Source organism: Pseudomonas sp. S37 (genome assembly GCF_016658545.1).
Classification (GTDB): domain Bacteria; phylum Pseudomonadota; class Gammaproteobacteria; order Pseudomonadales; family Pseudomonadaceae; genus Aquipseudomonas.
On record NZ_JACVZC010000025.1, the window covers coordinates 1 to 57,671 of the forward strand.

Here is a 57,671-nt window from a genome sequence, read left to right on the forward strand (position 1 = left end):
ATTAGCCTTTTGCACGGCATCCATGCTGAGGGCGCGAATGGCGTTGGCACGTTCACGACGGCTGGGCATCGCTGGTCTCCTGGGGGCTTGTATAGGTGGTGTCACGAAAAAGGCGGCCATTTTCGCCCACTGGGGGGGCTTGGGGCAATGACGGATGGTCGCAGTCGGGGGATTTTCCTCTGATTGGCATTCATTTCGGGTAAATATCCGGGAAACCGTGCTGGCCTCTTCGCGGGTGAACCCGCTCCCACAGGGATCGCATGAGGCCTGAAGGCAATGGTGAACCTGTGGGAGCGGGTTCACCCGCGAAGAGGCCGGCATTGGCAACCTCGCACTCCGCCCATCAGCCAATATCAAAACTTTTTGATATTGCCCTTGCTAGGGCACCGATGCCTGTCTAGACTGCCGGCCCATGAACCTCCGTGCGCAATCGATCCCTGAGCAACGCGAAGCATTGGCCGCCCTGTGCAAAGCCAGTGGCGACGAGTTGCGCCTGAACGTGCTGCGCGCCTTGGCCAACGATTCGTTCGGCGTGCTGGAACTGGCACAGATCTTCGACGTCGGCCAATCGGGCATGAGCCATCACCTGAAGGTGCTGGCCCAGGCCGAGCTGGTAGCCACCCGCCGTGAAGGCAATGCCATTTTCTACCGCCGCGCATTGCCCGACAGCCTTCGCCTGGGTGGCCGGCTGCATGCGGCCCTGCTCGATGAGGTCGATGACCTGGCGCTGCCGCCTGACGTACAGGCGCGCATCGCCCAGGTCCAGCAGCGCCGCGCGGCCACCAGCCAGGACTTCTTCCTGCGCGTGGAAGAAAAATTCCGCGCCCAGCAAGACCTGATCGCCGGCCTGCCGCAGTACCGCGAAAGCCTGCTGGCGCTGCTCGACAAATTGCATTTCGACCCGGCTGCCAGTGCCCTGGAGGTCGGCCCCGGTGACGGTGGCTTCCTGCCCGACCTGGCCCGGCGCTTTGCCCAGGTCACCGCCCTGGACAACAGCGCGACCATGCTCGAACTGGCGCGCCAGGTATGCCAGCGCGAAGGGCTCGACAACGTTAACCTGCAGTTGGCCGATGCACTGGGTGCAACGGATGTGGCCGCCGACTGCGTTGTGCTGAACATGGTGCTGCACCATTTCAGCGACCCGGCCCTGGCCTTGCGCCAGCTGGCCAAACGGGTGAAGGCAGGCGGTAGCCTGCTGGTCACCGAATTGTGCAGCCACGACCAGGGGTGGGCACGCGAAGCCTGCGGCGACCTCTGGCTTGGCTTCGAACAGGACGACCTGGCCCGCTGGGCCAACGCTGCCGGGCTGGCCCATGCGGACAGCCTGTACGTGGGCTTGCGTAACGGTTTCCAGATCCAGGTCCGCCATTTCCAGCGGACGGCTGGCGACATACACCATCGGTAAATTTCAGGAACCTTCGAGATGAGCGAATACTCCCTTTTCACCTCCGAGTCCGTGTCCGAAGGGCATCCGGACAAGATCGCCGACCAGATTTCGGACGCGGTCCTCGATGCCATCATCGCCCAGGACAAATACGCCCGCGTAGCGTGTGAAACCCTGGTCAAGACCGGTGTCGCCATCATCGCCGGCGAAGTCACCACGTCGGCCTGGGTCGACCTGGAAGACCTGGTGCGCAAGGTCATCATCGACATCGGCTACAACAGCTCCGACGTCGGCTTCGACGGCGCCACCTGCGCCGTGATGAACATCATCGGCAAGCAGTCGGTGGACATCGCCCAGGGCGTCGACCGCTCCAAGCCGGAAGACCAGGGCGCCGGTGACCAGGGCCTGATGTTCGGCTATGCCAGCAACGAAACCGAAGTGCTGATGCCGGCACCGATCTGCTTCTCGCACCGCCTGGTCGAGCGCCAGGCCGAAGCACGCAAGTCCGGCCTGCTGCCATGGCTGCGCCCGGATGCCAAGTCGCAGGTCACCTGCCGTTACGAAAACGGCAAGGTCGTCGGCATCGACGCCGTGGTGCTGTCGACCCAGCACAACCCAGAGGTTTCGCAGAAAGACCTGCAGGAAGCCGTGATGGAGCTGATCGTCAAGCACACCCTGCCTGCCGAACTGCTGCACAAGGGCACTCAGTACCACATCAACCCGACCGGCAACTTCATCATTGGTGGCCCGGTGGGTGACTGTGGCCTGACCGGCCGCAAGATCATCGTCGACTCCTACGGCGGCATGGCCCGCCACGGTGGTGGCGCGTTCTCCGGCAAGGACCCGTCCAAGGTCGACCGTTCTGCCGCCTACGCTGGCCGCTACGTGGCCAAGAACATCGTCGCCGCCGGCCTGGCCGAGCGTTGCGAGATCCAGGTGTCGTACGCCATTGGCGTGGCCCAGCCAACCTCCATCTCGATCAATACCTTCGGTACCGGCAAGGTCTCCGACGACAAGATCATCCAGCTGGTGCGCGAGTGCTTCGACCTGCGTCCGTACGCCATTACCACCATGCTCGACCTGCTGCACCCGATGTACCAGGAAACCGCTGCCTACGGCCACTTCGGCCGTGAACCGCAGCAGAAGACGGTCGGCGACGACACCTTCACCACCTTCACCTGGGAACGCACCGACCGCGCCCAGTCGTTGCGTGACGCTGCCGGCCTGTAAGTTTTCCTGCAGCGCTGGACGAAAGCCCCTGCCGAGTGATCGGCAGGGGCTTTTTCATGACATATCGGCTGACAATCGTGCACCAGCAAACACCGGCGAACCTGCCTAGGCTGGGGGGCTCCCACCCGCCATGCAAGGATGCAGGCCATGCCGCTGATGCTGCTTTTCACCCTGTTAGGGGTGCTTGCCACCCCACTGGCCCACGCCACCCCATGCCCCGACTGGAACCCACTACAAGTCGCTACCGAGGTCACTCAACTAAGAGAAACACTCGGCAATTGGGATGACCACTACCATCGCCAGGGCATCGCATTAGTGCCCGATGAACTGTATGACCAGAGCCGTCAGCGCCTTGAGCATTTGCAGCAGTGTTTCGGCCTGGCGACCGGGCCTTCGCCCCTGGCCAGCGCCAGCGGCCCCCTCCCTCACCCGGTACCGCACACGGGCATCGACAAACTGGCCGACCGCCAGGCCGTGCAACGCTGGCTGGCCGGCAAGGCCGATGTGTGGGTACAGCCCAAGGTCGACGGTGTAGCGGTTTCCCTCATCTACCGACAAGGCCGCCTGGTGCAACTGATCAGCCGTGGTGACGGCGCCCGAGGGCACGACTGGAGCCGCCACATCCCGCAGCTCGGCGCCATCACCCGCCAGTTGCCTCGTGCCATCGACCTGCAGCTGCAGGGTGAACTGTACCTGCGCCTGAACGCGCATGTGCAAGCCCAGGCTGGCAGCGCCAACGCTCGTGGTACCGTGGCCGGGTTGCTTGCGCGCAAGCAACTGAGCAGCGAACAAGGCAATGCTGTTGGCCTGTTCGTCTGGGACTGGCCGAACGGCCCCGGGCAGCAGGCCGAACGCCTGGCGCAGCTGGCCCAGCTGGGTTTTGCCGACAGCCAGCGCTACAGCGCTGCCATCGATACGCTGGAAGAGGCCGCCGATTGGCGCGAGCACTGGTATCGCGCCGCCCTTCCCTTCGCTACCGATGGCGTGGTGCTGCGCCAGGGCTGCCGGCCACCGGCAGAACGCTGGCAGGCCAAGGCGCCGTACTGGATCGCGGCCTGGAAGTACCCGTATACCCAGGCCATGACCGAAGTGCGGGATGTACGTTTTCGCGTCGGCCGCACTGGCCGGGTCACACCCGTGCTGCAGCTGCTGCCGGTAACCCTCGATGATCGGCGGATCACGCAGGTGAGCCTGGGTTCGTTGGCGCGCTGGCAAAGTCTGGATATACGCCCCGGTGACCAGGTGGCCGTCAGCCTTGCCGGGCTGACCATCCCGCGCCTGGAGCAAGTGGTACACCGCGCCGTCGAGCGCCTGCCGGTATCGGCCCCCACACCCGGCCAGTATCACGCCCACAGTTGCTGGCAGGCCAGTGCAGGCTGTGAAGAACAGTTCATTGCCCGCCTCACCTGGCTCAGCGGTAGGCAGGGGCTGGCGTTGCCGCGCACCGGCCCCGGTACATGGCGCCGTCTGGTCGCAGCCGGGCTGGTCACCTCACTGAGCGACTGGCAGCAACTGGGTGCCCGGCAACTGGGCCAGGCAAAGGGCATCAGCGAGGCGACGGCGGCCCAGCTGCGCAGCAGTTTCGACGCGGCGCGCACACGGCCATTTGCCCATTGGCTGCGGGGGCTGGGTGCTCCCATACCCAGTGGCACGCAGGTGCCAGGCGACTGGCACGTGCTGGCAGCCCGCACACCTGCCGATTGGCAAGCGTTGCCCGGTATTGGCGAAAAGCGCGCCCGACAACTGGCCGGCTTTTTTGCGGCCGAACAGGTACAAGCCATTGCAACGCAACTGGCCGATGCCGGAATTGATGGCTTTCAAAGCAGCAAGCAATGATTTTTTACCAATTTACTCGTAGGAAAACCCCGAGTTTCAAGCGGAAAACCCCGACAAGGGTTTCTAAATGGACAAAACCAAGGCAGGATTTCACCCTACTTTTTTGCTGCCCCGCCCCGTTCAGGAGGCTTTTCATGAAACGTATTTCGACCCTTTTCCTGCTCGCGACCCTCGGTTTTGCTGCGAGCGCCGTACAGGCCGCCCAACCGGATGCCGGCCTGACCGGCTGCGCCGCCAAGCGCAGCGCCATCGAGAACCAGTTGAAGATTGCCCGTGACCACGGCAATACCGACCAGGTCGCCGGGCTGGAAGCAGCGCTGCGCGGGGTCGATAACTGCACCGATGCCAGCCTGCGCAAGGAACGTGAACAGAAGGTGCTCGACGCCCGTCACGAAGTGGCGCAGCGGGAAAAGGACTTGAAGAAAGCCGAGAAGAAAGGCGATTCCGAGAAGATCAACAAGCGCAAGGACAAGCTGGCCGAGTCGCGTAAAGAGCTGCAGGAAGCCGTGGACGACCTCGACCGCTGAGGCCAGCGTCAAACGCGGCCCTTGTAGGAGCGGCCTTGTGTCGCGATCGGGCCGCACAGCGGCCCCCTGGATTAAAGCCTTGATGCATAAATCGTCGGGGCCGCAGCGCGGCCCGATCGCGACACAAGGCCGCTCCTACAGGGGTTGGGGCAAGCTGCCAGATTCCGCGAAAGACAGTAAATGCCATCAGTGATTGCGGAACTCGCTATGACAGGCCTTGCACGCCGCCTCGACCTTGTCCATCGGTGCCTTCAGCTGCGCAGCATCCAGCGGCTGGTTGCGGGTCACATCGACCAGTTCGCCGGTGACGCCTTCCAGCTGCCGGGCCAGGTCATGGAAACGCGTCTGGCGCTCCCACACCTCGGCACGCGCACTGCTGTCTCCGCCGTCGCGCACCTGCGGAAAGTGCTGCCACGGCTGGTGCGAGAGGTTGTCCAGTTTCAGCGCACCGTCGGCAAACTTCACCCCGTCGAACGGCAAGCGGCCCCGCAACATGCCGCCCAGGTCTTCGCTGGTCTTGAGCATGTCCTTGAAGATCACCTTGCGCTTGCCCAGCGGCGAGTTCGGGTCAACCCTGTCGCACCCGCTCAGGGCCCCGCCCAAGGCCAGTGCTGCCAGCAGAACAACGGTCAATCGCTTCAACATCACGCTCACTTCGGCCTACGCAAATGGGCGGCCAGTATCGCCGGGCAGCGGCCAAAGACCAATAGCCATACAAAAAACAGGGGTGAATATTCATGTTCGCCCATGACAGGAATGCACACATGAAATCTGCCCTGCGCCACCTGGCTTGGACATTCCCGGTGCTGGCCTTGCTGGCCGGTTGCAACGGCGGCGAGAACGCCAAGCCCGAGCCCCATGCCATTGCCACCTACGCTCCGGCCACCTGGAAAGACCTGCCAGCCGTCAGCGATGAAGACCTGCTGGCCGGCTTCTACGCCTGGCGCAGCGGTTGCGAAAAGCTCAAGCGCGACAAGGTATGGGCCGCCACCTGCGAAGCGGCCGGCAGTGCCACCGCCAGTGCCGCCCAGGTACGCACCTTCCTGGAACAGAACCTGGAGGTTTACGGCCTGCGTTCTGCCGAGAACAACGCCAACGGCCTGATTACCGGTTACTACGAACCGGTCTACCCCGGCAGCCTGAGCCAGTCGAAAACCAATCATGTGGCGGTCTACGGCATCCCCGACGACATGATCGTGGTCGACCTGGCCAGCGTGTACCCCGAACTCAAGGGCAAGCGCCTGCGCGGGCGCCTGGATGGCCGGGTGCTCAAGCCTTACGACACAGCCGAGGTCATCAACCGTGACGGCGTCAAGGCGCCGGTGCTGGCTTGGCTGACCGACCCGATGGACCTGCAGTTCCTGCAGATCCAGGGTTCTGGCCGGGTACAACTGGAAGACGGCCGCCAGCTGCGTCTGGGCTATGCCGACCAGAACGGCCACCCCTACCGGCCAATTGGCCGCTGGCTGGTGGAGCAAGGCCAGTTGAAGAAGGAAGACGTGAGCATGGGCGCCATACATGCCTGGGCCCAGGCCAACCCGCAGCGCGTGCCGGAACTGCTGGCCAGCAACCCCAGCTATGTGTTCTTCAGCACCCGCCCGGACAGCAACGAAGGCCCGCGCGGCTCGCTGAACGTGCCGCTGACTGCAGGGTATAGCGTGGCCATCGACCGCAAGGTGATACCGCTGGGTAGCCTGTTGTGGTTGTCCACCACCCGCCCGGATGGTTCACCGGTGGTGCGCCCGGTGGGCGCTCAGGACACGGGCGGGGCGATTGCCGGTGAGGTGCGTGCGGACTTGTTCTGGGGTACCGGGCCGCAGGCCGGTGAGCTGGCCGGGAACATGAAGCAGCAGGGGCAGATCTGGATGCTGTGGCCCAAAGGCCAGCCGTTGCCTGAGGTGCCCAAGGTTCCGTGACCGCTCGCGCGCACCCTGTAGGAGCGGCTTTAGCCGCGAAGATGACCACGCGGTGCATGGCACCGGCTTTGCCGGTGTTCGCGGCTGAAGCCGCTCCCACAAGGGACCGCGCCCGGTTTCAGATGGAAACCACAAAAAACGCCACGATGATCGCCAGCCCGGCAAACCACACCAGCGAGCGCAAGGCCGCCCAGTCAGCCAGGTAGCAGATGATGTAGAGCAAGCGGCTGGTGATGTACATCACCCCCAGCACATCCTGGGTCACCTGCTCGGCATTGCCGACGATATCCGCCACCAGCACCGCTGCGGCGAACGCCGGAAACGCCTCGTAGCCGTTCTGCTGCGCAGCATGCGCACGCCTTGGCAAGCCCGATAAGGTATCAAGGAAAGCCCGCGGGTCATGATTGTCCTTCAGGCCGAAGCGGCCGCTGCTCACTTTGGCGATCAAGGCGCAAAGCGGGTTCAACAGCAGCGCGATCAAAATGCACCACAGGGCAACGGTCATAGGCAGGACTCCTTGTTCAGTCTTGAGGTCAAAGCTTCATTACCAGCATGCCGGCCAACACCAGCCCGCAAGCTAGGAGTCTCGGCCCGCCAAAAGGTTCTTTCAGGTAGCGCATGCCCAGCAACACCACCAGGATCACGCTCAACTCCCGCAGTGCCGCTGCCTCGGCCACCGAGCCCAGGTGCATGGCCCACAACACCAGGGCATAGCTGAACAGTACGCAGAACCCTACCGCCAGCCCCAGGCGCCATTGGCTGCGCCAGAACAATACGAACGGTGCCCGCCGCGCAACAGTGGCCAGCAGCGGGAATTGCCAGGCGCTGAGCAGGGTCAGCCACACCAGGTAGTCCCACGGCTTGCCCCACAGGCGCACGGCCTGGCCGTCGAACCAGGTGTAGCAGCCGATGCACAGGCCGATCAGCGCCACCACTGGCAGCATGGACCAGGGCAGCCGGTCACCACCGCCGCCCTGCCACAACAGGCACGCCATGCCACAAGGGATCAGCAGGATGCCGATGATCTGCTGCTGGCTCAGCGACTCCCCGGCAAAGGCCAGGGTCAGCCCCAGCACCACCAGCGGCGATAGCCCGCGCATCAGAGGATAGACCAGCCCCAGGTCGCCCACGCGGTAGGCCTGGATCAACAGGTAGCGGTACAGCTGCTCGGCCAGCGCCGAAGCGATCAGCCACGGCCAGATGTTGGCCGGCGGTACCTCGACGAAGGCCACGGCCAGCACTGCGAAGGCCAGTGCGACGGTGTCCATGCTGGCGATCACCAGCAGGCGCTCGCCGCTGAATTTGATCAGGGTATTCCAGGTCGCATGCAGCAGGGCGGCGACCAGCACCAGGGATGTTGCCAACACGCCTTCTTATCCTTGTAAGTTTTTTCAGGGGTTGAATATATAGCGTTCCGTGGGACCGTTGTGGGAGCGGGTTCACCCGCGAACACCGGCAAAGCCGGTGCCATGCACCGCGTCGCATTTTTCGCGGGTGAACCCGCTCCCACAAGGTACGTAATACCAGCTCCATGCGGGAACGAATGAAACGAATCCGGTCAAAGCCTGTGTCCCGAACCCCTCGCCAGGTCATCAAAGAACTGCCCGAGCCATTCGGGTTACGACTTGGAAGCCACTGTTACAGGATTCGGGATGCTTGAATTAGTTGCCGCGTTTATCTGCCTCACCACCCTGCTCACCTATGTGAACTACCGTTTCATCGGCCTGCCCCCCGCCATCGGCGTCATGGTCACGGCGTTGCTGTTTTCGCTGATTCTGCAGGGCCTGAGCCTGATCGGCTTCCCTGGCCTGGAAGAACGCGTCGAAGGCTTGATGAACCAGATCGACTTCAATGACCTGCTGATGCACTGGATGCTGGCGTTTCTGCTGTTTGCCGGCGCCCTGCACGTCAACCTCACCGACCTGCGCAGCTACCGCTGGCCGATCGGCCTGCTGGCCACCGTCGGCGTGCTGATTGCCACCGTGGTCATCGGTTACCTGTCGCACTGGGTGTTTGCCCTGTTTGGCTGGCAGGTGCCGCTGATCTACTGCCTGCTGTTCGGCGCGCTGATCTCGCCGACCGACCCGATTGCCGTGCTCGGCGCACTGCGCACTGCCAATGCGCCCAAACCGCTGAAAACCACCATCGTTGGCGAGTCGCTATTCAACGACGGCACCGCAGTAGTGGTGTTCACCGTGTTGCTGGGCATCATCCAGCTGGGCGAAACGCCTAGCATGACCGACACCGCGATCCTGTTTGCCCGCGAGGCCATTGGCGGCGTGGTGTTTGGTGGCCTGATCGGCTACGCCACCTATCGCATGATCAAAAGTGTCGAGCAGTACCAGGTGGAGGTCATGCTGACCCTGGCACTGGTGATCGGTGGCTCGGCGATGTGCTACGAGCTGCATGTGTCGGCGCCGATCGCCATGGTGGTGGCCGGCCTGATCATCGGCAACCTGGGCCGCAACCTGGCGATGAACGACATGACCCGGCGCTACATGGACGGCTTCTGGGAGCTGATCGATGACATGCTCAATGCCCTGCTGTTCGCCTTGATCGGCCTGGAACTGTTGCTGCTGCCGTTCAACTGGATGCACCTGGCGGCTGGCGGTGTGCTGGCATTGGCGGTGCTGTTGTCGCGGTTGCTGACCGTGGCGCCGGCGATCGTGCTGCTGCGCCGTTGGCGGCCGGTGCCCAAGGGCACGGTACGGGTGCTGACCTGGGGTGGCCTGCGTGGCGGGGTGTCGGTGGCCCTGGCACTGTCGCTGCCATTGGGCGAGGAGCGTGACCTGCTGCTGTCGATCACCTACATCGTGGTGCTGTCGTCGATTTTGGTGCAGGGGTTGAGCATTGGGCGGGTGGTGCGCAAGGTTAGCGACCAGCCTTGAGATTTTGGGGCCGCTTTGCGGCCCATCGCGACACAAGGCCGCTCCTACAGGGGAACGCGATCTCCTGTAGGAGCGGCCTTGTGTCGCGATGGGCTGCGCAGCAGCCCCAAGATGTCTATTCCACTGCAGAATCCGGGAACTGGTCCTGCACATACTTGATCGCGGTCCGCCCATGGGCCGCCGGCAAGCCGTCTTCACCCAGGTTGACGAACACCATCTTGTCGACGGTCAGGATGCTCTTGCGGGTGATCTTGTTGCGCACTTCGCACTTGAGGGTGATCGAGGTGCGGCCGAACTCGGTGGCGGTAATGCCCAGTTCGATGATGTCGCCCTGGCGCGATGCACTGACGAAGTTGATTTCCGACATGTACTTGGTCACCACGCGCTGGTTGCCCAGCTGGACGATGGCGTAGATGGCCGCCTCTTCGTCGATCCAGCGCAACAGGCTGCCACCGAACAGGGTGCCATTGGGGTTGAGGTCTTCGGGTTTAACCCACTTGCGGGTGTGAAAGTTCATCTGTACTCCTGACCTGCTTGGCTAACGTGTAGCAATGATGGCAGAGCGGCCGCCATCGCTCCATTGAACATCGACTATCGTCGCGATTAATCGACAGAAAACCTTGGGCAAGCCGGCGGGCGCGGCTATAATCTCCGCCGCTTTACATGGTTGCCCTCAGCGGTGCCATGCCCGCCACCTGTCCGAGGGGCGCTGCAGCAGGCTAGGCCTGTCAGGCTCGGATGGGGCGTTGCTCGCTCTCGCGGGCGCTTAACGCACAACGGCGCCCATTCGCACACTACGAATGGAGGCTCTCATGAGCGCTGCAAACATGCCTGCTGGTTTTACCGATTTCAAAGTCGCCGACATCTCCCTGGCCGCCTGGGGCCGTCGCGAAACCATCATCGCCGAATCGGAAATGCCTGCACTGATGGGCCTGCGTCGCAAGTACCTGGCCGAGCAACCGCTCAAGGGTGCGAAGATCCTGGGCTGCATCCACATGACCATCCAGACTGCCGTGCTGATCGAAACCCTGGTTGCCCTGGGTGCCGAAGTGCGCTGGTCGTCCTGCAACATCTTCTCCACCCAGGACCAGGCCGCCGCCTCCATCGCCGCCGCCGGTATCCCGGTGTTCGCCTGGAAAGGTGAAACCGAAGAAGAGTACGAGTGGTGCCTGGAGCAGACCATCCTGAAAGATGGCCAGCCATGGGACGCGAACATGATCCTCGACGACGGTGGCGACCTGACCGAACTGCTGCACAAGAAGTACCCACAGGTACTGGACCGCGTGCACGGCGTGACCGAAGAAACCACCACTGGCGTACACCGCCTGCTGGACATGCTGGCCAAGGGCGAGCTGAAAGTCCCAGCGATCAACGTCAACGACTCGGTTACCAAAAGCAAGAACGACAACAAGTACGGCTGCCGTCACAGCCTGAACGACGCCATCAAGCGCGGTACCGACCACCTGCTGTCGGGCAAGCAGGCCCTGGTGATCGGCTACGGCGACGTGGGCAAGGGCTCGGCCCAGTCCCTGCGCCAGGAAGGCATGATCGTCAAGGTCACCGAAGTTGACCCGATCTGCGCCATGCAGGCCTGCATGGACGGCTTCGAGCTGGTTTCGCCGTTCATCGACGGCATCAACGACGGCACCGAAGCCAGCATCGACAAGGCCCTGCTGGGCAAGATCGACCTGATCGTGACCACTACCGGTAACGTCAACGTCTGCGACGCCAACATGCTCAAGGCCCTGAAGAAGCGTGCCGTGGTGTGCAACATCGGTCACTTCGACAACGAGATCGACACCGCCTTCATGCGCAAGAACTGGGCCTGGGAAGAGGTCAAGCCGCAGGTACACAAGATCCACCGTACCGGCGCTGGCAGCTTTGACCCGCAGAACGACGACTACCTGATCCTGCTGGCCGAAGGCCGCCTGGTCAACCTGGGTAACGCCACTGGCCACCCAAGCCGCATCATGGACGGTTCGTTCGCCAACCAGGTGCTGGCCCAGATCTTCCTGTTCGAACAGAAGTTCGCCGACCTGTCGGCCGAGAAGAAAGCCGAGCGCCTGACCGTAGAAGTACTGCCGAAGAAGCTGGACGAAGAAGTGGCCCTGGAAATGGTCCGCGGCTTCGGCGGCGTGGTCACCCAGCTGACTAAACAGCAGGCCGACTACATCGGCGTGACGGTCGAAGGCCCGTTCAAGCCGCACGCTTACCGCTACTAAGCGAAAGCCGCAGCACTCTTGAACGATGCCAAGCCAGGTCGGCCTCTACCGACCTGGCTTTTACTTGCAGCTTGCCGCCAGAAGCGTGCTGCCAGAGGAACGCCTGATGTCACAAGAACGCCGCTACAGTTTCGAGTTCTTCCCGACCAAGACCGACGCCGGTCACGAAAAGCTGATGGGCGTGGCCCGCCAGCTGGCCGCCTGCAACCCGGACTTCTTCTCCTGCACCTACGGTGCCGGTGGCTCGACCCGCGACCGCACGCTGAACACCGTGCTGCAGCTGGAAAACGAAGTAAAGGTACCTGCCGCACCGCACCTGTCGTGCGTGGGCGACACCAAGGCCGAACTGCGTGCCCTGCTGGCCGAGTACAAGGCTGCCGGGATCAAGCGCATCGTTGCCCTGCGCGGTGACCTGCCGTCGGGCATGGGCATGGCCAGTGGCGAGCTGCGCTACGCCAGCGACCTGGTCGAGTTCATCCGCCAGGAAACCGCTGATCACTTCCACCTGGAAGTGGCCGCCTACCCCGAAATGCACCCGCAGGCGCGCAACTTCGAGGCCGACCTGGGCAACTTCGTGCACAAGGTCAAGGCCGGTGCCGACAGCGCCATCACCCAGTACTTCTTCAACGCCGACAGCTACTTCTACTTTGTCGAGCGCGCGCAGAAGCTGGGCGTGGATATCCCGGTGGTACCAGGCATCATGCCGATCACCAACTACAGCAAGCTGGCGCGTTTCTCCGACGCCTGTGGCGCCGAGATCCCACGCTGGATCCGCAAGCAGCTGGAAGCCTATGGCGATGACACCGCCAGCATCCAGGCTTTCGGCGAAGAAGTGATCACCCGCATGTGTGAACAGCTGCTGCAAGGCGGTGCACCAGGCCTGCACTTCTATACCCTGAACCAGGCCGAAGCGAGCCTGGCGCTGTGGAACAACCTCAAGCTGCCGCGCTGAAATCTTTTGGCAAGGTCTGCTTAAGAAATAATTAAGGCTTTGGTCATAGACTAAAGCCTTATTTATTTCAGGGTTACACAGGTCTTGCCAGCCATGCAGCATCCCCAGCCATCGCGCCCACAGCTTGTCTACCTGGCTTTTGGCCCGGCAACCTACCATCAGGAAGCCTGTTTCAGCATCGTCAGCGCCCTTGCCCAGCTGGGCCCGGCCGCAGGCGAAGCCATGGACATCCAGGTGTACACTGACAACCCGCAGCCGTATGCAGGGTTGCCAGTTACCACTCACTTGCTGGACGAGGCCACGCGCCAAGCCTGGAACGCCCCTCACGGTTACCACTTTCGCAGCAAGCATGTGCTTATGCGCCAAGTGCTGCAGCAACACCCGCTGGCGGTGCTGATCGACACCGACACCTTCTTCCGCACATCGCCGCTGCAACTGTTCGCCCGAGTGGCGCCCGGCAAACTGCTGTGCAATGCCATCGGCCCGCGCTACGGGGCGAACCAGAAGTGCCTGCTGTACAAGAACCTGCTGGCCATTCTCCAATCCCGAGGCCTGGCCGACTGCCAGATGCCACTGGTCAACTCCGGGGTGATCGGCCTTACTGCCGAAGACGCCGGCATCCTGGAGCACTCCATCGCCCTGATGGATGAGTTCCACCCTTTGGCTCGCGAGGCCTATACCCTCGAAGAGTTCTGCCTGGCCGTGGCGGCCTATCGCAAGCTACAGGTGGCCGAATGCACCGATGTCATTCACCACTACTGGAGCCGCAAGGCGCAGTTTCGCGCGAAGATCCAGGCCTGGCTGCGCAAGCACGGCCACGCCCCGTTAAGCCCGGCGGCGCTGGCCGACGTGGCCCTGGTCAACGACCAGTTGCCGCGGCCACCGGCCCTGCATCGCCTGGGCTACAAGGCCCTGAGCCTGACCCTGCCCAGCCAGGAGCGCCAGTTTGCCCGCGAGCTGCTGTATGGCTGCTACCCCTACGCCAATGAATTCGACCGCGCCTGCGCGCCGGCCTGGTGGGACAAGGCCCTGGAAAACCTCAATGCCCGACATGGCCACATGGAGCCAGAGCGGCTGCGCCAGTGCCTGCGTCACCCGGGTTTGCGCTTGTCGCTGGGCGAGCGGCGCAAGGATATCGAGGCGCATCTGTTGAGGTCTTCCCAATTTTGAGTGTGCCTGTGCTGGCCTCTTCGCGGGTGAACCCGCTCCCACAGGTACGGTGCCAAACTCAAGAATTGTGCGGACTCTGTGGGAGCGGGTTAACCCGCGAAGAGGCCACCACAGGAGAACGCCATACCCTCTGGCCATGCACCGGCCGAGCGCGTAATCTCCGGCCATGCCACTCATCGCCCGGCTGTTCTGGATCCTGCTGCTCGCTTGCCTGAGCCCGTTGGCCCTGGGGGAACGCTTGCGCCTGGTGACCGACGACTGGGCACCCTATGTGTATCAGCACAACGGTCAACCACGCGGCATCGACTACGAAGTCGCCAGCGAGGTTTTCGCCCGCCTCGGCGTCGAGGTGGAATGGCAGTTCCTGCCGTGGAAGCGCTGTCTGGCAATGGCAGAACAGGGCTTGGCCGACGGCATTCTCGACATCTTCCAGACCGACGCGCGCCAACCCTACCTGGTGTATGGCGCCGAACCCATGTCCGAGGTCGAATTCGTGCTGTTCCAGAATCGCTCGAGACGCCATGCCGTCACCCGCCTGGACGACCTCGCCGGCCTCACCATCGGCACATCGCCGGGCTACACCTATGGCCAGGCGTTCGCCGAGGCCTCGCACTTCAAGCGTGAAGCAGCCCCCACCCACGAAGCCAACTTCGGCAAGCTGATGCTCGGCCGCGTCGACCTGACGATCACCGACCGCAGGGTCGGGCACTTCCTGTTGCATCAACTGGGCCTGCAACAACAAGTCGAGCAGTTGCCGCTGGTGATCAGCCGCCAGGCGCAGTACCTGGGCCTGGTGCGCAAACCCGGGCGCGAGGCATTGGCCGTGGCCTTTGCCGAAGAACTGCAGCGTTTCAAGCAGGAACCGGCCTATGCGGCGATCAGCAACCGCTACACAGGCGACACCGGAAACATTCTCAACGCCGTTGAGCAGCAGGAAAGCAGCACAGCGCGATAGCTCTGTTATACTCGGGCCTTCCCGCCCGGCTCACGCCCGGACGCTCGGCCTCGCAACAGGCATCCCGATCGGCACCGACGCCCCTTCGCGTCCACCCTCCGTTTCCCGGATGTGCAGTGAAAGCCCAGCTGGACCGGACGCGATCGCATCCCACCGATGCCCGTCGCGCCAGGCAGAACATCCCAAACGGGCCCAGCCCAAACGAGAACAGGATCGCCCATGTCCTTTGCTTCCCTCGGTCTCTCCGAGGCTCTTGTCCGCGCTATCGAGGCTGCGGGCTATACCCAGCCGACCCCCGTGCAACAGCGGGCCATTCCCGCCGTGTTGCAAGGCCGCGACCTGATGGTTGCCGCCCAGACTGGTACTGGTAAGACCGGCGGCTTTGCCCTGCCGATTCTCGAGCGCCTGTTCCCGGCCGGCCACCCCGACAAGTCGCAGCGCCATGGCCCGCGCCAGCCGCGCGTGCTGGTCCTGACCCCGACCCGCGAACTGGCAGCCCAGGTGCATGACAGCTTCAAGGTCTATGCCCGTGACCTGCCACTGGTCAGCGCCTGCATCTTCGGCGGTGTTGGCATGAACCCGCAGGTCCAGGCCATCGCCAAGGGCGTTGACGTGCTGGTCGCCTGCCCGGGCCGCCTGCTCGACCTGGCCGGCCAAGGCAAGGTTGACCTGGCCCATGTTGAAATCCTGGTGCTCGACGAAGCCGACCGCATGCTCGACATGGGCTTCATCCACGACGTGAAAAAGGTCCTCGCCCGCCTGCCGGCCAAGCGCCAGAACCTGCTGTTCTCGGCCACCTTCTCCAAGGACATCACCGACCTCGCCGACAAGCTCCTGCATAACCCGGAGCGTATCGAGGTCACCCCGCCGAACACCACCGTCGAGCGTATCGAGCAGCGCGTCTATCGCCTGCCGGCCAGCCACAAGCGCGCGCTGCTGGCGCACCTGATTACCCAGGGTGCCTGGGAGCAGGTGCTGGTGTTTACCCGTACCAAGCACGGCGCCAACCGCCTGGCCGAGTACCTGGAAAAGCACGGCCTGACCGCCGCCGCCATCCACGGCAACAAGAGCCAGAACGCCCGTACCAAGGCGTTGGCCGACTTCAAGGCCAACAGCGTACGCGTACTGGTTGCCACCGACATCGCGGCCCGTGGCCTGGACATCGACCAGCTGCCACACGTGGTCAACTTCGAGTTGCCGAACGTCGAGGAAGACTATGTTCACCGCATTGGCCGTACCGGCCGTGCCGGTCGTTCGGGCGAAGCCATTTCCATGGTCGCGCCGGATGAAGAAAAGCTGCTCAAGAGCATCGAGCGTGTGACCAAACAGCGCATCCCGGATGGCGACTGGATGGGCTTCGATGCCAGCCAGGTTGAAGCCGAAAAGCCGGAAGTACGCGAGCGCCCGCAAAACAACGGCCGCGGTGGCCGTAACCAGCAGGCCCGTGGCGAAGGCGGCAAAGACGCCAACGGCGGCCGCAAGGACAAGGGCAAGGATAAAGGCAAGGCCAAGCAGCAAGCTGCCGAGAAGCCGGCCGACAAGGAAAAGAGCGGCGACAAGCAACAGCAGCCGCGTAAACCGCGTGACAAGAAGCCGCGCCAGCAGCAACAGCAGCAGGCCAGCAGCAGCGCGCCGAAAGTACCCGCTGACCGTGACCCGGAAGAGTTCCTGGACGACGACGTAGACAACTTCGGTAACCGTGCCGACTACGTCAGCCCGTACCAGGGCAAAGGCCAGGGCCGCAATCGCCGCCCAGGTGCGGGTACCGGTCAGGGTCAGGGGCAAGGCAACGGCCAGCGCAGCAACGCGGGTGGCCAGGGTCAGGCCCGCAATGGCGGCCAGCAGCGCAGTGGTGGTGGCGGCGGCGAAAAACGCCCACCGCGAGCCAACAACGGTGGCGGTGCCCGTCGTGATGGCGGCGGCGCTGGCCGTGGTCGCCCGGCCCGTGACGATGCAGCCCGGCAAGAGCCGGCCGTGCGCAACCCGCGCCAGCCGGAAAAACAGCCGGTGATCATCCGCAAGGAATCCAAGCTCGACCGTTTCCCGACCCCTGAGCAGCTGGACGACCTGCCAAGCCGCCCGCGCGGTGAGCGCCCGGCCTTGCTGACCCGAAAAGGCTAAGCCTGGGGCAGCCTGTGCCGGCCTTATCGCCGGCAAGCCAGCTCCCACAGGAAATCACTGCCCTCAGGGCTTTTGGTATTCCTGTGGGAGCTCGGCTTGCCGGCGATAGGGCCGTCGAAGGGACACAAAAACGCCGCCCAATGGGCGGCGTTTTTTATTGCCGAAGCAATGCTTACTTCTGCTTCACACCTTCAACACTGATATCCAGGTCCAGGGTCTGCGAAGTCGGGCCTGGGCCCTTGATGCCGAAGTCATTCAGGTTCAGCGTGGTGGTGGCATTGAAGCCAGCGCGCTCGCCGCCCCATGGGTCCTTGCCTTCACCGTTGAAGGTAGCCTTGAAGGTGACCGGCTTGGTCACGCCGTGCATGGTCAGGTCGCCGGTTACGTCCGCAGTCTTCTCGCCGGTCGACTTGACGCTGGTGGAGACGAACTTGGCTTCCGGGTACTTCTTCACGTCGAGGAAGTCGGCGCTGGCGATGTGCTTGTCACGCTCGGCGTGGTTCGACCACAAGCTGGCGGTTTTCAGGTCGACATTGATCTTGCTGGCTTCAGGCTTGGCGCTGTCCCAAGTGAAGTTGCCGTCAAAGTCCTTGAAGGTGCCGTGGATGAAGCTGTAGCCCAGGTGGCTGATTTTCCAGTCAACGAACGCGTGCTGGCCTTCCTTGTCGATCTTGTACTCGGCAGCCATGGCCTGGCCAGCGGAGAGCAGAGCGGTACCGAGCGCCAGAGCGGCAAAAGTCTTTTTCAACATCCTGTTCCTTCCTATGCAATTGAGGTTGAGAGTCAAGCTTTGCGGCCCAGCATACGGGTCAGGGTCGCGTCACGGTCGATGAAATGGTGCTTGAGTGCAGCCAGGGCATGCAGCACGGCAAAAATCACCAGGCCCCAGGCCAGCCACAAATGAACCACACCCGCCACGTCTGCCTGGTCAGGCAGGTCGCTGATCAGCGCCGGCACTTCGAACAGGCCGAACACCGGAATGCCGACGCCGTCGGCGGTGGAAATCAGGTAACCCGCGCCCATCACGGCGAACAGCCCGACATACAGCGCCAGATGGCCCAGCTTGGCCGCCGTGCGGGTGAGTGCGCCATGGTTGGCCGGTGCCGGGGGTGGCGGGCTGATGAAGCGCCAGATCACGCGCAGCATCATCACCGCCAACAGCACCAGGCCGATGCTCTTGTGCAGGTCTGGGCCAGATTTACGCCATGGGCTGTAGTAGTCGAGGCCGACCATCCACAGGCCCAGGCCGAACAGGCCAAAGACTGCCAGCGCCACGCCCCAGTGCAGGACGATGCTGACCACGCCGTAGCGAGAAGGTGAATTGCGCAGTTGCATGTTGGCGTGTTTCCCCGTGAAAGCTGTGCACAGACTAACGCGTAACGTATCGAAGAAAAGCGGAAAAAATTGCTTCGGATTATCGAGAAATCCGATACTTATTCTGTAAGCTTCCCATTAAGGAAACATTAACGATAGACGTAGAGTTCGGGGTTGTCAGTGCCGGCCTCTTCGCGGGTAAACCCGCTCCCACAGGGACGCATAAGGCCTGGGGCCTGCGCTATCTCTGTGGGAGCGGGTTTACCCGCGAAAGGGCCAGCACTACCTATAGATCAACCAGCCTTGGCCTGGGTATTGGCCACAGGCTTCTTGGCCGGTTCTGACTTGGCGGTAGCCTTCTTGGTCTCGGCGGGCTTGTGCGCTGGCTTGTGCGCCGGCGCAGGCTTCGCCGGGGCGGCCTTGGTCGCCGCAGGTTTGGCCGCCGCTTCCTTCACCACTGGCGCAGGTGCGGCCTGGGGTGCAGGCGCCGGAGCAGGCGCAACCACCGGCGCCACTTCTTCGGCCTTGGCAATCGGCTCGGCCTTCACCTCAGGTTTGTCCGCCCCGCCAAACAGGCGCTTGAAGAACCCAGGCTTGTCTTGCTTGGCCTCATCGACTGGCTTGGACTCCGCTTTGGCCGGCGCAGCATCGGCTTTCTCGGCCTTGTCGGACGAACCACCAAACATGTTCGAGAAGAACCCGCCCTTGCTCTCTTTCGCAGCCGCCGCGCCTGCCGCTGCAGCGGCCGCAACCGGCACCGCCTTGGCCGGGTCGAACGACTTGCCGGCCAGCAGGTCCTGTGCCTGGCTGGCGGCGCGCTGGCCGCTGCGCAGGGCGCCTTCCAGGGTGCCCGGGTAGAGGGCGTCGGTGTGTTCACCGGCAAAGGTGATGCGCTGCACCGGGCGCTCCCACAGGCGCCAGAACTTGCTGATCTGCCCCGGGCCATAGGCCAGGTAGGCACCGCCGGTACCGGCGTCAACGCTGTAGCGCTTGACCTCGTAACCGGTAAAGGCACCCCGCGCCTGCGGGTAGAAGGCATGCAGGCGGATCAATACCTGGTCGACCATCTGCTTGTCACCAAAGGCCTGCAGCAGGCGGGCGTTGTCGCCGGACAGGTTGATCACCACGTTGGCACCGCCCTTGAGCGCCGGCTCGATCCACAGCATGCCGAGGCCGGCGTTGCTGAAGATTTCGCCCGACATGCGTGCACGGCTTTCCCATACCGGTTTCTTGAACTTGAGCATCAGCTGGTCACGCCAGCCATAGTTGGTGCCTTTCAGTGCCGCCAGGTGCTTGCTGTCCAGACCCGGGGTCATCTGGATCTTGGCCAGCGCACGCAGCGGCACGGCCATGACCAGGTAATCGGCCTGGTAGCCGACACTGCCGACTTTGACCGTGACGCCGTCCTTGTCCTGCACAATGGCGGTCACCGGCGAACTGGTCTTGATGGTCTTCAGCTGTTTGACGAAGGCCTGGGCCAGCACCGGGCTGCCGCCAGGCAGGCGCGCGGCGCGCAAGTCGCGGTCACTGACGCCGCGGTACACGCGGTTCTGCTGGGCGAAGTACAGCAGCGACAGGCGCGACGGTTCATCGTAGCGGGTACGGATCTGCTGGTTGACCAGTTGGCGGGCAGTGGCAGGCAGTTGCAGTTTGTCCAGCCAGGTGGAGACGTTGATCTGGTCGAGGGCGAACAGTGTGCTGGTGGCCTGAGGGTTCAGCGGGTCGTCGATCGAGCGGGCCAGGTCGTCGAGGGTTTTCTCGTACCGCTTGAGCGCCTCGGCGGTAGCTGGCTGCTTGGTGGCCAGGTCGGTGGCACTGAAATACTCGCCGTCGATCAGGTAACCGGGGGTTCGCACAAACTCGGGTGCCGGCAGTGTTTCAAGCTTGAAACGGTCAAGGTACTGGTTGAGCACCGGTTGCGCCTTGGCGTTGCCGATCCACTCGCTGGTGGCCAGGCCCGAGCGCCCGCCCATGCCCGACTTGGCTTCCAGCAGGGTCACCTGCCAGCCTCTGTTCTGCAGCTCGTAGGCTGCCGTCAGGCCGGCCAGGCCGCCACCCACGACAATCGCCGTAGGCGTCTTGTCCTTTGCCAGCGCAGCGCCGCTGGACACACCAATCAATACCAACGCGCACAGGCGCACCCAAGCAGCAGCCATGTCGGCGAACTCCGAGTCAGGGGTTACAGAAACGGGGAGAGGCAGGAATGCCCCGGGAGAGATGCGTTAAGAATACGTCAGCTCCGCCGACCCTGCCAGCGCAGTGACATCAAGTGCCTTTGGCAACTGACATTTTTACCAGTAGCCAGGTCACACGGCGGCAAGCGAAGCTGGGGAAGATGGCCAGAAGCCCCGCCAGGAGGGCACGCGCATGATCTTCGAGGAGCAGTTCCAGCACGTCGAACGGCAGTTTCTGTGGCACAGACAAACATTGCACACCACCTCAGGCCTGAGCTTCCGTTCCAACAGCACGTCCTGGATCGGCTTTCATGAAGCCTTCAAGGGCGAGGAAGGTACCGAGTTGGTGATAGGCGAACACAGCGAGATCGTGATCAATTTCGATCAGGAGGTCGAATGCCTGCGCCTGGAATATTATGTGGTCAGCGACTTTCTCTGCGATGAGCTGCACATGCTGTTTGATACCGAAAGCCATGAGTTCGACATGGTTGCCCCGCCCCCGCGCAATTTCTATTGGCTAACGCTGGAAGGCAGCGGTTTCCGTGACCTGCGCCCCGGGCCCATCGCCACCAACCCCTACCACCAAGTGATTGACGGGCCATTCCGGCGCCTGACCATCTCCACGTCCCACGCAGGCACCGTGCACATCCGCAAGCTTGAATGGACCGGCACCCACCGCCATTGAAGGCGGCGGTTGTCCTGCCCGGCGGCATTGCTTAGGCTTACGCGGTCGAACCACGCCGCAAAGCCAGGAGAAGTGCCCATGGGCCTGAATGATCAGTGGATGCAACGCGACCTCAAGGTCTTGTGGCACCCCTGCACCCAGATGAAAGACCACGAGCAGCTGCCGCTGATCCCGATCAAGCGCGGCGAAGGCGTGTGGCTGGAAGACTTCGAAGGCAAGCGCTACCTGGATGCAGTGAGCAGCTGGTGGGTCAACGTGTTCGGCCATGCCAACCCTCGTATCAACCAGCGCATCAAGGACCAGGTCGACCAGCTGGAGCACGTGATCCTGGCCGGCTTCAGCCACCAGCCGGTGATCGAACTGTCCGAGCGCCTGGTGGCCATGACCCCGGCCGGCCTCGACCGAGTGTTCTATGCCGACAACGGGTCGTCGTGCATCGAAGTGGCACTGAAGATGAGCTTCCATTACTGGCAGAACGTCGGCAAGCCAGGCAAGAAGCGCTTTGTCACCCTGACCAACAGCTACCACGGCGAAACCATTGCCGCGATGTCGGTGGGCGATGTGCCGCTGTTCACCGAAACCTACAAGGCACTGCTGCTCGATACCATCAAGGTGCCGAGCCCGGACTGCTACCTGCGCCCCGAAGGCATGGGCTGGGAAGAGCACTCGCGCAACATGTTCCAGGCCATGGAACAGACCCTGGCCGAGCACCACGAGAGCATTTCGGCGGTGATCGTCGAGCCGCTGATCCAGGGTGCCGGTGGCATGCGCATGTATCACCCGGTGTACCTCAAGCTGCTGCGCGAAGCCTGCGACCGCTACGACGTGCACCTGATCCACGATGAAATTGCCGTGGGCTTCGGCCGCACCGGCACGATGTTCGCCTGCGAGCAGGCCGGCATCCGCCCGGACTTCCTGTGCCTGTCCAAGGCCCTGACCGGCGGTTACCTGCCGTTGGCTGCCTGCCTGACCACCGACAAGGTGTACCAGGCGTTCTACGACGACTACCCGACCTTGCGCGCGTTCCTGCACTCGCACAGCTACACCGGCAACCCACTGGCGTGCGCGGCGGCGCTGGCCACCCTGGACATCTTCGAACAAGACAACGTGATCGAGGCCAACAAGGCCCTGGCCACGCGCATGGCCAGCGCCACTGCACACCTGGCCGACCACGCCCACGTGGCCGAAATCCGCCAGACCGGCATGGCCCTGGCCATCGAGATGGTTCAGGACAAGGCGGGCAAGGTTGCCTACCCGTGGCAGCAGCGGCGTGGCCTGAAGGTGTTCGAGCATGCCCTGACCCGCGGTGCCCTGCTGCGTCCGCTGGGCAGCGTGGTGTACTTCCTGCCGCCGTACGTGATTACCCCGGAGCAGATCGACTTCCTCGCCGAGGTGGCCAGCGAAGGCATCGACATTGCCACCCGCGACAGCGTCAGCGTGGCGGTGCCGGCCAACTTCCACCCCGACTTCCGCGACCCGGGCTAACAAACCTGTAAGCCCACCGCCGAACTCTGTGGGAGCGGGTTTACCCGCGAATGCGATAGTGGATCCACCGCCGCCTTCGCGGGTAAACCCGCTCCCACAGAGGATGATGTCAACGCCCTATTCCGAGCTGAACCATGAGACTGTCCCGCTTCTTCATCGACGCCCCCCTGAGCCTTGGCGAGCATGACCTGCCCGAGGCTCAGGCCCACTACATCGGCCGCGTGCTGCGCATGGCCGCCGGCGACGCCGTGCAGCTGTTTGACGGCAGCGGCCAGGAATACCTTGGCCAATTGCTCGAGGTGGGCAAGAAAACCGTGCGCGTCAGCCTCGACCAGGCCTTCGCCGGCCAGGCCGATTCGCCCCTGCACGTACACCTTGGCCAGGGCCTTTCGCGTGGCGAGCGCATGGACTGGGCGATCCAGAAGGCCACCGAACTGGGCGCCAACGCCATCACCCCGATCGTCAGCGAACGTTGCGAAGTGCGCCTGAAGGACGAGCGCGCCGACAAGCGCCTGGCCCACTGGCGCCAAGTGGCGATCAGCGCTTGCGAACAATGCGGCCGCTCGACCTTGCCGGTCATCCACCCGCCAGTGACCCTGGCTGAATGGCTTGGCAGCAGTAAAGCTGACCTGAAACTGGTGCTGCACCCGGTTGCCGAGCCACTTAGCAGCCACGACAAGCCTGCGACCCTGGCCTTCCTGATCGGCCCCGAAGGTGGCCTGAGCGAAGCCGAAGTCGAGCAGGCCAAGGCCGCCGGTTTCCACGCTGCACGCCTTGGCCCACGCGTGCTGCGCACCGAGACCGCGCCGGTGGTGGCGTTGTCGGTGGCACAGCAGTTGTGGGGCGACTTTTAACTAACGCACGTAGAACGACACGGCCACGAAGTGCATAAGGCTGCCGACAATCACGAACAGGTGCCAGATGCCATGCGCATGGCGCAAGCGGCTGTCGAGGGCGAAGAAGATGATGCCGACGGTGTAGAACACGCCGCCGGCAGCCAGCCAGGCAAAGCCTGCAGTGCCCAGTGAGTGCAGTAGCGGCTTGACCGCCACCAGCACGATCCAGCCCATCACCGCGTAAATGATGATCGACAGGATCCGCGCCTCGGAGCGCGGCTTGATCTCTTGCAGCATGCCGATCACCGCCAGCCCCCAGACCACGCCGAACAGGCTCCAGCCCCAAGGGCCGCGCAGGCTGACCAGGCAGAACGGCGTGTAGCTGCCGGCGATCAGCAGGTAGATCGACAGGTGATCGAGCTTGCGCATGATCACCTTCGCCCGCCCGCGGGTGCTGTGGTACAGGGTGGAGATGCTGTACAGCAACAGCAACGTGCTGCCGTAGATGGAGAAACTGACGATCTTCCACGGGTCGCCTTGCAGGCCCGCTACCACGATCAGCCAGATGGCACCGATACAGGCCAGGACAGCACCGACCAGGTGGGTCCAGGCGTTGAAGCGTTCACCGTAATACATGCAAACACAGACCTCCTGAGGTGGGCTGGGTTCCTGATGATGTCTGTTCCGGCCTCTTCGCGGGTGAACCCGCTCCTACACTGGTTACGCGTATCGTTGTAGGAGCGGGTTTACCCGCGAAGAGGCCCTATACCTCACATCCTACCCAAGCTCAGGTTGCAGTTCCGCGTCACGCACCAGCCTTTCCAGCCCCACAAGGTCCGGCACCCGTGCCACCTGCTCGCCCACCTGCACCGCCGCCAGTTCCAGCCGGCCCAGCGCTACATCCACATAGTTGAGCTGGCTGTCGAGCTTGCACGAGCGCGGAATGTCCTGCAGCAGCAGCGCCAGGTAGCGCAGGCCGGTATCACCCAGGGCATTGAGCACCACCACCCGCGCCCGGTCCCCGCAGGGTGTCTCACCGCCGCAAGCCGCCTCGAAACCGATCAGCGGCAGGTGCTGCTGGCGCCAGTCGATCCAGCCCAGGTGCCAGGCCGGGTCGCCGTGTTGGCACACCAGGTTGCGCTGGCCACTCAACTCGGCCACCGCCACATTGGGTAGCACCAGGGTGCGGTCACCCAAGGGCAGCAACAGCCCGGTCAGGCTGCTGCGCTGGCCGGCGATCAGTTCAAGCATGGGTCTGGCTCCAGTGGGCAATGCTCTGCAACAGCAGCGATTCCTGGTACGGCTTGCCCAGGTATTCGTTGACGCCGATGGCCATGGCGCGGTCGCGGTGCTTCTGCCCGGTGCGCGAGGTGATCATGATGATCGGCAGGTCTTTCAACCGCTCATCACGGCGAATCCGCGTGGCCACCTCGAAACCGTCCATGCGCGGCATCTCGATATCCAGCAGCAACACGTCGGGGCGGTGCTCTTCCAGCAGGGCCATGGCATCGACCCCGTCCTTGGCCGTGAGCACGCTCATGCCGTGGCGCTCCAGCAGGCGGCTGGTGACCTTGCGCACCGTTACCGAGTCGTCCACTACCATCACCAGCAAGGCGCGGCGCGGTGCCGGGCCAAGCAGTTGCCGCTGGCTGCCACCACCGGGCAAGCGCGCCAGGCGGCGCTGCTGGCCACGCAGTTGACCGAGCAGATCGAGAATCAGCACCACCCGGCCATCGCCCAGCAAGGTCGCCCCCGACAGCCCGGCCACCGCAGCAAACTGCGGCCCCAGGCTCTTCACCACAATCTCGCGGCTAGGCGACAGGGCGTCGGCCTGGATGGCAAACGACTGCTCCTTGGCATGCACCAGCAGCACCGGCAGCGGCACGCTCTGCCCCAGCAAGGCGGGGCGCGGCATGCCCTGCAGCAACTCGCCCAGGTAGCGCAGCTCGTATGCGTGGCCCGCGTAAACATAACGCGGCGTGTCCAGCTGGTAGCAGGCCGCCAGCTCTGCCGGCGGCACGCGGACGATGCCCTCGATGGTGTTGAGCGGGATGGCGTACTGCTCTTCACCCAGGTGCACCATCAAGGCGCGGTTGATCGACACGGTGAATGGCAGGCGGATCAGGAACCGCGCGCCCTTGCCCTGGGCCGACTCGATGCTCATCGAACCGCCCAGCTGCTTGACCTCTTCGTGCACCACGTCCATGCCCAGTCCACGCCCGGAAATCTGGGTAATCTTCTCGGCAGTGGAAAAACCCGGGCGCAGGATGAACTGCAGGATTTCGTGGTCGCTCAAGTGCGCCTGCGGGTCCAGCAGGCCGCGCTTGATGGCCTTGCGCCGCACCGCCTCCAGCGGCACACCGGCGCCGTCGTCGGTCATTTCGATGACGATATCGGCACCTTCGTGCAGCAGGTTCAGGTGAATGGTGCCCTGCTCCGGTTTACCGGCAGCCAGGCGCATTTCGCGGCTTTCCAGGCCATGGTCGACGGCATTGCGCAGCATGTGTTCCAGCGGCGCCACCATGCGTTCAAGCACGCTGCGGTCCAGTTCGCCCTCGGCATTGCCGACCACCAGTTCCACCTGCTTGCCCAGCTCGCTGGCCACCTGCCGCACCACCCGCTGCAGGCGCGGTACAAGGCGTTCGAACGGCACCATCAGGGTGGCTGTCAGGCCCTCCTGCAGCTGGCTGTTCACCCGTGCCTGCTGCTGCAGCAGGCTGTACGCCTCGTGGGCGCGCTGAGCCAGGGTTTCCTTCAGGTCGAGCAGGTCCGAGGCGGACTCGAACAGCGCCCGCGACAGCTGCTGCAACTGCGAGTGGCGGTCCAGCTCCAGCGGGTCGAAGTCGTCATAGGCATCACCTTCGAACGGCTGCCGGCTGGAGATCCGCCCTTGGGTCTCGATGTCCAGGCGCAGCAACTGGTCGCGCATGCGCTCAAGGGTGGTTTCCATCTCGTTGAGGGTGAACTGCGCATCGTTGACCTGCTGCTCGATGCGCCCACGGATGATCGAGTGCTCACCGGCCAGGTTGCCCAGGTCGTCGAGCAGCTCGGCATCGACCTTGACCATGTCGCCCGGCGCCCGCTCCGGTGCCGCTGCTGGCGCTTCGGCGGTGCTGGCTTCTTGTGGTCCCTGGCCTGCCGCACTGTCGGTCAGCGCTGCGCTGCTGAAGTTGCGGATATAGTCGATCAGTGCCGTGGCGGCATGCAGCGGCTGGCCGAGGCGCACGGCATCAAGCATGTGCGCCAGGCGGTCATGGCAGTTCTGCAGCAAGGCGAACAGCGGCGCGCTCGGCGGCAGGCGGCCGGCAGCCAGCAGTTCGTAGAGAAATTCCAGTTCGTGGGCCAAGTCGCCGATCGGGGCAATCTCGACCATGCGCGCCACGCCCTTGAGGGTGTGCAGGTCGCGCATCAGGTTGTCCACCTCGACGCTGTTGCGCGGGTCGGCTTGCCAGCGGGCCAGGGCTGCGGCGGCGCTCTCGACGATGTCCGAGCTTTCTTCGAGGAACACTTCCAGCAGTTCTTCGCCGGGGTTTTCCGGCGCTTCTACCTGCGCCTCGACGACCTCCGGCAACAAGGGCGGGCGTGGCAGCCCCAGGCCCAGGGAATCGGCCAGGTCCATGTCCGGGTGTAGCGGCGTCACCGAATCGATACCCACCAGGCCGGTGGCATCCGGCGCCAGGGCCTGGTCCAGCAGCTTGCGCAGGCCGTCGACCAGCGCCGGGCGCGGCGGGATATCCTGCCCGGCCGCCACTTCGTCGAGCATGTCCAGCAGGGCTTCATGGGCTTGCTGTGCCTGGGCGAAGAAGGCTACGTCGGCAGGCAGGCTGCCCTCCTCCACGGCGCCGTACAGGTCGAGCAACGCTTCGCACACATCGTCCATCTGCCACAGGTCGGCCAGGTGCGCGGCATGGCCCAGGGTGGTCATTTCATCGAGCAGGGTGTCCAGCGCATCACGCTGACCGGGCTGCTGCTGCCAGCGTGACAGCAGTGATTCGGCATTGAGCAGGATATCCATGGCTTGGGCCAGGAAGCTGGCAACCTGCTGTGGGTCGCGCTTGCCGCGCCGCGCATGCTGCGGGTCGAGACGCAGGCTGGCCAGGCGCTCGTCCACGGCCTGGCCGACCTGTTCGATCAGCTCCGCGGCGCCGGGGATGGCTGCCAACGGCGTGCTGTCGAGTTGCGCCAGCCCCAGGTGGAACAACGAGCGTGCGGCCTCCAGCCATTCGACCTCGGCCATTTGCAGGGGCAACTGATGGCCCTTGTACTCACGAACCAGGCGGTCGAAGGCTGTGGCCAGTTCGGCGACCGGCATCACACCGGCCATGGCAGCACTGCCCTTGAGCGTGTGCAGGGCACGTTGCAGGCCATCGCTGACCGGCGTGTCATGGCCATCGGCTGCCTGCAGGAAAGCGTCGAGGCTGGCCAGGTGGCCCTGCGCTTCAGCCCGGAAAATATCCAGCAACTGCGGGTCGAGGCCGTCGAGATCGGCAGCCGCCGGTGCATCATTCTCGGCCAGGGCATGCAGGTGCCCGGCCAGCTGTTCGATTTCGCTCAATTGCGGCAGCTGGCCAGCGGCAAAGTCGGCCAGCAGGTCGGGCAGCTGCACAAAGGCCTGCTGCAGGGCCACCACGCCTTCCGGGCTGAGCACGCTGCGGCCTTCGAGCACCCGGTTCAGCAGGTGCTCGGCGCCCCAGACCAGTTCGGCCACGGCCTCGGCATGCACCATGCGCCCACTGCCCTTGAGCGTATGCAGCGCCCGCCGCACTTCGCCCAGCGCTTCACGTTGCTGGTTGTCGGCACGCCAGCGCAGCCAGTGGCGCTCGATTTCCGGCAGCAACTCACCGGCCTCTTCAAGAAACACCTCGCGCAGTTCGTCATCGATGCCATCGCCGCTGTCATCCAGGCCTGCGCTAGCGTCGACCTGCGTACAGTGCACCCCCAGTGCTGCCAGGCTGGCCCGGGCCATGTCGATGAAGGGCTGGCCATCGGCCAACGGGTCGGCCACCCGCCATTGCAGGTAGCATTCGGCGGCGCTAAGGGCCTCGGCCAAGTGGGCCAGCTCGTCGGCGGGCGGCTCTGTTTCCAGGTGCTGCAGCCAGCGCTGCACATAGCCGGCACAGCCGGCAAACAGCTCGGCCACGGCTGGCAGCATCAACATCGCCAGTGCCCCTCGAATCTGCTGCAACAAGCCCGGCAAGGGTTGCAGGCGCTGGCGTGGCCAGCCGGACTCCAGGCAATCGCCGATCAGGTCCTTGGCCTGCTGCAGCACGTTCAGCGACTCGTTCAGCACCAACTGGCGAATCTCGGCCAGGTCCGAACCCGGCAGGCCGCCCTGGCCGTTTTCTTCCAGCGGGCCGACCATGCCATTGAGGGTGGCCTCGACGTACAGCAGCGCACCTGCAACATCCATCAGCACGGCGTCATCCACGGCCCGCTCACCCTCGGCCAAGGCCTGCAACGCCAGCACCTGGTCGATGATCACCCGCCGCGGTTGCTGGAAACCCAGCACGGCCAGGGTGTCGGCCACATGGCGCAGTGGCGCCAGCAAAGCGTCAAGCTGCTCGCTGTGCTGGCGGTCACCGCGCACGAACTGGTCGAGGCGCTCCTTGATGCGCATCAGGTCGTCGCACAACGCGCTCACCACCGAGCGCAAGGCATCCCGGCCCGGCCCGGCCTGCAACTGGTCGCGCCAATTGCCCAGCGACAGGTCGAGGTTGGCCAGGTCGTCGGAGCCGGCAAAGCGTTGCGCGGCGCCGCTGATCAGGCTGGCCTGGGCCAGTGGTTCGACGCCACGGCAGGCGCGCAACTGGTTGAGCAGCGGCAGCATCACCAGGGGCAGGTCGTGGCGCGCACCGCGCAAGCGCTCAAGGTAGGACGGCAGTTGCTCAAGGCCACGGAACAGCGCGCCCAGGCAATCGCCCCGCGGGCTGACCTGGCCGTCGGCCAAGGCCTTGGCGAACAGTTCCAGTTCCTCGGCCAGGCGCGTGGCGCCACGCAGTTCGAGCATGCGCAGGCAGCCGTGCACCTGGTGCAGGTTGTCGACCACGAAGGCCAGCATCGACAGGTCGCCCGGCTCGCCGGCAAAGCGCTCCAGGGCCTGGCGCGCCTGGCTCAGGCAGTCAAGGATGGTGGCCTTGGTCCAGGCCAGCGCCACCGTGTCGTGGCGCTCGGGGCTTGGTGCTGCTACGGCCATGGGTACTCCTCGGCGCAGTCCGGTTCATCAACAGGCCGCTTCACTTGGGCTCCGCAGGTGGCGGCAAGGTAAAGCCGGACACCGAACGGCGCATTTCGCTGGCCATGCGCGCCAGGTGGCGGATGCTGTCGGCGGTGGCGCCAGAGCCGGCGGAGGTTTGCGCGGTAATCTGCTGGATCACCGCCATGGTGTGGGAAATCTGCCCGGCCGACGAGGTCTGCAACTGGGCGGCATCGGAAATGCTGTGGATAAGGTCGGCAAGGTTCTGCGATACGCCTTCGATCTCGGCCAGCGCCACCCCGGCATCCTGGGCCAGGCGGGCGCCGCGCACCACTTCGGCGGTGGTCTGCTCCATGGAGATCACCGCCTCGTTGGTATCGGCCTGAATGGTGCGCACCAGCGCCTCGATCTGGCGGGTGGCCGACGACGAGCGTTCGGCCAGGCGTTGCACCTCGTCGGCCACCACGGCAAAACCACGGCCGGCCTCACCGGCCAGTGAGGCCTGGATGGCTGCGTTGAGGGCAAGAATGTTGGTCTGGTCGGCAATGTCGTCGATCAGGCTGACGATGTCGCCGATTTCCTGGGACGACTCGCCCAGGCGCTTGATCCGCTTGGCGGTGTCCTGGATCTGCTCGCGAATGTTGTCCATGCCGTTGATGGTGTTGTGCACCACCTCGTTGCCCTTGTTGGCAATGGCCACCGAGCGCTCGGCCACCTTGGCCGACTCGTAGGCGTGCGCGGAAACCCGGTCGATCGACTCGACCATGTCGCCAACCGCCTCGGAGGCTTCGCTGATCTGCTCGGCCTGGTGCTCGGAGGCCTTGGCCAGCTGGCGTGCGGTGTTCTGCGTGTCCTGCACGGCAGCGGCAACCTGCACGGCGCTGTGGTTGATGGTGGCAACCAGGTCGCGCAGCTGGTCCACGGAATAGTTGATCGAGTCGGCAATGGCGCCGGTGAAGTCTTCGGTCACCGAGACAGTCACGGTCAGGTCGCCATCGGCCAGCTCTTCGATTTCGTCAAGCAGGCGCATGATCGCCTGCTGGTTGCGTTCATTCTTTTCTGCCGTCTCGCGCAACTGGCGGTTGGTGGTGCGTACCATCACCAGGCCGATGAGAATGATCGAGGCCAGCGCCAGCAGGCCCAGGGCATAGCCACCCACGGTATCGAGGGTGCGCCCGCCCGCCAGGTTTTCGAAGCCGTTGGCCAGGTGCGAAGCCTCGTCGAGCAGGGTTTGCGACAGGCTGAAGATGTTGCCTGCCGCCTCGCGCACCCGGAACAGCTCCGGCGAGGTTTCGAGGATTTCATCCACCGAGCCGGCAACGAACTGGAACAGTTCGGCAATTTCCGCCAGCCGGGCACGGGCGTCGGCATCTGCAACGCGGGTTACCTGAATGGTCGCGTTGCCGTTGAGCATGCCCTCCAGCACCTGGCCAAAGCGCCCGGCATCGCGGCCAAAGGCATCAGCTGCCTGGGCTGCCGTATCATCGCCGGCCAGCACGGTATTGACCGAGCCGAGGATGCGCTCGGCCAGCAAAAGCTGGCGCTGGGCCACCACCACCTGGTTCGCCGGAGCGCCGCTCTGCAGCAGGATCTCGACGACCTTTTCGTACTCCACCTGTAACTGCGGCACGGTCTCGGCCAGGGTCGCCGCCACCTGGTGCAGCGACAACACGGTTTGCTCGCTGGCCAGGATGGTGTCGGTGTTCTTGCGCAGGTTTTCCCAGTCGCGGCGTACCGCTTCCATCTCGTCACGCACCGAAGCCGGTGCTGGCGGCAGGCCGGTGGACTTGTCGCCCTGGCGCAGGTAGCCCCAGCGCCGCTCGAAATCGTTGCGTGCATCCGATAGCAGCTTGAATGCCAGGGCTTTGCCGGTGGCCGCCTCGGTGGCGTTCTTGGCAATGCGCTGCGACAGCACGCGCAGCTCGCCGGCATGGCCGATGTACTGCTTGTCGTAGTTGGACTGGGTATTGAGGTAGGCGAAGTTGGCGAACAGCAGGATGATCGACAGGATCAGGATCAGGAACAGCACGGTGATCTGCGCGATGCTGCGGGTACGTGGGGTCACGGTGGTGGCTGTGACGGGGGTGGCAGGCTTGTTCACGTTCGCAGGTCCTATAACGCCACATCGAGAAAGCCCGGCGCCTGGGCCAGGGCGAAGGGGCTGAAGATTGCCCAGTTGCGTTCACGCGGGAAGTGCCCCTGCACAAAGCGGGCAGCGGCGCGGATCAGTGGCTGCGGCGGCGACAGTTGCAGGCTGTCGAGGGCAAAGTGCTGCAGGCCAAGCACCTCGTCCACCAGCAGGCCGACGAACAGGTCTTCATGGTCCAGCACCAGCACCCGGCGCTGCTTGCCCGGGGCAACGTGGCCCAGGCCAAAGAAGCTGCTCAGGTCCATTACCGGCAACAGCCGGCCACGCAGGTTGGCTACCCCGCAGACCCACGGCTGCACACCGGGGACGCGGCTGCTGCGCGGTTCGCGCAGCACCTCGGCCACTTCGCCCATGGGCGCGACGAACCACTGCCCGGCAATGCGAAAGCCGATGCCGCTCCATTCCTGCAGGCGGTTGTCCTGCGGCGGCTGGTCGGCGACCAGCAAACGGCAGCGCCGGTCAATGTCCAGCAACAGCTCGAAGGCGGTCAGCGACGCGCCCTGCGGGCGGGTGGTCAAGCCCCCAGCACTTCTTTGAGCTTGGCAATCAGCGCGTCTTCTTCCACCGGTTTGGTGAGGAAGTCACGGGCGCCCTGGCGCGTGGCCCAGATACGGTCGGTTTCCTGGTCCTTGGTGGTCACCACGATCACCGGGATGGCGCTGGTTTCCGGGTCCTTGCTGAGCTGGCGGGTGGCCTGGAAGCCGTTCATGCCGGGCATGACGATGTCCATCAGCACGGCATCGGGCTTGTCCTGCCGGGCCAGGGCCACGCCGTCGGCACCGTTGCTGGCCTTGAGCACCTGGTAGCCGTGCTTTTCCAGCCATTCGGTCAAGCGGTACATCTCTGTCGGCGAGTCGTCGACAATCAGAACTCGGGCCATGCTGGTTCCCCATCAGGAAAGAAAGACCGCGCCATGGCGGGGCGCGGTCAGGGTGCGTGTTGTTGAGGTGCGGCAAAGCCGGGCACATGGGCGCGGATCGCGTCGAGCAGTTCTTCCTTGCTGAACGGTTTGGTCAGGAACTGATCGGAACCCACCACCCGGCCACGGGCCTTGTCGAACAGGCCGTCGCGCGACGACAGCAGGATCACCGGGGTGTCCTTGAAGGCGCTGTTGTGCTTGATGATTGCGCAGGTCTGGTAGCCGTCCAGGCGCGGCATCAGCACATCGACGAAGATGATGCCGGGCTGGTGATCGACGATCTTGGCCAGGGCATCGAAGCCATCGCTGGCGGTGATGACCTCGCAGCCTGCTTCACCGAGCAACATCTGCGCGGTGCGGCGGATCGTGCGCGAATCGTCGATCACCATCACCTTCAGGGGTTGTTCCATCACTTGGGCTACCGTCGCTGTTTTTGCCGAAATCGTAGGGCCGCTGCGCGCCCCGATCGCGACACAAGGCCGCTCCTACAAGGGAACGCAAACTCCTGTAGGAGCGGCCTTGTGTCGCGATCGGGCTGCGCAGCAGCCCCAAAGGCCTGTTGTACAGCACTATGACTGGCATTTTTAGCACACTCCGGGTGGCCGTTCCATCTGCGCCGCCCCTTGACCGGCGGCGTTCGCGGCGCCACCCTGAGCCACTTTTCTTTCGAGCCATCGCGGCCACGTGCCGCCAAGAGGAACCACCCCATGAGCGTTCGCCTCGGCATTGTCATGGACCCCATCGCGTCCATCTCCTACAAGAAGGACAGTTCGCTGGCCATGCTGCTGGCCGCCCAGGCACGCGGCTGGAGCCTGTTCTACATGGAACAGCACGACCTGTATCAAGGCGAAGGCAAGGCCCGTGCGCGCATGCGCCCGCTGAAAGTGTTCGCCGACCCGGCCCGCTGGTTCGAGCTGGGCGAGGAACAGGACAGCACCCTGGCAGAGCTGGATGTGATCCTGATGCGCAAGGACCCGCCGTTCGACATGGAGTTCGTCTACAGCACCTACCTGCTGGAGCAAGCCGAGAACGATGGCGTGCTGGTGGTCAACCGCCCGCAAAGCCTGCGTGACTGCAACGAAAAGCTGTTTGCCACGCTGTTCCCGCAGTGCACGCCACCCACGCTGGTCAGCCGCCGCCCGGACATCATCCGCGAGTTCGCGGCCAAACATGGCGATGTGATCCTCAAGCCACTGGATGGCATGGGCGGCACGTCGATCTTCCGCCACCGGGTGGGCGACCCCAACCTGTCGGTGATCCTCGAAACCCTGACCGCACTGGGTGCCCAGCAGATCATGGCGCAGGCCTACCTGCCGGCGATCAAGGACGGCGACAAGCGCATCCTGATGATCGACGGCGAGCCGGTCGACTACTGCCTGGCGCGCATCCCGGCCAGCGGCGAGACCCGTGGCAACCTGGCCGCCGGTGGCCGTGGCGAAGCCCGCCCATTAAGCGAGCGTGACCGCTGGATCGCGGCTCAGGTCGGCCCGACCCTGCGCGAGAAGGGCCTGCTGTTCGTTGGCCTGGACGTGATCGGCGACTACCTCACCGAAATCAACGTCACCAGCCCTACCTGCATTCGCGAAATCGACAACGCCTACAACACCGATATCGGTGGCAAACTGATGGACGCCATTGATCGCCAGCTGAAGGCGCGCTGACCGTCGACGCGCGGCGTAAACCCAGAGTGGGGTATGATGCGGGTCCTTTGACACTGACCCGCTGCCCCGCCCTGCGGTTGCTGGATACCTGATGACGCTGCCCGCTGACATCCCCGCCGACCTGCTGCCGCCCCGTGTTCGCCCGGTGGACCGGCTCGGCTTTACCCTGTGCCTGGCTGCCCTGGTGCACCTGGCGCTGATCCTTGGCGTCGGCTTCACCGTGGTCAAACCGGCCGAAATCCGCCATACCATGGACATCACCCTGGCCACCTTCAAAAGCGAAAAACCGCCGCAGAAGGCGGATTTCCAGGCCCAGGACAACCAGCAAGGCAGCGGCACCCTGGACAAGAAGGCGGTGCCCAAGACCACCGAACTGGCGCCGTTCCAGGACAGCAAGATCAACAAGATCACCCCGCCGCCTGCGGCCAGGCCCGAGGTGGTGCCGCCGCCAACCCCGCAGAAGTCGGCGGTAGTGACCACTGCACCGAAGGCGCAGAAGGTCGAGCCCAAGCCCAAGGAAAGCAAGGCGCAGCCCAAGCCGGCCGCGCCTGCGCCGGACTTCGACAGCTCGCAGCTGTCCAGCCAGATCGCCAGCCTGGAGGCGGAGCTGTCCAACGAGCAGCAGCTGTACGCCAAGCGCCCGCGCATCCACCGCCTGAACGCCGCTTCGACCATGCGCGACAAGGGCGCCTGGTACAAGGAAGAGTGGCGCAAGAAGGTAGAGCGGGTGGGCAACCTGAATTACCCCGACGAAGCGCGCCGGCAGCAGATCTACGGCAACTTGCGCATGATGGTGTCGATCAACCGCGATGGTTCGCTGTATGAAGTGCTGGTGCTGGAGTCGTCCGGGCAAGCGGTGCTGGACCAGGCGGCGCAACGCATCGTGCGGCTGGCGGCGCCGTTTGCGCCGTTTACCGGCGACCTGGCCGAGTTCGACAGGCTGGAGATCATCCGCACCTGGCGCTTTGCCCGTGGGGACCGTTTGTCCAGTAACTGATCTTCTGCAGCAATCAGCTCCTGTGGGAGCGGGTTTACCCGCGAAAGCGTCCGACCAAGCAACATCATTGCCTGATCTGGCGCATTCGCGGGTGAACCCGCTCCCACAGGGATCGCACAAGCCTTCAAGCCTTCAAGCCTTGTTGTGCACCTTGTCAGCCTCGCCACCTGGCGCCACACTACTACCCCATGAAAACCCTCACGCCGAGCTACCTCAAGCATCAGTTCCTGATTGCCATGCCGCACATGGCCGATCCGAACTTCGCCCAGACCCTCACGTACATCGTCGAGCACAACGCCCATGGCGCCATGGGCCTGGTGGTCAATCGGCCGCAGGAGCTGAACCTGGCCGACATCCTCGAGCAGTTGCGCCCGGACGAAACGCCGCCGGCCGACACCTTGCAGGTGCCGATCTACCAGGGTGGCCCGGTGCAGACCGACCGCGGCTTCGTGCTGCACAGCAGCGAGTGCAGCTTCCAGGCCAGCGTGGCGCTGGAAGGGCTGACGCTGACCACCTCGCAGGACATCCTGCTGGCCATCGCCGCCGGGGTAGGCCCGAAACAGAGCCTGATCACCCTTGGCTATGCCGGTTGGGAAGCCGGCCAGCTGGAAGCGGAGCTGGCCGACAACGCCTGGCTCAACTGCCCGTTCGACCCGGAAATCATCTTCGGCATGGCCAGCGACCTGCGCCTGGAGGCCGCCGCCGCCAGCCTGGGCATCAACCTGCACTTGCTGACCAGCCAGGCGGGCCACGCCTGATGTCAGAGCTACGCTTACTGCTGGGCTTCGACTACGGCAGCAAACAGATCGGCGTGGCCGTCGGCCAGGTAATCACCGGCCAGGCCCGCGAACTGTGCACGCTCAAGGCACAGAACGGCGTACCGGACTGGGCCCAGGTAGAAAAGCTGATTGCCGAATGGAAGCCCGACGCCATCGTCGTCGGCCTGCCGCTGAACATGGACGGCACGCCCAGCGAAATGAGCGCCCGCGCCGAAAAGTTCGCCCGCCGCCTGAACGGCCGCTTCAACCTGCCCGTGCACACCCACGATGAGCGCCTGACCACCTTCGAGGCCAAAGGCGAGCGCATGGCCCGTGGTGGCCAGCGTGGCAGCTATCGCGACAACCCGGTCGATGCCATTGCCGCCGCCCTGCTGCTGCAAGGCTGGCTGGAGGCCAATACCTGATCATCTTTGCTGCCGGCCACGCCCGGCGCACCCTTCCGAGGAGCCCGCAATGAGCCTACCCAATCCCGCCGAGCTGGTCCGGCAGATGGCTGTCGACCTTCGTGCCCACCTGGCCCGCCGCAACATCAGCGAACCACGTTACATCGGTATCCGCACGGGCGGTGTCTGGGTTGCCCAGGCCCTGCAGGAGGCCATGGGCGACACCAGCGCCATGGGCACCCTGGACGTTTCGTTCTACCGCGACGACTTCAGCCAGAACGGCCTGCACCCGCAGGTACGCCCCTCCGAGCTGCCGTTCGAGGTCGAAGGCCAGCACCTGGTGCTGGTAGATGACGTACTGATGAGCGGCCGCACCATCCGCGCGGCGCTCAACGAACTGTTCGATTACGGCCGCCCGGCCAGCGTCACCCTGGTCTGCCTGCTGGACCTGGATGCCGGCGAACTGCCGATCCGCCCGAATGTGCTTGGCGCCACCCTGTCGCTGGCAGCCCATGAACGGGTAAAATTGACCGGACCCGCACCGCTCGCCCTCGAGCGCCAGGACCTCGCCTCCGCTTCCGCCCTTTAAGAGTCCCCCGCGATGACGCCAATCGACGCCAAGCGCCCGCTGCAGCTCAATGATCAGGGCCAGCTGCGCCACTTCCTCTCGCTCGACGGTTTGCCCCGCGAACTGCTCACCGAGATCCTCGACACCGCCGACTCGTTCCTGGAAGTCGGCGCCCGGGCCGTGAAAAAAGTCCCGCTGCTGCGCGGCAAGACCGTGTGCAACGTGTTTTTCGAGAACTCGACCCGTACCCGTACCACCTTCGAGCTGGCGGCCCAGCGCCTGTCGGCCGACGTGATCAGCCTGAACGTGTCGACCTCCTCGACCAGCAAGGGCGAAACCCTGTTCGACACACTGCGCAACCTCGAAGCCATGGCCGCCGACATGTTCGTCGTGCGCCATTCCGACTCGGGCGCAGCGCACTTCATTGCCGAGCACGTGTGCCCGGACGTTGCCGTAATCAACGGCGGTGATGGCCGCCACGCTCACCCGACCCAGGGCATGCTCGACATGCTTACTATCCGCCGCCACAAGGGCAGCTTCGAGAACCTGTCGGTGGCCATCGTCGGCGACATCCTGCACTCACGCGTGGCTCGCTCCGACATGCTCGCGCTGAAGGCGCTGGGTTGCCCGGACATTCGCGTGATCGGCCCGAAAACCCTGATCCCGATCGGCATCGAGCAGTACGGAGTAAAGGTCTACACCGACCTCGCCGAAGGCCTGAAAGACGTCGACGTGGTGATCATGCTGCGCCTGCAGCGCGAGCGCATGGCGGGCGGCCTGCTGCCCAGCGAGGGCGAGTTCTACCGCCTGTTCGGCCTGACCACTGCGCGCCTGGCCGGGGCCAAGCCGGATGCCATCGTCATGCACCCGGGCCCGATCAACCGTGGCGTGGAAATCGAGTCGGCAGTGGCCGACGGCAAGCACTCGGTGATCCTCAACCAGGTCACCTACGGCATCGCCGTGCGCATGGCCGTGCTGTCCATGGCCATGAGCGGGCAGAACGCGCAACGTCAATTCGACCAGGAGAACGCCCAGTGACCATCAGTATTCTCGGCGCCCGGGTCATCGACCCTAACAGCGGCCTGGACCAGGTCACCGACCTGCACCTGGACGGTGGCCGCATTGCCGCGATCGGCGCCGCCCCGGCCGGGTTCAGCGCCAGCCGCACGATCCAGGCTGACGGCCTGGTTGCCGCGCCTGGCCTGGTCGACCTTGGCGTATCCCTGCGCGAGCCGGGCTACAGCCGCAAGGGCAATATCGCCAGCGAAACCCGCGCCGCCGTGGCCGGTGGCGTCACCAGCCTGTGCTGCCCGCCGCAGACCAAGCCGGTGCTGGACACCTCGGCAGTGGCCGAACTGATCCTTGACCGCGCCCGCGAGGCCGCCAACAGCAAGGTCTACCCGATCGGCGCCCTGACCAAGGGCCTGGAAGGCGAGCAGCTGGCTGAACTGGTGGCCCTGCGTGACACCGGTTGCGTGGCCTTCGGCAACGGCCTGAAGGAAATCCCCAACAACCGTACCCTGGCCCGCGCCCTGGAATACGCCGCCACCTTCGACCTGACCGTGGTGTTCCACTCCCAGGACCGCGACCTGGCCCAGGGTGGCCTGGCCCACGAAGGCGCGATGGCCAGCTTCCTCGGCCTGCCGGGTATTCCGGAAAGTGCCGAGACCGTGGCCCTGGCGCGCAACCTGCTGCTGGTGGAGCAGTCCGGCGTACGTGCGCACTTCAGCCAGATCACCAGCGCCCGTGGCGCGCGGCTGATCGCCCAGGCCCAGGCCCTTGGCCTGCCGGTGACCGCTGACGTGGCGCTGTACCAGCTGATCCTCACCGACGAGTCACTGCGCGAGTTCTCCAGCCTGTACCACGTGCAGCCGCCGCTACGCACTGCCGCTGACCGTGACGGCCTGCGCGAGGCCGTGAAGTCGGGCGTGATCCAGGCGATTTCCAGCCACCACCAGCCGCACGAGCGCGACGCCAAGCTGGCCCCGTTCGGCGCTACCGAGCCGGGCATCAGCAGCGTCGAGTTGCTGCTGCCGCTGGCCATGACCCTGGTGCAGGACGGCCTGCTCGACCTGCCAACCTTGCTCGCCCGCCTGAGCAGCGGCCCGGCAGCAGCCCTGCGCCTGCCGGCCGGTGAGCTGAAGGTGGGTGGCGCGGCCGACCTGGTGCTGTTCGACCCGCAAGCCTCGACCGTTGCCGGTGAGCAATGGCTGTCGCGTGGCGAGAACTGCCCGTTCATCGGCCACTGCCTGCCGGGTGCGGTGCGTTATACCTTGGTCGATGGGCATGTTTGCCACGAGGCCTGAGTAAGACCATTCGCGGGTGAGCCCGCTCCCACAGGTATTGCGCTGTCCATGAAAACAGCGGAGTCCCTGTGGGAGCGGGTTCACCCGCGAATGATCCAACACAGATCTACCTGCCAGGCTCTACCATTCATCCCCCACGGTTGAAATCCTTCCCCCCACCCCCATATGAGTCTGCATCAGGCACTTTCGCCCCGCTGCGTGGAGACTCTCCCCTTGACCACCATCGTTTCTGTCCGCCGTAACGGCAAAGTCGTCATGGGTGGCGACGGCCAGGTATCCCTCGGCAACACCGTGATGAAAGGCAACGCCAAGAAAGTGCGCCGCCTGTACCACGGCCAGGTCATCGCCGGCTTCGCCGGTGCCACCGCCGACGCCTTCACCCTGTTCGAACGCTTTGAAGGGCAGCTTGAGAAACACCAGGGCCACCTGGTCCGCGCCGCCGTCGAGCTGGCCAAGGAATGGCGTACCGACCGTTCCCTGAGCCGCCTGGAAGCCATGCTGGCCGTGGCCAACAAGGACGCATCGCTGATCATCACCGGCAACGGTGACGTGGTCGAACCCGAAGACGGCCTGATCGCCATGGGTTCCGGTGGCGCCTACGCCCAGGCCGCAGCCCGCGCCCTGCTGAACAAGACCGACCTCTCGGCCCGTGAAATCGCCGAAACCGCCCTGAACATCGCCGGCGACATCTGCGTGTTCACCAACCACAACCTGACCATCGAGGAGCAGGACCTGGCCGACTGATTCAGCTGTTCTGGCGCCCCTTCCCGGTGACGGGGCTTTTCCACGCTGACTCATCTGCCCAAGGACCATTTTCATCATGTCCATGACCCCCCGCGAGATCGTCCACGAACTCAACCGCCACATCATCGGCCAGGACGACGCCAAGCGCGCCGTGGCCATTGCCCTGCGCAACCGCTGGCGGCGCATGCAGCTCCCAGCCGAGCTGCGTGCCGAAGTCACGCCGAAGAACATCCTGATGATCGGCCCTACCGGCGTCGGCAAGACCGAAATCGCCCGTCGCCTGGCCAAGCTGGCCAACGCGCCGTTCCTCAAGGTCGAAGCCACCAAGTTCACCGAAGTGGGCTATGTGGGCCGCGACGTCGAGTCGATCATCCGTGACTTGGCCGATGCCGCGCTGAAGATGCTGCGCGAGCAGGAAATCGTCCGCGTGCGCCACCGTGCCGAAGACGCCGCCGAAGACCGCATCCTCGATGCCCTGCTGCCACAGGCCCGCGTGACCAGCTTCAGTGAAGAAGCCGCGCAGACCAGCAGCGACTCCAACACCCGCCAGCTGTTCCGCAAGCGCCTACGCGAAGGCCAGCTGGACGACAAGGAAATCGAGATCGAAGTGGCTGAAACCGCCGGTGTGGAAATTGCCGCACCGCCTGGCATGGAAGAAATGACCAACCAGCTGCAGAGCCTGTTTGCCAACATGGGCAAAGGCAAGCGCAAGGCGCGCAAGCTGAAGGTGAAAGAAGCGCTGAAGATGGTTCGCGACGAAGAAGCGAGCCGCCTGGTCAACGAAGAAGAGCTCAAGGCCAAGGCCCTGGAAGCGGTCGAGCAGCACGGCATCGTGTTCATCGACGAGATCGACAAAGTCGCCAAGCGTGGCAACGTTGGCGGCGCCGACGTGTCCCGTGAAGGTGTACAGCGTGACCTGCTGCCGCTGATCGAAGGCTGCACCGTCAACACCAAGCTGGGCATGGTCAAGACCGACCACATTCTGTTCATTGCCTCGGGTGCCTTCCACCTGAGCAAGCCAAGCGACCTGGTGCCCGAGCTGCAAGGCCGCTTGCCGATTCGCGTTGAGCTGAAGGCACTGACCCCGGAAGACTTCGAGCGCATCCTGCAGGAGCCGCACGCGTCACTGACCGAGCAGTACCAGGCCCTGCTGAAAACCGAAGGCCTGAACATCGAGTTCGTCGCTGACGGCATCAAGCGCCTGGCCGAGATTGCCTACCAGGTCAACGAAAAAACCGAGAACATCGGTGCCCGCCGCCTGCACACCCTGCTGGAGCGCTTGCTGGAAGAGGTGTCGTTCAGTGCCGGTGACCTGGCCAGCGCACATGACGAAACGCCGATCCAGATCGACGCAGCGTATGTGAACAGCCACCTGGGTGAGCTGGCGCAGAACGAAGACCTGTCGCGGTACATCCTGTAATACGGCGTCAGCTTCTTCGCGGGTAAACCCGCTCCCACAAGGATCACCGCAGGCCACAGACATGTGCCGACCTTTGTAGGAGCGGGTTTACCCGAGAAAGGGCCCTTGAATCCCTCCACCATAAGCTGGAAGCTGTGCTTCATCAGCTCCGGAGAGATTCTGCCCATGGCCCGCCTGCCCACCGCCATCAACCTGCACAAAGCCTCGAAAACCCTCAGCCTCACCTACGCCCCCGGCGAGGTCTACACCCTGCCCGCCGAATTCCTGCGCGTGCACTCCCCCTCTGCCGAGGTCCAGGGCCACGGCAACCCTATCCTGCAGTTCGGCAAGATCAACGTCGGCCTGGTCGGCCTGGAACCTGCCGGCCAGTACGCACTGAAACTGACCTTCGACGACGGCCATGACAGCGGCCTGTTCACTTGGGAATACCTTGAACAGCTGTGCCTGCGCCAGCAACAGCTGTGGGCCGAATACCTCGACGAGCTGCACAAGGCCGGCAAATCCCGCGACCCGGCCGAATCGGTCGTGAAACTCATGCTCTAGCGCAAGGCCTGCAGGGTTTAGAGCGCATTTTCTAAATTCATCTGTTTGAATGACTTACAGACAGCCCAGTGACGGGCTGTCTTGCGCATTACATGAAAGTCGGGTAACCAATGGGTGTGGCAAGTTACCTGCATCAATTTGCAGGCAGTCAGTACCCCCGCAGCACCGCTGTTCCTTATCACTGGTCACCCGAGTAGCAGTACCGGGCTCAGGGCTGTGCACCCGTCACAGCAACCGGTACTCGTCTCAGGACAACGGAGCGTCGTAGATGAGTAACAAGAACAACGATGAGCTGCAGCGGCAGGCCTCGGAAAACACCCTGGGGCTGAACCCGGTCATCGGCATTCGCCGCAAGGACCTGTTGAGCTCGGCACGTACCGTGCTGCGCCAGGCCGTGCGCCAACCGCTGCACAGCGCCAAGCATGTGGCCCATTTTGGCCTGGAGCTGAAGAACGTGCTGCTGGGCAAGTCCAGCCTGGCCCCGGAAAGCGACGACCGTCGCTTCAATGACCCGGCCTGGAGCAACAACCCGCTATACCGTCGCTACCTGCAAACCTACCTGGCCTGGCGCAATGAGCTGCAGGACTGGATCGGCAGCAGCGACCTGTCGCCCCAGGACATCAGCCGCGGCCAGTTCGTCATCAACCTGATGACCGAGGCCATGGCGCCGACCAACACCCTGTCCAACCCCGCAGCGGTAAAACGCTTCTTCGAAACCGGCGGCAAGAGCCTGCTCGACGGCCTGTCCAACCTGGCCAAGGACATGGTCAACAATGGCGGCATGCCCAGCCAGGTCAACATGGACGCCTTCGAGGTGGGCAAGAACCTGGGCACCAGCGAAGGCGCGGTGGTGTACCGCAACGACGTGCTGGAGCTGATCCAGTACAGCCCGATCACCGAACAGGTGCATGCGCGGCCATTGCTGGTGGTGCCGCCGCAGATCAACAAGTTTTACGTGTTCGACCTCAGCCCGGAAAAAAGCCTGGCCCGCTACTGCCTGCGCTCGCAGCAGCAAACCTTCATCATCAGCTGGCGCAACCCGACCAAGGCCCAGCGCGAATGGGGCCTGTCCACCTACATCGACGCGCTCAAGGAAGCGGTCGACGCGGTGCTGGCGATTACCGGCAGCAAGGACCTGAACATGCTCGGGGCCTGCTCCGGCGGCATCACCTGCACCGCGCTGGTGGGCCACTATGCCGCCATTAACGAGAACAAGGTCAATGCCCTGACCCTGCTGGTCAGCGTACTGGACACCACCATGGACAACCAGGTGGCGCTGTTCGTCGACGAGCAGACCCTGGAAGCGGCCAAGCGCCACTCCTACCAGGCCGGCGTGCTGGAAGGCAGCGAGATGGCCAAGGTGTTCGCCTGGATGCGCCCCAACGACCTGATCTGGAACTACTGGGTCAACAACTACCTGCTCGGCAACGAGCCGCCGGTGTTCGACATCCTGTTCTGGAACAACGACACCACGCGCCTGCCGGCCGCCTTCCATGGCGACCTGATCGAAATGTTCAAGAGCAACCCGCTGACGCGCCCCGAAGCCCTGAAAGTGTGCGGCACTGCCATCGACCTGAAGAAAGTGCAGTGCGACATCTTCAGCGTGGCCGGCACCGCTGACCACATTACCCCGTGGCAGTCGTGCTACCGCTCGGCGCACCTGTTCGGCGGCAAGATCGAGTTCGTGCTATCCAACAGCGGGCATATCCAGAGCATCCTCAACCCGCCGGGCAACCCCAAGGCGCGCTTCATGACTGGCGCCGATCGCCCGGGTGACCCGGTGGCTTGGCAGGAAAACGCCACCAAGCACGCCGACTCCTGGTGGCTGCACTGGCAAGGCTGGCTGGCCGAGCGCGCTGGCGAGCTGAAGAAGGCGCCGACCCGCCTGGGCAACCGGGCCTATGCCGCTGGCGAAGCCGCCCCGGGCACCTACGTTCACGAGCGTTGAGTTGCAGCGCCGTGGCGGCCAGCAGGGCGCCACGGTGTACTTTTCACCCAAGAGTCACGCGCATGCCGCAACCCTATATCTTCAGGACCGTCGAGCTGGACAACCAGTCCATTCGCACCGCTGTCCGGCCAGGCAAACCGCACTTGACGCCGTTGCTGATTTTCAACGGCATCGGCGCCAACCTGGAGCTGGTGTTTCCGTTCATCGAAGCATTGGACCCGGACCTGGAAGTAATCGCTTTCGATGTGCCGGGGGTGGGTGGTTCGTCCACCCCGCGCCACCCGTATCGCTTTCCTGGGCTGGCCAAGCTGACCGCACGCATGCTCGATTACCTCGACTACGGCCAGGTCAATGTCATTGGCGTGTCCTGGGGTGGCGCCCTGGCCCAGCAGTTCGCCCACGACTACCCCGAGCGCTGCAAGAAGCTGGTGCTGGCAGCCACGGCCGCCGGTGCGGTGATGGTGCCAGGCAAGCCCAAGGTGTTGTGGATGATGGCCAGCCCCAGGCGTTATGTGCAGCCGTCGCATGTGATCCGCATTGCGCCAATGATCTATGGCGGGGGCTTTCGCCGTGACCCGGACCTGGCCATGCACCACGCGGCCAAGGTGCGTTCCGGCGGCAAGCTGGGCTACTACTGGCAGCTGTTTGCCGGGCTGGGCTGGACCAGCATCCACTGGCTGCACAAGATCCAGCAGCCAACCCTGGTGCTGGCGGGGGACGACGACCCGCTGATCCCGCTGATCAACATGCGCCTGCTGGCCTGGCGGATTCCCAATGCCCAGCTACACATTATCGACGACGGCCACTTGTTCCTGATCACCCGGGCCGAGGCCGTCGCCCCGATCATCATGAAGTTCCTCCAGCAAGAACGACAGCGTGCCGTCATGCACCCTCGCCCGGCAGCGGGCTCGTGAGGGCGATTCTGGTCCCTGTGGGAGCGGGTTCATCGAGGCGTCGAACCGCCGCGAAGATTTCAACTCGGTAAATGGCACCGGCTTCGCCGGTGTTCGCGGGTGAACCCGCTCCCACAGGGTTCCTGCAAAACCCGTGAGCGTCTTTTTGCCACGAAGGTCAGACAAGGGAGTGTTGCCATGACAGACAAACCGGCCAAAGGATCGACAACGCTCCCCGCCACCCGCATGAACGTGCAGAACGCCATCCTCGGCCTGCGTGGCCGCGACCTGCTATCCACGCTGCGCAATGTCGGCCGCCACGGCCTGCGCCATCCGCTGCATACCGCGCATCATCTGCTGGCCCTGGGCGGGCAGCTGGGGCGGGTGATGCTGGGCGATTCGCCCTACCAGCCCAACCCGCGGGACGCGCGCTTCAGTGACCCGACGTGGAGCCAGAACCCGCTCTACCGCCGCGGCCTGCAAGCGTACCTGGCCTGGCAGAAGCAGACCCGCCAATGGATCGACGAAAGCCACCTGCACGACGATGACCGCGCACGTGCGCACTTCCTGTTCAACCTGATCAACGATGCGCTGGCCCCCAGCAACTCGCTGCTCAACCCACTGGCGGTCAAGGAGCTGTTCAATACCGGCGGCCAGAGCCTGGTGCGTGGCATGGCCCACCTGCTCGAAGACTTGCGGCACAACGATGGCCTGCCGCGCCAGGTTGATGAACGCGCCTTCGAAGTGGGCGGTAACCTGGCCGCGACCCCCGGCGCAGTGGTGTTTCGCAACGAACTGCTGGAGCTGATCCAGTACAGGCCGATGAGCGAAAAACAGCACGCCCGCCCGTTGCTGGTGGTGCCGCCGCAGATCAACAAGTTCTACATCTTTGACCTGAGCACGACCAACAGCTTCGTCCAGTACATGCTCAAGAATGGCCTGCAGGTGTTCATGGTCAGCTGGCGCAACCCAGACCCGCGCCACCGTGAATGGGGCCTGTCCAGCTACGTGCAGGCGCTGGAAGAGGCGCTGAATGCCTGCCGCAGCATCAGCGGCAACCGCGACCCCAACCTGATGGGCGCCTGCGCCGGTGGCCTGACCATGGCGGCCCTGCAAGGCCACCTGCAAGCCAAGCAGCAGTTGCGCCGGGTGCGCAGTGCCACCTACCTGGTGAGCTTGCTGGACAGCAAGTTCGAAAGCCCAGCCAGCCTGTTCGCCGACGAGCAGACCATTGAAGCGGCCAAGCGCCGCTCGTATCAACGCGGTGTGCTGGACGGTGCCGAAGTGGCGCGGATCTTCGCCTGGATGCGGCCCAACGACCTGATCTGGAACTACTGGGTCAACAACTACCTGCTCGGCAAGACACCACCAGCCTTCGACATCCTCTACTGGAATGCCGACAGCACCCGCCTGCCTGCCGCACTGCATGGCGACCTGCTGGAGTTCTTCAAGCTCAACCCGTTGACCTACCCGCAAGGGCTGGAGGTGTGCGGCACGCCGATCGACCTGCAGCAGGTCAACCTGGACAGCTTTACCGTGGCCGGCAGCAATGACCACATCACCCCTTGGGACGCCGTGTACCGCTCGGCCATGCTGCTGGGTGGCGAGCGGCGTTTCGTGCTGGCCAACAGCGGGCATATCCAGAGCATCATCAACCCGCCCGGCAACCCCAAGGCCTATTACCTGGCCAACCCGAAACTGAGCAGTGACCCGCGCGCCTGGTTCCACGACGCCAAGCGCAGCGAAGGCAGCTGGTGGCCGTTGTGGCTGGAATGGATCACCCCGCGCTCCGGCCCGCTCAAAGCACCACGCACCGAACTGGGCAATGCCACCTACCCACCGCTAGGCCCCGCGCCAGGCACTTACGTGCTGACCCGATGAGCATGCTGACTGGATGAAAACCCGCGACCGTATCCTTGAGTGTGCCTTGCAGCTGTTCAACCAGCAGGGCGAGCCGAACGTTTCCACCCTGGAGATTGCCAACGAACTGGGCATCAGCCCGGGCAACCTGTACTACCACTTCCACGGCAAGGAGCCGCTGGTACTGGGCTTGTTCGAGCGCTTTGAGGAAGCGCTGATGCCATTGCTCGACCCACCGCTGGAAGTGCGCCTGGACGCCGAAGATTACTGGCTGTTCCTGCACCTGATCGTCGAGCGCATGGCGCAGTACCGTTTTCTGTTCCAGGACCTGTCTAACCTGACCGGGCGCCTGCCCAAGCTGGCCCGCGGCATGCGCAGCCTGATCAATGCCCTCAAGCGTACGCTGGCGGCGTTGCTGGCCAGCCTCAAGGGCCAGGGGCTGGTGGAGAGTGATACCCAGGCGCTGGGGCAACTGGTGGAGCAGATCACCCTGACGCTGATGTTCTCGCTGGATTACCAGCGGGTGCTGGGGCGCGAGGGGGATGTGGGGATTGTGGTGTACCAGGTGATGATGCTGGTGGCGCCGCACCTGCAGGCCCAGGCGAGGGCAGCGGCGGAGCAGTTGGCAGTGAAGTACCTGGAGGGGTAGGCCTGCTCGGGGTGTGTTGCAGTTGCCGACGTATTCGCGGGTAAACCCGCTCCCACAAGGTCTGTGGTGTCTGTGAGAGAGGTTTAGCCCGCGCCTACAAGGTCTGTGGTGTCTGTGAGAGAGGTTTTGCCCGCTCCTACAAGGTCTGTGGTGTCTGTGAGAGAGGTTTTGCCCGCTTCTACAAGGTCTGTGGTGTCCCTGTGGGAGCGGGTTCACCCGCGAAGAAGGCGACGCGGTATCAGATCAGGGTACCGGTGCCGGTAGGTGCCGACGGGGTGCTGCTGGCCGGGGCGGCGGTGGGTGCCGGGGCTGCAGTGGCTGCGGGTGCAGCGCTGGCCGCTGGGGCTGCCGGTTTGGCCGCGGCTGGTTTGGCCGGGGCTTTTTTCACCGCTGGCTTCTTCGCCGCAGCCGGCTTGGCCGCTGCCGGTTTCGCCGCTGGTTTGGCTGCCGCTGGCTTGGCTGCAGGTTTCGCCGCTGCCGTTTTGGCCGCTGGTTTTGCCGCGGCAGTTTTAGCTGCAGGCTTGGCTGCCGCCGCCTTGGCCAGTGGTTTGGCCGCTGCCTTGCTCGCCGCCGGCTTGGCCGCTGCAGTGCGCGAAGAAATCGGCGTGACCGAAGCACCGGTCAGTTTCTCGATCTGCTTGGTCAGGCTATCAACCTGCTGGTGCAGGGCCTTGATCTCGTTGCGGCTCGGCACACCCAGGCGCGAGATGGCACTGTTCAGGCGCTTGTCGAACGCTTCTTCAAGCTCGCTCCACTTGCCCAGCGCACGGTCCTTCACGCCAGACACACGCGAAGTGGTCGAGGACTTGGCAGTCTCAGCAACATCTTCGGCGGTTTTCTTCGCCTGCTTCTCGGCCTTCTCGCCATCCTTCACCAGCGAGTCGAACAGCTTGGGGCCGTCCTGGTCGATCTTCGAATAGATACCCAGCCCCGCCAGCCAGATCTTGCGGGAGTATTTCTCGATCCCGCCGACCCAGGAGCTGCCTTCTTTTTCGGTGTTCTTCTTGCCAGCCATCCTGCTCTCCTTATGGTTTGTGCGCGACGCGCTCAAGCAGCTCGTGCAGCTGTTCAAGCTTGATCGACAGCGCCTCAACGTCATGTTTAGACGGAATGCCAAGGCGATTCAAGGCGCGACCTACCCGCGCGTCGAAAGCTTTTTCGATCTTGTCGAGCTGAATTTCTACCTTGCCGCGTACGCGGCTGACGTCTTCGGCGGCTTCATCGAGCTGGTTGTTGGCCGCATCCAGCTCTTTGTCGATGCGTTTCTTGCCACGCTTCTCGACGCCTTCACCGGCCTTGACCAGCTCCTGGAAGTAGTCGGAACCTTCCTGGCCAACCCGTGCATAAGCGCCAATGCCTGCCAGCCAGATCTTGCGCGCATACCCGCGCACTTCGCCCAATGTGCCCGGGGCGTCGTCCTTTTTCTTCACATTCACTTTGGCCATGCTGTGTACCTCATGCTCATGAGTGTAGGAAAACCGCCCACGGAGGTTGGGCTTGTGCACACGTTAGGCAAATAAATTAGAAACCTCACCCTAAGGTCGTACCTGTCCCAAACATGTACCGCAGCCATCCTTGCCTTGGGTACTAGCGTCGCAGGCTTCACTTCACAGAGTTCGACGCCATGACCGCTGTTGCAACACCACCCAGGCAAACGTTCAGGCAAAGGGTGTCAGCCTGCTTCGCCAACCGCCCAGGCCTGCGCGATGTCTTGTCGCATGAGGGCTTCCAGGCGCTCGCCGATCGCTACCCATGGATACGCAGCAACCATCCACAGATAACTTCGCTGGATGCTTTCTTCATCCTGCCCGCTGCCTCAGGTACGAACCAGCGCCTATTGCTGGACGAGCTGCTGGGGTACTTCATTACCCGCGCCCCCGTGCAACTGAGCGCGTCGGACCGTTTGAGCATCAATCCTCCAGACGTTTTCCACATTCAGGCGCAGGGCATGGACAGCCGCACACAACCCGAAATCACTGCAGACCTGAGCAAGCTCAACAGCGACTTCGATGCAGTACTCGCCACGCTGGTGGAGGCCTACCAGCAAGCACAGATCGGTTTCTGGAACGGGCAGGACGAGCAGAGCCAGGTCTCGCGCATGCTGTGGATGGAGCTCACCATCAAGGCCAGCTTGCTCGACAACCTTGCTCGACAAGGCCTGGAAGCAGGTGCAAAGTCGGCACTGTTCGCGTTGCTCGATGGGGCATCAGAAGGCCTTACTGTCGAAGCGGTAAGCGTCACGCTCGACGCGCCTGGCGGCACTCACACCTTCACCCTGCCCGACCTGCTACTCAGCGCCGCGCCAGGCGGCGACGCGGGCATATTGCAGTGCAAGCCATGCGGGGCAGTGCGCAAGCATAGCGACCTGCCCAGTTTCGCCGCTGCGCTGCAAACCGAGTTGGCGCAGCGCTATCATTTCGAAACCATGTCCTGGGCTCACACCCCGGTAATCGGTCGGCCATTCGCGTTCCAAGCCAGGCAACTGCTCAACGGCATACTTGACGACATCGCCAGCCTGCGCATTGACGGGGTATTAACCCGCGACGCACTGGAACAGCAGCTACGCCAGGCCAGCGATCCGTCGATGCACTTCCCCGGCCTGCCCCTGCAAGAGCAGCCCGTAGCGAGCATAAGCCCGCCAGCATGGCTGGCCAACGCCAGTGCCGAAGAGCGTTATGCCTACCATGACGCCCTGCTCGACCTGGCGGTGAGCCAAGGCCAATCGAAGGGTGCCACTTCGCTGGGGGACATTGAGGATATCCACCGCTACACCGCACGCCGGCTACAAGAGCAGCTGCAGGCGAGCCACCCAGACAAGACCGCACACGATCCAGACCAGGTGTTCATCCGTATTTCCCAGAGCATCGTCGGTAGCGGTACGCAGGGGCAATCCCTGTTTCTGCGCAGGCAGAGCCTGACTGATCTGGCGATTTCCCGCGTGCGCCCAGAGGCCGGTGAAGTGATGACAGGGGTCAGCATCGGGGAAGGCGACCCTACGGACGAATGGTTGAGCATCCAGCAGGTCAGGGACCTGATTCATCAGGTCGATATCGGCGGCCAATACCCCGGCTACTTGCAAGACAAGGTGAAAAGCGAACCACGCAGAGCCGAACGGATCCGCCAGCATGCCAGGGAGTGGCGTCATACCCTTCGCTTCAGCACGCTCAAGGCGAAGATCGAGAAACACCTCGGCGAGCCTGCGAGCCAGGCCCTGCTGGACTTCTGCAAGGGCTCTGGCAGTGCCACTGGAGACGTTCGCATCGCCCCTCTGGCCTTCCACTGCGCACCCGGTGCTTCGGCAAGTGATATCGCTCATGGGATGTTCATCATCGAAATCCCGGCCTGCCGCACGTGGGCGTTGTACCGCCCCTTCTACGCCGACCAGGCAATACAGGCGTTTGCGACGCTCGAGACGCTGATGGCCGCTATCCGCACCAAGGGAGAATTGCAGGAAAGCATCCTGGCCTGGCTCGACGACGAGGCTCGCCCGGTTTATGAAAACGATGGTTTCAACCACCCGCACCTGCACCCGAACCTCTCCAGTCTGTTGCATTTGATCAGTACCGACGGTGAGCTGGTGGATGCGCTCCTGCAACGCCTGAGGCGCCCTGTCGAAGCTTCGTTCCAGGCATGGACAGAGGACCTGGACACTCAGCTGTTCGACGCCAGGATAAATGCCATGCTGCTGGCCGCCAGCAGCACCAGTGTTTCCAACGCCCAGGAAAAGAGGGCATTGGTGAAAGAAGCCGTGTGGGCGTTGTTCAATACCGCGACCCAGTTCTGGCAGGGCCCGCTGGCCAGCCTGGTCTGGCTGGTACTGGCGCTGTCTGCGGCCAGGCAAGACGTGCAAGCGCTGCTGGATGGTCGCGGTGACAACAGGATTGTCGCGTTGACTGACCTGCTGACCAATCTGGCCTTGCTCCTCGCCCACCGCAGCGCACCGACAGTGGTCAACGATGTGTCGCCCGCTACCCTGCGCTTTTGCGGCTCCGTGCAAAAAGGTGAATTTGCAGCACGGGAACTCGCGCAGCCGGAAGTGAAGGCTTGGGAAAGCCCTGTCGAAACGCCGCGATCCGCTTCTGTTCGTGTGCACAGCTGGCATGACGAGCAGCGCCTCGGCAACCTGTCGGTGCAACAGCGCCAGGCGCTGGGCCAGTTGCAGGCCAAGGTGTCTCTCGAGGGGCAGCTACCCCTCGCCGAAGGCCGCTTGCGGGGACTGTTCCAGGTCGCCGGGCGTTATTACGTCAAGCTGGGGGATGGCGTCTACGAGACTACGGAGTCGTGGAATGGCATACAGATCATCGGCCCCGAGCAGAGCAGCAGCGAATGGGTCTCCCACTGGGGTGGCGCCACAGACGACTACCACATCGTGGGTCGTGAACGCCGAAAAGGGCCATGGTTGGCTCGGTGGAACGGTAATTGGGCGCTGAACTTGAACCTTGCCGGTGGCATGCCCAGAAGCAGGGCAACCATGAAGGCTGAAAACCTTGAGCGCTTCAATGCATTGAAAACGCACACCGAGGCCAATCAAAAAGCGCTGAACGGCCTGACAGTACTGCTGGAGCGTAACCGCCTGCAGCTTCAGGCTTATGACGACCTTGCCCTCGATTACAGTACGGCTCTTGACGCGCTACCAGCGCAGGAGCGCGCCTCGCCGCCGCAAGCCCTGCAACACCAGAAGCAGACGCTGAAAGCCGAGCGCACGAAGCACTTGCCGGAGCTCCGGGCATCCGCGCTGTATCTGGAACGGCAAAGTACGCTGCTGTATGCAAACATCGAAGCATTCAAGGAAATGAGCGAGCCGAGGTTCAGCCGGCTCGACCCCGCTGGCCAGAGTCAAAGCCGATACGGCAGTTGGTTCGATGCAGCCATCGACAACGACATGCTGCTATGCCGCCGGCTGCTGGAACAGGTCGACCACCAGGCACTTGCTGCCCAGGCCACAGGACTGCAACGCTTTCCAGAAACGGCCGAGCAGATCGGGCAATACACCGCTTACCGCGATCTGGTACGCGACTCTTGCCAAGCCACCCGGCGCCTGCTGGTGGTCAGCGAGCGGCTCGACCTGAGACTACCGGAGGTACTGCAGGACCCCACTGCCGACTTCGCCAACAAAATCACCAAACTGAACGAACACACCCGACGCAGAACCTACTCGACGCTGGTGGTGCGGGCCCAACTGCTGAGTGACCTGGCTTACCTGGCCGTGGACAAGTCCCAGCTCACCGCGGACACCGCCGAGTACCTGCTTACAATGCGCGCCCCCCTCAGCGATGCCGAATTGAGCCGCACGATATGGAGCCACGACGGCCTGGCAACCACAGACGCAACAACCCAGGTCAAAGCCGAGTTGCTTGAAGACATTCTTCAGAAATACTGTTCCGTGCGGGATCGGGCCCGCTACATGCAAACGTTGGATGACCCAGCACTGGTTACCAGCGTGCTGGATGAGTACACAAGCCAGTTGGAGACGATGGTCCAGACTACGGAACAGCAACTTGGCGCAACCTTGGCCACGCTCGACAGCGGCATCAACCTGCCACCACCAGCGCCTGCCCATCGTCTTGCACCGGCCAGACGCAAGGTCATCCGCATTGCCCGGGGGCGGCCGCAACTGGTGGAAGTCGATTCAAGTGGCAATCAGGCGATCCAACGCAGTGCGTTCAGCCTTGAACCTGCTCGGCGTTTTTTGCAACGCAACGGTGAGTGGTATGAGGAGCCTGTCAAAGGGCTGCCCACTCCGCCTGGCAGAAAACACTTGCGCAAACGTGCCAACCGCCTGCTAGCGGAAGTGGAAGGTAAAATTACCTTCGCCGCGCGTTTCGCCAATGAACCCAACAGCCTTGCCGACTTCCTGGAATGGCCGATAGATGACCTGCGCGAAGTCTGGCAACGGCTGGGTGAGCAGAGCAACCCCCTGGACGGCGAGCTGATAGATCGCCTGCAGGCAGCTGCAGATCGCGTCGCCCAGGAAAGAGGCCGACTGCTCACCGACGCGTACCTCAATTCCCGTCACCCGGGCAGCAGGGCTTTGCGTTTTCTCGCCGAACAGCACCGCATCAGGATCAGGCAGACAGTGATTCGCCGGCAGCTACGCCACGCCAATGACTTCCTCGACGTCTACGAGATTCGCGATGTCCAGGCCCCTCAACGGATACTGTGGGAGGCACACTTCCATTATCCCGGGCTCGAAACGGCTGGCCACGACTTCGTCAAAGGCCACCTCAAATTCTGGGATGCCGGCGTGAGGGGCCGGGACGCCATGCTCGAACAAGCCGCGAACGCACGGGAACGCCTTGCCATCTATCGTGGTGACCTACGCCTGGAGCAGGTGATCGGTATCATTCCTTTCCCGGCCGACCCACCAGGCTAGCCGCCCGGCTCAGGCCAGGGCCTTGTCCAGCGCCCGCTCGATCTCGCCCTTGATGGTGCCACTCATCATCGACAGCATCATGCCAAGCTTGAGCTCCACGCGGATGCTGTCGTCGCCAATGTGCACGCTGCCGTTTGCGCCGCTGCGGGCCACATCGACCCGGTCACCGTTCCAGGTGGCCTTGAGGTCGTACTCGCGGCTGAGCTTGTCGACCAGCGCTTCGGCCTTGGCACGGGCGGCCTCGCGGCCGAGGGAGTGTTTGCGTTCAACGCTGATCTGGGTCATGCGGGCGTTCCTGAAGATGTAGACATAATCTGCATTATGCCCGCCCCTGCCCACTGGCACACCCCGCCAAGACAAATCCGCCCGTTCGCCCTAGAATGGCGGTAATTTTTTTCGGTGAAGCGATATGAACGACCAGCGCAAAGGCGAACACGCCGAACCCACCACCCATTTCGGCTACCAGGATGTGCCTGAAAGCCAAAAGGCGAAGAAAGTCGCCGAAGTGTTCCACTCGGTGGCCGCCAAGTACGACCTGATGAACGACGTGCTGTCCGGCGGCATGCACCGCCTGTGGAAGCGCTTTACCATCGAGCTGTCGGGCGTGCGCAGCGGCAACCGCGTGCTGGACATCGCCGGCGGTACCGGCGACCTGGCGGCCAAGTTCTCGCGCCTCGTAGGCCCGACCGGGCAGGTGGTGCTGGCCGATATCAACGAATCGATGCTCAAGGTTGGCCGTGACCGCCTGCTCGACCGTGGCGTGGCCGGCAACATCGAGTTCGTCCAGGCCGACGCCGAGAAGCTGCCGTTCCCGGACAACCACTTCGACTGCGTGACCATTGCCTTTGGCCTGCGCAACGTCACCCACAAGGACGCCGCCATCCGCTCGATGCTGCGTGTGCTGAAGCCTGGTGGCCGCCTGTTGATCCTGGAGTTCTCCAAGCCGACCAACAAGCTGATGTCCAAGGCCTACGACGCCTACTCGTTCGCCTTCATGCCACTGGCCGGCAAGCTGATCACCAATGACTCCGAAAGCTACCGTTACCTCGCCGAGTCGATCCGCATGCACCCCGACCAGGAAACCCTGAAGAGCATGATGGTCGAGGCCGGCTTCGACCGCGTCACCTACCACAACATGACCAGCGGTATCGTTGCCGTACACCGCGGTATCAAGCCCTGATGTTGCTGGCCGGGCTGCTCGCCAGCGTCGAACATGGCCTGAACCGCGTCTTGCGCATGGACAGCACGGCCCTGCCGCGGCTGGCCGCGCTGGAAGGCAAGGTCATCGAGATCGACTGCCGCCAACCGGCCCTGCAGGTGTTCATCCTGCCCGATGAAGACGGCCTGATGCTCGCCGCCCACTGGGAGGGCGAGGTCGATTGCAGCCTGCGCGCCCCGGCCGGCAGCCTGGCGCATCTGGCCCTGGCCAGGGACAAGACCGCCGTGCTGCACAGCCCGCAGGTCGAACTGCATGGCGACAGTGCCGTGCTGCTCGACCTGTTCGGCGTGCTGCAGGACCTGGAGCTGGACTGGGAGCACGAACTGCAACGCTGGCTCGGCCCGGTCGCCACAGCCATGCTCGCCGGGCACATTCGCCTGCGTGCACGCTGGACCCGCCAAGGCCTGGCGCGCTTCAGCCAGAACCTGTCCGAATACCTGGCCGAAGAGTCCCGCACCCTGGTCGGCAAGCGCGAAGCCGAAGCCGCCTTCAGCGAACTCGATGCCCTCAAGCTCGACACCGAACGCCTCGAGGCGCGCCTCAAGCGCCTTTCCCGATCCCTTGATACCAGCGATAACGCATGAAGCTGCTCGCCGTCCGCCGTCTTTTTCGCATCCAGCGTGTGGTGATCCGCTACCGTCTCGATGACCTGCTGTTCGAACAGCCGCTGCTGCCCTGGTGGCTGGCCAGCCTGCGCCTGCTGATGCCGTGGCGCTGGCTGCCGCGCAAGCCCAGCGAACTGAGCCGCGGCGCGCGCCTGCGCCTGGCATTGCAAGACCTGGGGCCGATCTTCATCAAGTTCGGCCAGTTGCTGTCCACCCGCCGCGACCTGCTGCCCACCGACATCGCCGACGAACTGATGTTGCTGCAGGACCGTGTGCCACCGTTCGACCCGAAACACGCCGTGGCGTTGATCGAGGCGCAACTCGGCGCCAAGGTTGGCGAGGTGTTCAGCCGCTTCGACGTCGAGCCACTGGCCTCAGCCTCGGTGGCCCAGGTACATGCCGCCCGCCTGAAAACCGGCGAAGAAGTGGTGGTAAAAGTGGTACGCCCGGGCCTGAAGCCGGTCATCGCCCAGGACCTGGCCTGGCTGTTCCTGATTGCCAAGGCCGCCGAACGCGCCTCGGCCGATGCCCGCCGCCTGCACCCGGTGGAAATCGTCGGCGACTACGAAAAGACCATCTACGACGAGCTGGACCTGCTGCGCGAAGCAGCCAACGCCAGCCAGTTGCGGCGCAACTTCGAAGGCTCCGAGTTGATGTACGTACCCCAGGTATACTGGGACCTGTGCCGCCCCAAGGTGCTGGTGATGGAGCGCATCTACGGCGTGCCGGTGACCGACATGGCCACCCTGGCCGACCAGCGCACCGACATGAAGCTGCTGGCCGAGCGTGGCGTGGAGGTGTTTTTCACCCAAGTGTTCCGCGACAGCTTCTTCCATGCCGACATGCACCCGGGCAACATCTTCGTCAGCACGGTCAAACCGTGGAGCCCACAGTACATCGCCATCGACTGCGGGATCGTCGGCAGCCTCACCGCCGAGGACCAGGACTACCTGGCACGCAACCTGATTGCCTTCTTCAAGCGTGACTACCGCCGCGTCGCCCAGTTGCACATCGACTCGGGCTGGGTGCCGGCGCACACCAAGGTCAACGAATTCGAAGCGGCGATCCGCACTGTGTGCGAGCCGATCTTCGAAAAACCGTTAAAGGATATTTCCTTCGGCCAGGTGCTGATGCGCCTGTTCCAGACCGCGCGGCGCTTCAACATGGAAGTGCAGCCACAGCTGGTGCTGCTGCAGAAGACCCTGCTCAACATCGAAGGCCTGGGCCGCCAGCTGTACCCCGACCTGGACCTGTGGAGCACCGCCAAGCCGTTTCTGGAGCGCTGGATGCGCGAGCGCTACAGCCCCAAGGCCATGTTCGGCAACCTGCACAGCCAGGTGGAGCAACTGCCACACCTGGCCGGCATGACCCGCGACCTGCTCGAACGCCTGTCACAACCACACCTGCACGACCCGCAACTGCCGGAGCGCCGCCGCCAGGGCGACCGCTGGGCGCTGCGCCTGCTGGGTGCCGGCCTGCTCGGCGGTGGCGCGGTACTGGCCGCTGGCGCTGCCGAGGCCGCCAGCCTGGCCGCCCCGGCCGCCTGGCCGGCGTGGTTGATGCTGGCCGCAGGCCTGTACCTGATCGTACGCCAATAGCCAGCCGCGCCTGTGGCTGGCACACTAGCGTAAATGGCCCGGTACAGGAGCGGGCTTGCTTTGGAGTCGACGATGAAAGACTGGCTGGACGAGATCAAGTGGAACAGCGATGGCCTGGTACCGGCGATCGCCCAGGACCACAAGACCGGACGCGTGCTGATGATGGCCT

At 63.9% G+C, this 57,671-nt stretch carries 50 protein-coding genes, 1 pseudogene and 1 riboswitch (1 of these 52 running past the window's edge); of the genes and pseudogenes, 33 read left to right on the forward strand and 18 right to left on the reverse strand.

The genetic code is table 11. The features are described 5' to 3' along the window. Positions 1-69, reverse strand: a pseudogene (locus tag IAE39_RS30080) (transketolase); the annotation flags it as partial. A gap of 343 nt (positions 70-412) precedes the next feature. On the opposite strand from IAE39_RS30080, the gene IAE39_RS11010 reads away from it, so the two are divergent. From IAE39_RS11010 to IAE39_RS11025, 4 genes are all read left to right on the forward strand, one after another. After that, the gene (locus IAE39_RS11010; RefSeq protein ID WP_201202177.1) at positions 413-1,405 is read left to right on the forward strand and encodes an ArsR/SmtB family transcription factor; all 993 of its coding nucleotides are present in this window, start codon (positions 413-415) and stop codon (positions 1,403-1,405) included. A gap of 18 nt (positions 1,406-1,423) precedes the next feature. Further along, the gene (metK, locus tag IAE39_RS11015; RefSeq protein WP_016489516.1) at positions 1,424-2,614 is read left to right on the forward strand and encodes a methionine adenosyltransferase; all 1,191 of its coding nucleotides are present in this window, start codon (positions 1,424-1,426) and stop codon (positions 2,612-2,614) included. 147 nt (positions 2,615-2,761) lie between these two features. After that, entirely contained in the window at positions 2,762-4,450 is a 1,689-nt protein-coding gene (gene ligB, locus IAE39_RS11020) for an NAD-dependent DNA ligase LigB (RefSeq protein ID WP_201202179.1), read from the forward strand. Positions 4,451-4,584: 134 nt separating this feature from the next. Further along, positions 4,585-4,977 (forward strand): DUF1090 domain-containing protein, encoded by a 393-nt coding sequence (locus tag IAE39_RS11025; protein WP_201202181.1) that lies wholly within the window; start codon positions 4,585-4,587, stop codon positions 4,975-4,977. A gap of 186 nt (positions 4,978-5,163) precedes the next feature. Here IAE39_RS11025 and IAE39_RS11030 read toward each other — a convergent pair whose 3' ends face one another. Further along, on the reverse strand, positions 5,164-5,622 hold the full coding sequence (locus IAE39_RS11030; protein WP_201202182.1) for a c-type cytochrome: 459 nt from the start codon (positions 5,620-5,622) through the stop codon (positions 5,164-5,166). A gap of 119 nt (positions 5,623-5,741) precedes the next feature. On the opposite strand from IAE39_RS11030, the gene mltA reads away from it, so the two are divergent. Beyond that, positions 5,742-6,893 carry a murein transglycosylase A gene (gene mltA, locus IAE39_RS11035; protein WP_201202183.1) on the forward strand — a complete coding sequence of 384 codons (1,152 nt, stop codon included), beginning with the start codon at positions 5,742-5,744 and terminating at the stop codon, positions 6,891-6,893. A 118-nt stretch (positions 6,894-7,011) separates the two neighbouring features. On the opposite strand, the gene IAE39_RS11040 is transcribed toward mltA, so the two are convergent. Together IAE39_RS11040 and IAE39_RS11045 are read right to left on the reverse strand one after the other, a co-directional pair. Then, a complete protein-coding gene (locus tag IAE39_RS11040; RefSeq protein WP_201202184.1) occupies positions 7,012-7,398 on the reverse strand; it encodes an MAPEG family protein in 387 nt (128 codons plus the stop codon). Positions 7,399-7,426: 28 nt separating this feature from the next. Next, entirely contained in the window at positions 7,427-8,260 is an 834-nt protein-coding gene (locus tag IAE39_RS11045; RefSeq protein ID WP_201202185.1) for an EamA family transporter, read from the reverse strand. Positions 8,261-8,545: 285 nt separating this feature from the next. Between IAE39_RS11045 and IAE39_RS11050 the strand changes: the two genes are divergently transcribed. After that, complete coding sequence (locus IAE39_RS11050; protein ID WP_201202186.1) at positions 8,546-9,781, forward strand: cation:proton antiporter; 1,236 nt, start codon at positions 8,546-8,548, stop codon at positions 9,779-9,781. A 115-nt stretch (positions 9,782-9,896) separates the two neighbouring features. On the opposite strand, the gene IAE39_RS11055 is transcribed toward IAE39_RS11050, so the two are convergent. Then, positions 9,897-10,298 carry an acyl-CoA thioesterase gene (locus IAE39_RS11055; RefSeq protein WP_009682837.1) on the reverse strand — a complete coding sequence of 134 codons (402 nt, stop codon included), beginning with the start codon at positions 10,296-10,298 and terminating at the stop codon, positions 9,897-9,899. 178 nt (positions 10,299-10,476) lie between these two features. Further along, positions 10,477-10,573: riboswitch (S-adenosyl-L-homocysteine riboswitch) on the forward strand. A 20-nt stretch (positions 10,574-10,593) separates the two neighbouring features. Between IAE39_RS11055 and ahcY the strand changes: the two genes are divergently transcribed. The 5 genes from ahcY to IAE39_RS11080 all read left to right on the forward strand — a co-directional run bounded on the left by ahcY (position 10,594) and on the right by IAE39_RS11080 (position 17,201). Beyond that, a complete protein-coding gene (ahcY, locus tag IAE39_RS11060) occupies positions 10,594-12,003 on the forward strand; it encodes an adenosylhomocysteinase (protein ID WP_201202187.1) in 1,410 nt (469 codons plus the stop codon). A gap of 106 nt (positions 12,004-12,109) precedes the next feature. Beyond that, positions 12,110-12,955, forward strand: coding sequence for a methylenetetrahydrofolate reductase [NAD(P)H] (gene metF, locus IAE39_RS11065; RefSeq protein ID WP_201202188.1), 846 nt, complete (start codon positions 12,110-12,112; stop codon positions 12,953-12,955). A gap of 93 nt (positions 12,956-13,048) precedes the next feature. Beyond that, positions 13,049-14,125: a hypothetical protein gene (locus tag IAE39_RS11070; RefSeq protein WP_201202189.1), complete on the forward strand. Its 1,077-nt coding sequence runs from the start codon at positions 13,049-13,051 to the stop codon at positions 14,123-14,125. A gap of 166 nt (positions 14,126-14,291) precedes the next feature. Beyond that, positions 14,292-15,080 carry a substrate-binding periplasmic protein gene (locus IAE39_RS11075; protein WP_201202190.1) on the forward strand — a complete coding sequence of 263 codons (789 nt, stop codon included), beginning with the start codon at positions 14,292-14,294 and terminating at the stop codon, positions 15,078-15,080. A 219-nt stretch (positions 15,081-15,299) separates the two neighbouring features. Next, positions 15,300-17,201, forward strand: a complete 1,902-nt coding sequence (locus tag IAE39_RS11080) for a DEAD/DEAH box helicase (RefSeq protein ID WP_201202194.1) — start codon at positions 15,300-15,302, stop codon at positions 17,199-17,201. A 172-nt stretch (positions 17,202-17,373) separates the two neighbouring features. Here IAE39_RS11080 and IAE39_RS11085 read toward each other — a convergent pair whose 3' ends face one another. The 3 genes from IAE39_RS11085 to IAE39_RS11095 form a co-directional block, all read right to left on the reverse strand. Next, positions 17,374-17,952 carry a YceI family protein gene (locus IAE39_RS11085; RefSeq protein ID WP_201202195.1) on the reverse strand — a complete coding sequence of 193 codons (579 nt, stop codon included), beginning with the start codon at positions 17,950-17,952 and terminating at the stop codon, positions 17,374-17,376. Positions 17,953-17,984: 32 nt separating this feature from the next. Next, positions 17,985-18,536: a cytochrome b gene (locus IAE39_RS11090; RefSeq protein ID WP_201202197.1), complete on the reverse strand. Its 552-nt coding sequence runs from the start codon at positions 18,534-18,536 to the stop codon at positions 17,985-17,987. Between the two features lie 272 nt (positions 18,537-18,808). Next, entirely contained in the window at positions 18,809-20,671 is a 1,863-nt protein-coding gene (locus tag IAE39_RS11095; RefSeq protein WP_201202198.1) for a flavin monoamine oxidase family protein, read from the reverse strand. Between the two features lie 211 nt (positions 20,672-20,882). Between IAE39_RS11095 and IAE39_RS11100 the strand changes: the two genes are divergently transcribed. The 3 genes from IAE39_RS11100 (at position 20,883) to IAE39_RS11110 (ending at position 23,713) form a co-directional block, all read left to right on the forward strand. Continuing rightward, positions 20,883-21,374, forward strand: coding sequence for a hypothetical protein (locus IAE39_RS11100; RefSeq protein ID WP_201202199.1), 492 nt, complete (start codon positions 20,883-20,885; stop codon positions 21,372-21,374). Positions 21,375-21,452: 78 nt separating this feature from the next. Beyond that, a complete protein-coding gene (locus IAE39_RS11105) occupies positions 21,453-22,859 on the forward strand; it encodes an adenosylmethionine--8-amino-7-oxononanoate transaminase (protein WP_201202200.1) in 1,407 nt (468 codons plus the stop codon). Positions 22,860-22,993: 134 nt separating this feature from the next. Then, entirely contained in the window at positions 22,994-23,713 is a 720-nt protein-coding gene (locus IAE39_RS11110) for a 16S rRNA (uracil(1498)-N(3))-methyltransferase (RefSeq protein ID WP_201202201.1), read from the forward strand. Here the strand turns inward: IAE39_RS11110 and trhA are convergent, their stop codons facing one another. The 7 genes from trhA to IAE39_RS11145 form a co-directional block, all read right to left on the reverse strand. Continuing rightward, positions 23,714-24,331, reverse strand: a complete 618-nt coding sequence (gene trhA / locus IAE39_RS11115) for a PAQR family membrane homeostasis protein TrhA (RefSeq protein WP_201202202.1) — start codon at positions 24,329-24,331, stop codon at positions 23,714-23,716. A 141-nt stretch (positions 24,332-24,472) separates the two neighbouring features. Next, the gene (locus IAE39_RS11120) at positions 24,473-24,946 is read right to left on the reverse strand and encodes a chemotaxis protein CheW (protein WP_201202203.1); all 474 of its coding nucleotides are present in this window, start codon (positions 24,944-24,946) and stop codon (positions 24,473-24,475) included. Then, positions 24,939-29,888, reverse strand: a complete 4,950-nt coding sequence (locus IAE39_RS11125) for a hybrid sensor histidine kinase/response regulator (RefSeq protein WP_201202205.1) — start codon at positions 29,886-29,888, stop codon at positions 24,939-24,941. Before IAE39_RS11125 ends, IAE39_RS11120 begins: the two co-directional genes overlap by 8 nt. A 40-nt stretch (positions 29,889-29,928) precedes the next feature. Then, on the reverse strand, positions 29,929-31,953 hold the full coding sequence (locus IAE39_RS11130; RefSeq protein WP_328825609.1) for a methyl-accepting chemotaxis protein: 2,025 nt from the start codon (positions 31,951-31,953) through the stop codon (positions 29,929-29,931). A gap of 47 nt (positions 31,954-32,000) precedes the next feature. Beyond that, on the reverse strand, positions 32,001-32,555 hold the full coding sequence (locus IAE39_RS11135) for a chemotaxis protein CheW (protein ID WP_173891341.1): 555 nt from the start codon (positions 32,553-32,555) through the stop codon (positions 32,001-32,003). Next, positions 32,552-32,917 (reverse strand): twitching motility response regulator PilH, encoded by a 366-nt coding sequence (gene pilH, locus IAE39_RS11140; protein ID WP_012274551.1) that lies wholly within the window; start codon positions 32,915-32,917, stop codon positions 32,552-32,554. Before pilH ends, IAE39_RS11135 begins: the two co-directional genes overlap by 4 nt. A 47-nt stretch (positions 32,918-32,964) precedes the next feature. Then, positions 32,965-33,366, reverse strand: a complete 402-nt coding sequence (locus IAE39_RS11145) for a response regulator (RefSeq protein ID WP_201202207.1) — start codon at positions 33,364-33,366, stop codon at positions 32,965-32,967. A gap of 297 nt (positions 33,367-33,663) precedes the next feature. Between IAE39_RS11145 and gshB the strand changes: the two genes are divergently transcribed. The 14 genes from gshB to IAE39_RS11215 all read left to right on the forward strand — a co-directional run bounded on the left by gshB (position 33,664) and on the right by IAE39_RS11215 (position 47,707). Further along, a complete protein-coding gene (gshB, locus tag IAE39_RS11150) occupies positions 33,664-34,617 on the forward strand; it encodes a glutathione synthase (RefSeq protein WP_201202209.1) in 954 nt (317 codons plus the stop codon). 91 nt (positions 34,618-34,708) lie between these two features. After that, on the forward strand, positions 34,709-35,614 hold the full coding sequence (locus IAE39_RS11155) for an energy transducer TonB (protein ID WP_201202211.1): 906 nt from the start codon (positions 34,709-34,711) through the stop codon (positions 35,612-35,614). Positions 35,615-35,802: 188 nt separating this feature from the next. Beyond that, entirely contained in the window at positions 35,803-36,372 is a 570-nt protein-coding gene (locus tag IAE39_RS11160) for a YqgE/AlgH family protein (RefSeq protein WP_201202212.1), read from the forward strand. Beyond that, positions 36,372-36,797, forward strand: coding sequence for a Holliday junction resolvase RuvX (gene ruvX, locus IAE39_RS11165; RefSeq protein WP_442968436.1), 426 nt, complete (start codon positions 36,372-36,374; stop codon positions 36,795-36,797). Before IAE39_RS11160 ends, ruvX begins: the two co-directional genes overlap by 1 nt. A gap of 49 nt (positions 36,798-36,846) precedes the next feature. Next, positions 36,847-37,365, forward strand: a complete 519-nt coding sequence (gene pyrR, locus IAE39_RS11170) for a bifunctional pyr operon transcriptional regulator/uracil phosphoribosyltransferase PyrR (RefSeq protein ID WP_201202213.1) — start codon at positions 36,847-36,849, stop codon at positions 37,363-37,365. 12 nt (positions 37,366-37,377) lie between these two features. Next, positions 37,378-38,382 (forward strand): aspartate carbamoyltransferase catalytic subunit, encoded by a 1,005-nt coding sequence (locus IAE39_RS11175; protein ID WP_008099987.1) that lies wholly within the window; start codon positions 37,378-37,380, stop codon positions 38,380-38,382. After that, positions 38,379-39,650 (forward strand): dihydroorotase, encoded by a 1,272-nt coding sequence (locus IAE39_RS11180; protein ID WP_201202214.1) that lies wholly within the window; start codon positions 38,379-38,381, stop codon positions 39,648-39,650. The genes IAE39_RS11175 and IAE39_RS11180 overlap by 4 nt, the downstream gene beginning before the upstream one ends. Positions 39,651-39,863: 213 nt before the next feature. Continuing rightward, positions 39,864-40,394 carry an ATP-dependent protease subunit HslV gene (gene hslV / locus IAE39_RS11185; RefSeq protein WP_003249309.1) on the forward strand — a complete coding sequence of 177 codons (531 nt, stop codon included), beginning with the start codon at positions 39,864-39,866 and terminating at the stop codon, positions 40,392-40,394. A gap of 76 nt (positions 40,395-40,470) precedes the next feature. Continuing rightward, a complete protein-coding gene (gene hslU, locus IAE39_RS11190) occupies positions 40,471-41,814 on the forward strand; it encodes an ATP-dependent protease ATPase subunit HslU (protein WP_201202215.1) in 1,344 nt (447 codons plus the stop codon). A gap of 165 nt (positions 41,815-41,979) precedes the next feature. Next, the gene (locus IAE39_RS11195; RefSeq protein ID WP_201202216.1) at positions 41,980-42,357 is read left to right on the forward strand and encodes a gamma-butyrobetaine hydroxylase-like domain-containing protein; all 378 of its coding nucleotides are present in this window, start codon (positions 41,980-41,982) and stop codon (positions 42,355-42,357) included. Between the two features lie 268 nt (positions 42,358-42,625). Further along, positions 42,626-44,305: a class II poly(R)-hydroxyalkanoic acid synthase gene (gene phaC / locus IAE39_RS11200; RefSeq protein ID WP_201202217.1), complete on the forward strand. Its 1,680-nt coding sequence runs from the start codon at positions 42,626-42,628 to the stop codon at positions 44,303-44,305. A gap of 62 nt (positions 44,306-44,367) precedes the next feature. After that, a complete protein-coding gene (gene phaZ, locus IAE39_RS11205) occupies positions 44,368-45,219 on the forward strand; it encodes a poly(3-hydroxyalkanoate) depolymerase (protein WP_201202219.1) in 852 nt (283 codons plus the stop codon). 177 nt (positions 45,220-45,396) lie between these two features. After that, the gene (gene phaC / locus IAE39_RS11210; protein WP_201202221.1) at positions 45,397-47,079 is read left to right on the forward strand and encodes a class II poly(R)-hydroxyalkanoic acid synthase; all 1,683 of its coding nucleotides are present in this window, start codon (positions 45,397-45,399) and stop codon (positions 47,077-47,079) included. 13 nt (positions 47,080-47,092) lie between these two features. Then, entirely contained in the window at positions 47,093-47,707 is a 615-nt protein-coding gene (locus IAE39_RS11215) for a TetR/AcrR family transcriptional regulator (protein ID WP_201202223.1), read from the forward strand. 238 nt (positions 47,708-47,945) lie between these two features. Here IAE39_RS11215 and IAE39_RS11220 read toward each other — a convergent pair whose 3' ends face one another. Then, entirely contained in the window at positions 47,946-48,722 is a 777-nt protein-coding gene (locus IAE39_RS11220) for a phasin family protein (RefSeq protein WP_201202225.1), read from the reverse strand. 10 nt (positions 48,723-48,732) lie between these two features. Next, the gene (locus IAE39_RS11225; RefSeq protein WP_201202227.1) at positions 48,733-49,152 is read right to left on the reverse strand and encodes a phasin family protein; all 420 of its coding nucleotides are present in this window, start codon (positions 49,150-49,152) and stop codon (positions 48,733-48,735) included. Between the two features lie 584 nt (positions 49,153-49,736). Here IAE39_RS11225 and IAE39_RS11230 point away from each other — a divergent pair. Then, positions 49,737-54,080, forward strand: coding sequence for a hypothetical protein (locus IAE39_RS11230; protein ID WP_328825608.1), 4,344 nt, complete (start codon positions 49,737-49,739; stop codon positions 54,078-54,080). 9 nt (positions 54,081-54,089) lie between these two features. Here IAE39_RS11230 and IAE39_RS11235 read toward each other — a convergent pair whose 3' ends face one another. After that, entirely contained in the window at positions 54,090-54,365 is a 276-nt protein-coding gene (locus IAE39_RS11235; RefSeq protein WP_033701930.1) for a polyhydroxyalkanoic acid system family protein, read from the reverse strand. A 124-nt stretch (positions 54,366-54,489) separates the two neighbouring features. Here IAE39_RS11235 and ubiE point away from each other — a divergent pair, with 124 nt between their 5' ends. The 4 genes from ubiE to hisI form a co-directional block, all read left to right on the forward strand. Continuing rightward, positions 54,490-55,260, forward strand: a complete 771-nt coding sequence (ubiE, locus tag IAE39_RS11240) for a bifunctional demethylmenaquinone methyltransferase/2-methoxy-6-polyprenyl-1,4-benzoquinol methylase UbiE (RefSeq protein WP_201202229.1) — start codon at positions 54,490-54,492, stop codon at positions 55,258-55,260. After that, complete coding sequence (locus IAE39_RS11245; RefSeq protein ID WP_201202233.1) at positions 55,260-55,883, forward strand: ubiquinone biosynthesis accessory factor UbiJ; 624 nt, start codon at positions 55,260-55,262, stop codon at positions 55,881-55,883. The genes ubiE and IAE39_RS11245 overlap by 1 nt, the downstream gene beginning before the upstream one ends. Further along, entirely contained in the window at positions 55,880-57,502 is a 1,623-nt protein-coding gene (gene ubiB, locus IAE39_RS11250) for a ubiquinone biosynthesis regulatory protein kinase UbiB (RefSeq protein WP_201202238.1), read from the forward strand. The genes IAE39_RS11245 and ubiB overlap by 4 nt, the downstream gene beginning before the upstream one ends. Positions 57,503-57,574: 72 nt before the next feature. Beyond that, positions 57,575-57,671 carry the 5' end (the start) of a phosphoribosyl-AMP cyclohydrolase gene (hisI, locus tag IAE39_RS11255; RefSeq protein ID WP_201202243.1) on the forward strand. It continues 296 nt past the right edge of the window, so 97 of the gene's 393 nt are visible here — the first part of the coding sequence; its start codon is at positions 57,575-57,577; the stop codon falls past the right edge of the window.

Coding starts and splice junctions, on each gene's coding strand:
- IAE39_RS11125 (WP_201202205.1), bottom strand. CDS start 29,888: ATGGCCGTAGCAGCACCAAGCCCCGAGCGCCACGACACGGTGGCGCTG.
- IAE39_RS11235 (WP_033701930.1), bottom strand. CDS start 54,365: ATGACCCAGATCAGCGTTGAACGCAAACACTCCCTCGGCCGCGAGGCC.
- IAE39_RS11050 (WP_201202186.1), top strand. CDS start 8,546: ATGCTTGAATTAGTTGCCGCGTTTATCTGCCTCACCACCCTGCTCACC.
- IAE39_RS11155 (WP_201202211.1), top strand. CDS start 34,709: ATGACGCTGCCCGCTGACATCCCCGCCGACCTGCTGCCGCCCCGTGTT.
- IAE39_RS11030 (WP_201202182.1), bottom strand. CDS start 5,622: ATGTTGAAGCGATTGACCGTTGTTCTGCTGGCAGCACTGGCCTTGGGC.
- IAE39_RS11220 (WP_201202225.1), bottom strand. CDS start 48,722: ATGGCTGGCAAGAAGAACACCGAAAAAGAAGGCAGCTCCTGGGTCGGC.
- ruvX (WP_442968436.1), top strand. CDS start 36,372: ATGTCAGAGCTACGCTTACTGCTGGGCTTCGACTACGGCAGCAAACAG.
- phaZ (WP_201202219.1), top strand. CDS start 44,368: ATGCCGCAACCCTATATCTTCAGGACCGTCGAGCTGGACAACCAGTCC.
- IAE39_RS11145 (WP_201202207.1), bottom strand. CDS start 33,366: ATGGAACAACCCCTGAAGGTGATGGTGATCGACGATTCGCGCACGATC.
- IAE39_RS11070 (WP_201202189.1), top strand. CDS start 13,049: ATGCAGCATCCCCAGCCATCGCGCCCACAGCTTGTCTACCTGGCTTTT.
- IAE39_RS11120 (WP_201202203.1), bottom strand. CDS start 24,946: ATGCTTGAACTGATCGCCGGCCAGCGCAGCAGCCTGACCGGGCTGTTG.
- IAE39_RS11075 (WP_201202190.1), top strand. CDS start 14,292: ATGCCACTCATCGCCCGGCTGTTCTGGATCCTGCTGCTCGCTTGCCTG.
- IAE39_RS11245 (WP_201202233.1), top strand. CDS start 55,260: ATGTTGCTGGCCGGGCTGCTCGCCAGCGTCGAACATGGCCTGAACCGC.
- IAE39_RS11090 (WP_201202197.1), bottom strand. CDS start 18,536: ATGCAACTGCGCAATTCACCTTCTCGCTACGGCGTGGTCAGCATCGTC.
- phaC (WP_201202217.1), top strand. CDS start 42,626: ATGAGTAACAAGAACAACGATGAGCTGCAGCGGCAGGCCTCGGAAAAC.
- phaC (WP_201202221.1), top strand. CDS start 45,397: ATGACAGACAAACCGGCCAAAGGATCGACAACGCTCCCCGCCACCCGC.
- IAE39_RS11225 (WP_201202227.1), bottom strand. CDS start 49,152: ATGGCCAAAGTGAATGTGAAGAAAAAGGACGACGCCCCGGGCACATTG.
- ahcY (WP_201202187.1), top strand. CDS start 10,594: ATGAGCGCTGCAAACATGCCTGCTGGTTTTACCGATTTCAAAGTCGCC.
- hslU (WP_201202215.1), top strand. CDS start 40,471: ATGTCCATGACCCCCCGCGAGATCGTCCACGAACTCAACCGCCACATC.
- IAE39_RS11025 (WP_201202181.1), top strand. CDS start 4,585: ATGAAACGTATTTCGACCCTTTTCCTGCTCGCGACCCTCGGTTTTGCT.
- IAE39_RS11215 (WP_201202223.1), top strand. CDS start 47,093: ATGAAAACCCGCGACCGTATCCTTGAGTGTGCCTTGCAGCTGTTCAAC.
- IAE39_RS11195 (WP_201202216.1), top strand. CDS start 41,980: ATGGCCCGCCTGCCCACCGCCATCAACCTGCACAAAGCCTCGAAAACC.
- metK (WP_016489516.1), top strand. CDS start 1,424: ATGAGCGAATACTCCCTTTTCACCTCCGAGTCCGTGTCCGAAGGGCAT.
- trhA (WP_201202202.1), bottom strand. CDS start 24,331: ATGTATTACGGTGAACGCTTCAACGCCTGGACCCACCTGGTCGGTGCT.
- IAE39_RS11160 (WP_201202212.1), top strand. CDS start 35,803: ATGAAAACCCTCACGCCGAGCTACCTCAAGCATCAGTTCCTGATTGCC.
- IAE39_RS11010 (WP_201202177.1), top strand. CDS start 413: ATGAACCTCCGTGCGCAATCGATCCCTGAGCAACGCGAAGCATTGGCC.
- IAE39_RS11095 (WP_201202198.1), bottom strand. CDS start 20,671: ATGGCTGCTGCTTGGGTGCGCCTGTGCGCGTTGGTATTGATTGGTGTG.
- IAE39_RS11105 (WP_201202200.1), top strand. CDS start 21,453: ATGGGCCTGAATGATCAGTGGATGCAACGCGACCTCAAGGTCTTGTGG.
- ubiE (WP_201202229.1), top strand. CDS start 54,490: ATGAACGACCAGCGCAAAGGCGAACACGCCGAACCCACCACCCATTTC.
- mltA (WP_201202183.1), top strand. CDS start 5,742: ATGAAATCTGCCCTGCGCCACCTGGCTTGGACATTCCCGGTGCTGGCC.
- gshB (WP_201202209.1), top strand. CDS start 33,664: ATGAGCGTTCGCCTCGGCATTGTCATGGACCCCATCGCGTCCATCTCC.
- IAE39_RS11055 (WP_009682837.1), bottom strand. CDS start 10,298: ATGAACTTTCACACCCGCAAGTGGGTTAAACCCGAAGACCTCAACCCC.
- IAE39_RS11110 (WP_201202201.1), top strand. CDS start 22,994: ATGAGACTGTCCCGCTTCTTCATCGACGCCCCCCTGAGCCTTGGCGAG.
- ubiB (WP_201202238.1), top strand. CDS start 55,880: ATGAAGCTGCTCGCCGTCCGCCGTCTTTTTCGCATCCAGCGTGTGGTG.
- IAE39_RS11175 (WP_008099987.1), top strand. CDS start 37,378: ATGACGCCAATCGACGCCAAGCGCCCGCTGCAGCTCAATGATCAGGGC.
- pyrR (WP_201202213.1), top strand. CDS start 36,847: ATGAGCCTACCCAATCCCGCCGAGCTGGTCCGGCAGATGGCTGTCGAC.
- pilH (WP_012274551.1), bottom strand. CDS start 32,917: ATGGCCCGAGTTCTGATTGTCGACGACTCGCCGACAGAGATGTACCGC.
- metF (WP_201202188.1), top strand. CDS start 12,110: ATGTCACAAGAACGCCGCTACAGTTTCGAGTTCTTCCCGACCAAGACC.
- IAE39_RS11080 (WP_201202194.1), top strand. CDS start 15,300: ATGTCCTTTGCTTCCCTCGGTCTCTCCGAGGCTCTTGTCCGCGCTATC.
- IAE39_RS11040 (WP_201202184.1), bottom strand. CDS start 7,398: ATGACCGTTGCCCTGTGGTGCATTTTGATCGCGCTGCTGTTGAACCCG.
- IAE39_RS11085 (WP_201202195.1), bottom strand. CDS start 17,952: ATGTTGAAAAAGACTTTTGCCGCTCTGGCGCTCGGTACCGCTCTGCTC.
- IAE39_RS11100 (WP_201202199.1), top strand. CDS start 20,883: ATGATCTTCGAGGAGCAGTTCCAGCACGTCGAACGGCAGTTTCTGTGG.
- ligB (WP_201202179.1), top strand. CDS start 2,762: ATGCCGCTGATGCTGCTTTTCACCCTGTTAGGGGTGCTTGCCACCCCA.